This window comes from Nonomuraea sp. NPDC049624, assembly GCF_040675255.1.
Taxonomy (GTDB): Bacteria; Actinomycetota; Actinomycetes; order Streptosporangiales; family Streptosporangiaceae; genus Nonomuraea.
The window spans coordinates 334,348-389,502 of the sequence record NZ_JBFAOR010000008.1; the positions used below are offsets into that span (position 1 = coordinate 334,348).

Genomic DNA, 55,155 nt, shown 5'->3' on the forward strand with positions numbered 1-55,155 from the left:
CCGCCCGAGGTGGCGATGCCGAGGTCGTGGGCGAACAGCGCCTTCCTGACGACGTCGGTGTGCGGGTCGCGGATGCCGACGCGCCACGGCTTGCCCGGGGCGGCCGAGCCGCGCACCCTGATGTCGCCGCCCGCGTTGATGCGGTGGTCGCCGGCGCCGGCGTTGCACAGCGCCCGCGACAGGCGTTCCAGGGCCCAGCCCTTGATGTAGCCGGACGGGTCGATCACGCCGTTGATCCGGTGCTCGAACCAGCCGCCGGTGGCCTCGCTCAGTTCCTCGCAGCGGTGCAGGACCTCGACGAGCTCGGGGATCTGCCTGATGGTCAGGCCGTGGTTGAGTCGCCAGATCTGGCTGTCCTCCTTGGCCGGGCTGAAGGTGTCGGCCACCCAGCGCAACCAGGAGAAGGCGTCGTCGAGCAGGGGGGTGAGCTCTCGGGCCGGCAGAGCCGTGCGGATGTCGACGCTGACGGGCATGCCCATGACCGTGTCGACACGGGCGCTTCCGGGGAAAATCGTCACCTGGCCTCCTTGTCCGCTGCCCACGCTCTCACGTCGGCCGTAACGTGGGCCTAAGCCTTTTGCGCTGATTTGAAATGAACCTGTGATCTCGGGATCGCGAGGCGTGACAACGCGCCGCCGACGTACCGGGTGAACGGGCGCGGGCCCTCGACGACCACCTCCCGTTCGGCGATGTCGGGGATCTCGCGGCTGAGCCCGGAGGCGCTGATGCGCTCCTTGGCCCTCGGGTCGTGCTCGGCGCCGGTGACGAGGATGAGACCGTACCTGGCCTCCAGGTCGCGCAGCTCGCTGGTGGCGCGCTCGGCCCGGTAGACGGCCACGGTGTCCGTCCTGGTGCTCGCGCCGGCCAGCCGGGTGCGCAGGGTGTCCGGGTCCAGGCCGGACGCGATCAGCACCCGGCCCCTGGCCTGCGGGACGACGGTGTGGCTGCGGACCGCCATGACGGCCGCCATCGCGTACAGCAGGAGCGAGCCGACGCGGCTGAGTTCCGTCACGTACGCGGTGGAGCTCAGCTCGTGGGCCACCAGCAGCGCGCCGGCCAGGTAGCCGCCGAGCCGCAGCCGCTGCCGGGCCTGCTCGGTGCGGAGCAGGTCGGCGGCCTTGACGGTGGCGAAGCCGAGCGCGACGAGCAACGCCGCGGCGGCGTAGGCGGTGGGCCGCCAGGGGTAGCCGAACCCCGGCTGGATCGCGCCGAACTCGGCGACCGCGACCCCGCACCAGAAGAGGATGGGACCGTGACTCGCATTCACCTCACTAGCCATGTCTACGACGATGCTGAAGGAACATGAGAGCTTTCTGAGTAAGGTCTGAAACATGGCTAACGTGCGTGTTGAGCGGACAGAAGACGGCGGTTTCCGGGCCACGAACGCCCGCGGCGCCGAGGTGAAGATCGGCGGCGGCGACGACGAGGGCGTGTTCACCCCGGTCGAGCTGCTGCTCGCGGCGGTGGGCGGCTGCAACATCGTGACCGTCGAGCCGCTCACGGCCAAGCGCGGGCACCGGCTGGTGCGCCTGGCCATGACGGTGGAGTCGGAGAAGGTCGAGCCGAACAAGCTCGGGCCGGTGACGGTCACCTACGACGTGGAGCTGCCCTCGGAGGAGGCCGACGAGGTCTTCAGGGCGGTGGCCGGGCGGGTGCACGACAAGTACTGCACGGTGAGCAGATCGTTGCAGGACGGTACAGAGGTTCGATTGGAGCTTCCCTAGTCGGATTAAACGCTTATTCGACCCCGTTATGACGCGACCGTTGCATTCGTCTCGGTAGCGTTGTAGCAGGTCGAGAGGCCACAACAGACCTTCACCGATGCGGACGCGGAGGGGGACCGCGGTCCGCGAGTGCGGGACCGCCGACGTTTTTGGGGGAAGACGTCGGCCTGGACCGCCACCGATCGGGGCCGGGCAGATTTGGGGGAACTGCCCGGCCCCGATCCATGCCCGCAGCCGGCCACGGGGCTGTCCCGCCTGTCGTCGGCCATGCGTATTGTCCTGTGGTGTGAAGAAAGTTCTCATCGACTGCGACCCCGGCATCGACGACGCGCTCGCCCTGGCCCTCGCCGCCGGCTCCCCCGACCTCGACGTCGTGGGCGTCACCACCGTGGGCGGCAACGTCGACCTGGAGCTGACCACCGCGAACGCGCTGGCGCTGCGGGAGTTCCTCGACCTCGGCGACGTGCCGGTCACGGCCGGCAGCGCGGGCGCCCTGCTGCACCGCACCGTCCGCGCCGGCCACGTGCACGGCGACACCGGTCTCGGCGACGTCGTCCTGCCCGCCCCCGTGCGTCCCCTGTCCGAGGGGCACGCGGTGGACTTCATCGTGGACGCCCTGCGTGCCGCCCCGGGGGAGATCACGCTGGTCGCGGTGGGCCCGCTGACCAACATCGCCCTCGCCGTACGCCGGGAGCCCCGCGTCGTGGAGTGGGCCAGGGAGCTGGTGATCATGGGTGGCTCGTACACCCGGGGGAACCACAACCCGGCGGCCGAGTTCAACATGCTGGCCGACCCCGAGGCCGCCGCGATCGTCTTCGAGGCCGGCTGGCAGGTACGCCAGCTCGGCCTTGACGTGACCCTGTCCGCCCTGGTCACCGCGGACGTGCTCGACCGCATGCGGCCGCTCGGCCGGCTGTCGGAGCTGCTGGTGCCCGCCGCGCAGTTCTACGGCGTGGTGACGGCCGAAGGCGGCCCGGCCATCCACGACGCCTGCGCCGTGGCGTACGTGCTGGACCCGTCGCTGTTCACCTGCGTGCCGGCCGTGGTCAACGTGGAGACCGCCGGGACGTACACGCGGGGGATGACCGTCACCGACTTCGACCTGCGCGGACGGCCGTCGAACGCGCTGGTGGCGACGTCCGTGGACGTGAAGGGCTTCTGGGACCTGGTGCTGGGGGCGTACGGGCGGCTGGGGGAGCGGCTCGGCTGATGTGCGGGCACCGTCCGGCGGCTGATACAGTTAACCCTGTTGCGCCGCTAGCTCAGTTGGTTAGAGCAGCTGACTCTTAATCAGCGGGTCCGGGGTTCGAGTCCCTGGCGGCGCACCACACCGAAACCGCCTGGTTCACCAGGCGGTTTCGCTGCTTTCCGGGCCTCTTCGCTCTCCGCGGCTTGCGACAATCGGTCGGTGGACGAGACGTTTCCGGGGTGGCTGGCGGGGCTGGGGCGCGAGCGGCTGGCCGAGCTGCTGGCGGCGCGGCCCGACGTGTTGCGGCCCGTGCCGCCGCGGCGGCTGGCCGAGCTGGCCGAGCGGCTCGACGCGCCGGAGTCGGTGCACCTGGCGCTGTCCCGGACCCCGCTGCCCTGCCTGCTGCTGGTGGAGGCGATCCTGGTGGCGGCCCGCAGCGGCCGGCCGCTGGCCGGCCTGGTGGCCGCCGGCGACGAGCTGCCGGGGCTGATCGACCGGCTCGAACGCGTGGCGCTCGTACGGCGGGGTGAGGGCGGGGCGCTGCACCCGGCCGCCGGGTTGCCCGCGGTGCTGCCGACGCCCCTGGGGCTGGGTCCCGACCTGTCCGGGGTGGTCGCGCACGTCACCGTGGCCGAGCTGATCGACGTGCACCGGCGGCTGGGCGGCACGGGCACACCGCGCAGAGCGGCGCTGATCGAGTCGATCACGGCGGCCCTCGGCGATCCCGGCAGGCTGGCCCGGCTGGTCGCCCGCGCCCCGGCGGGCACCCGCGAGCTGCTGGACGACTTCCTCGATCGCGGGCCCGCGCGGGTGCTCGACGAGTTCCCGCCGCGCGGCCAGCCCCAGCCGCGGCGGCCGGCGACGCCGGCGCGGTGGGCCCGCGACCACGGTCTCGTCTGGAGCGTCGACTGGGAGCGCACCTACGTCATGCCCATGGAGGTCGGGCTCGCGCTGCGCGGGGCCGGCCACCGGATCGACCTGCCGGTCGAGCAGCCGGCCGTCCGTACCCGGCCGGTCGCCGCCGACCTGGTCGCGCACGAGGCGTCCGTGGCCGCCCTCCGCCTCCTGGACCGGGCCGCGGCCCTGCTGCAGGACGCGGCGGCGCAGCCGTTGGCCGAGCTGCAGGGCGGCGGCGTCGGGGTGAAGGAGGTGCGCCGCCTGGCGAACCGGCTGGGCTGCGACGAGGACGAGGTCCGCCTGCTGCTGGACGTCACGCACGCCGCCGGGCTGCTGGCCGCCAACCCGCCCACGCAGGTGCGCAACCGGCGCGCGACCGAGACCCGGCGTGCCGGCATCTCGCCGACCAGGGGTTACGACGCCTGGTTGCGCCTGTCACCGGCCGACCGCTACGCCGCGCTGGTCGAGGCGTGGTGGCGGCTGCCGATCAGCCCCACCCGCCGGTACGACGGCAAACCGCGCACCCCGCTGGCCCCCGCCGGGACCGGGACACCGTCCAGCGTCATCAGGGAGGTGGTGTTCGGGCTGCTCCCGGGCGCCACGGAAACGGGAGGGACGGCGACGGGAGGGACGGCGACGGGAGAGGCGGCGGCCGTGCCGGACGCGGAGGAGGTGGCGGCGGCCGCGAGCTGGCACCTTCCGCTGCTGCAGCGGGCGAGCTGCCGCGAGGTCGTGCTCGCCGTGCTGGCCGAGTCGAGGCTGCTGGGCCTGGTCGGCGCGGACGCCCTCAGCCCGCCCGGCCTGGCCCTCCGGACGCCGTCCGGCCCGCGGGTGGGCGAGGCCGCCGCCGGGGTGCTGGCGCAGGCCCGGCGGCAGGCGTTGTTCGGGACCGACCTGACCGCCGTGGTCACCGGCCCGCCCGCCGCCGCCCTGACGGAGGTGCTCGACCGGGCCGCCGACCGCGAGCCCGGCGGTTCGTGGCGGTTCGGCGCGTCCTCGGTGCGCCGCGCCCTGGACGCCGGTCACACCGCCGCCGGCCTCCTGTCCGCCCTGGCCGAGGTGGCCGCCGGCCCGCTGCCGCAGCCCCTGACGTACCTGATCCACGACGTCGCCCGGCGGCACGGGGAGATCGAGGTGGTCCCGGTGGGCTGCTGCGTGGTGGGCGACGACGAGGCCCTGCTGGCCGAGCTGGCCGCGCATCGCGGGCTGGCCAAGCTGCGTCCGCGCCTGCTGGCCCCCACCGTCCTGGCCAGCGCGCTCGACCCGGCGCAGACCCTGGCCCTGCTCAGGGAGGCCGGGTACGCGCCGGTCGCCCGCGCGGACGACGGCTCGCTCACCGTGACCGGCCGCACGCCCCGGCGCGCCCCGGCCCGTCCGGCCGGCCGCGAGCGGGCGGTCCTCAGCCCGGAACGCGCCGCCGCCTGGCTGGTCGCCACCGCCGGCGAGCCGCCGCCGAGCCGGCACGGCCTGCGCGACGTCTTCGCCCGGTACGCCACCGCCCTGCCCCCCAAGGCCCGCGAACGGGTGGCGATGGAGCTGGAGTACCACGGCACGGCCCGGATCGTCCACGACGGCGAGGAGCTCACCGTCAGCGGTCCGGAGCTGCGCGGTGCCGACCTCGACGTGTGGTGCCACGAGCCCGCCGAGTTCCGGCTGCTGGACCTGGCGAAGATCACCGACGTGCTGACCTGATCAGGCGTCCAGCTCGTCGCGGGCCGCCATCAGGGCGAAACCGAGCAGGTTCAGCCCCCGCCAGGTCGCCGCGGACGCGGCGCGCTCGTCGTCGGCGGCCAGGCCGATGCCCCAGACCCGGTCCAGCGGGCTGGCCTCGACCAGCACGTGCGCGCGGGTGCCGACCAGGAACTCCCGCAGGTCCTGGTGGGCCCCGAACTTGGCGAGGGAGGCCCGGGTGACGATGTCGAGCCGGTGGGCCGCCCACACCGCCTCGTCGAAGCCGCGCACGGTGCGGCCGAGCTTCTTGGCCTCGCCCGGGGTCGCGGCCAGGAGGATCCGGCCGGCGCTGTCGTGGTCGCCGAACAGCCACGCCTTGTGGGCCATCATGTAGTGCTCGGCCGAGGCGAAGGTGTGGCCGCCCTCGGTGAAGGTGACCGGCCACCACTGCGACAGGCAGCCGCGGCCGGGGCCGCCGTCGCGGGCCGGGCGGTGGCCCCAGAAGTAGAGGTAGCGCGGGCGGCGGCCGTTCCGCTCCGCCTCGACGGCCTCGTCCACGGTACGGGGAAGCTGGTCGGACACCGCTCAACCGTCCCACAGGGGACGGACGCCGGCCAAGCCGATTAAAGCCGGCGGATCATGGCCTGCTTGGCCGCCGCGAACTCCTCGTCGGTCAGCACCCCGGACCGGTGCAGCTCGCCCAGCTCGGCCAGGCGGCGCAGCACCGCGTCGTGGGCGTCGCCGACGGAGGCCGCCGGCTCCAGCTCCTCGGGCTGCTCGCGCGGCAGCCGGGCCAGCACCGCGGCCCCCACCAGCGCGGTCGCGCCGCCGAAGCGCTGGATGCCCCAGGAGACGCAGTGGGGGTCCTTCTGCGGGGACGCGCCCGGCCCGTCGCCCTTGAGCCGGAAGCGGAGGGTGCCGTAGCCGAGGCCGGACTGCGGTTTCCACTCCACGCCCGTCAGTTCGGCCAGCGGGAACTCCTGCGACCCTGCTTGTTCCTTCTCCGTGCTGGCGAAACCCGTCCATTCCAGGCGGACGCGCTCGCCGTCGAAGATGGCCGTGCCGTCGCCGGCCGTGGCCGAGACGGGGATGGCGGGGCCGGGGAGCAGGTAGTGCTCGCAGGGGCCGCCGGGCGTCTGGTTGATCTCCAGGGTGTCGCGGACCTCGTCGGCGAAGTACTGGGCCGCACCGGCGCGCTCCTTGGGCACCGCCAGCCGGTACGGGTCGGCGGGCGCGGCCAGCGAGCCGGCGACGAGGTCGGACAGGGGATCGGCGCCGTAGCGCAGGCGCAGGCGGAGCTGGCCGCCCTTGCGGCCGGGCTCGAACGCGCACGTCGCGATGGCCTCCAGCGGCACGGCCACCTCGCCGAGCACCTTGCGGAGCTCGTGAACGTTCTTGTCCCCGCCGGGGACGACGCGCAGCATCTCTCCGTTGAACGTCCACGAGCCGTCGGGAACGGCGATCTCGGTCATATTCTCAGCCTAGGACGTCGAGAGGAGCCCGATGAAGATCTTCACGAGCTGGATGTCGTGGGGCCAGGCCGCCGGCCCCCTGGCCGAGGCGCTCCCGTCGCAGACCGTCACGGGGTTGCGCGAGGCGGTGCGCTTCGCCCGGACGCAGCACGGCGTGCAGCAGCGTCCCACCGGGCGGCCGTACGTGGAGCATCTGCTGGAGGCGCTGGAGGTGGCGGTGGCCGGGGCGCAGGTGCGCGACCCCGACGTGCTGACCGCGATCGTGCTGCACGACGTCCTGGAGGACACCGCGTGCACCGAGCGGGAGCTCGCCCGGCGGTTCGGCGCGGAGGTGACCGGGCTCGTCCGCTGGGTGACCAGGCCCGCCGGGCGCGCGAAGGCCGACCACCTGGCCGCGCTGGCCAAGGCCCCGGCGCAGGCGGTGCTGGTGAAGCTGGCCGACCGGGTCAGCAACGTGCAGGAGTTGCAGCGCCTCCACTGGCGGTTCCAGAAGCGCTACTACCACGAGACCGTCGCCCACATCGTGCCGCTGGCCGCGCCCCACCCCTGGTTCGCCGAGTGGTACGAGGAGTGGCGGCGGCCGTGGGCCAGGCGCGTGGCCCGCTACCCCGACTGATCCCCCAGCCGCGCCAGCCGGTTGCGCACGCCGTCGAAGTGCGCGTAGACGGCCGACACCGCGGCGGCCCGGTCGCCGGCCAGCACCGCGGCGTAGATGTCGCGGTGCCGCCTGGCCACGTCGCCGGGCGGCTCGTCGGGGGCGCCGAGGTGGTCGCGGAGCTGGTGGTAGACGTCCCAGAAGGCGCCGAGGAGCTGGCTGACCAGCGGGTTGCCGAGCGGCCGGTAGAGCAGGTCGTGGAAGAGCCGGTCGGTCTCGGGGGAGACCTCGCCGACCTGCGACTCGTGGTCCATGCGGGCCATGACGTCGGCCACCGGGGCGAGGTCGGCCTCCGGGCCGAGGTCGATGAGCCGCTGGACGAGCCCGCTCTCCAGGATCTCGCGGATCTCGATGAGGTGCGCCAGGTGGTTGCGGCCGTTCTGCAGGGTGATGCGGCTGTGGAAGGCCAGCTCGTCCACCAGGCCGGACAGCGACATCCGGCCGACGAACATGCCGAAGCCGTGGCGGATGTCCACGATGCCGACCGCCTGCAGAGCCTTCAGCGCCTCCCGTACGGAGTTGCGGCTGACCTGGAGCTCCTCCATGAGCTCCGACTCCGTGGGCAGCGGGTCGCCCGCGACCAGCCCGCGCCTGACGATCAGGTCTTTGACGCCCTCCTGGGCCTCGACGGCCCGGCTGGGACGTGCCGGACGCGGGACTGCGGCCATGAAGCTTCCTTTCGTCGTAGGTAACATTCCGGAAATCCTCTGTTGACCTCAAGACGCTCTGGCGTTTAGCGTCCACGTTACGCACAAGATAGGACATGGGATGTCCTACGTTCTACCTGTTCCCCCCAGGAGGCATCCGTGAGCTCTGAGTTCAGCCGCCGTGACTTCCTGCGCTACAGCGGGGCCACGGGTGCGGCGGCGTTCATCGCGGCCACCCTCTCCGCCTGTTCCGGAGGCCCGGCCTCGACCGGCTCGGTCGGCGCCGGATCGAACAAAGACCTGATCACCGCCGTCATCGGCTACGGCAACGACCAGAGCTGGGACCCGACGCAGACCGCGTCGGCGTTCGCGATGGCCGGGATCAGCCACGTCTACGAAGGGCTGCTCGACACCGACCCGGTCACCCGGGAGCCGTACCCGGCCCTGGCGGCGGCGCTGCCCGCCGACGCGAACGCCACGTCGTGGACGTTCGCGCTGCGCGAGGGCGCCAAGTGGCACGACGGACAGCCGGTCACCGCGGACGACGTGGTCTTCACCTTCGAGCGCATCCTCGGCCCCGACAACGTGCTGACCGGCAACTTCTTCAAGCCCTGGCTCCAGGAGGTGAAGAAGGTGGACGACCGGACCGTGGAGCTGGTCCTGAAGTTCCCCTTCCCCGAGGCCGCGCCCCGGCTGACCATCGCCAAGATCATGCCGAAGCACGTGTTCAGCCAGCCGGGTGCGTGGGACAAGGCCAAGAGCGGCATGACGGTCGGCTCCGGGCCGTACAGGCAGACGGCGCACAACCCCAAATCCAACACCTCCTTCGAGGCGTTCGACGGCTACAACGGCCCCCGCCCGGCCACCGTCAGGAAGATGAACTGGCTGACCATCGTGGACGCCTCCGCCCGGGTCGCCAAGATCTCCGGCGGCTCGGCCGAGGCGCAGATCGCCGACAACATCCCGTACGCCAACGTCGACCAGCTCAAGCAGCAGGGCCTCACGGTCGAGGGCGGCAAGGGCATGAACCACATGTTCCTGATGTTCAACACCGCCGCCAAGCCCTTCGACGACGTACGCGTCCGCCAGGCGCTGCACTACGCCATCGACAAGCAGAAGATGATCGACGTGGCGCTCAAGGGCCACGGCACGGCCGCCAGCTCCTTCCTCAACGAGGGCCACCCCGACCACCGGCGCGCCTCGGTCGTCTACGACCACGACCCCGACAAGGCCAGGGCGCTGCTGAAGGAGGCGGGCGTGACGAACCTGACGGTCAACCTCATGGCCGTCAACGTGAGCTGGATCGTCGACTGCCTGCCCACCATCGCCGCCTCCTGGGAGGCGGTCGGGATCAAGACCACGCTGGAGCCGCAGGACACGGCCGCGCTGTTCACCAAGATGGACCAGTTCCAGGACTACCAGGTGGTCGCGGCGGCCTCGAACCCCAACCAGTTCGGCATGGACGCCGATCTGATCCTGCACTACAACTACGTGCCCGGTGGCCTGTGGATGAAGTACAGCCACTGGGACGGCAGCAAGGACGCCGAGAAGCTGTTCGCCATGATGGACGCGGCCGGCAAGGAGACGGACAAGGCCAAGGAGAGCGAGCAGATCCACAGATATCTGGACCTGGTCGCCGAGCAGGCCGTGCTCTATCCCGTCGTCCACAACGAGCTGATGACCGCCTGGGACCCGAAGAAGCTCTCCGGCATCCGCGCCCAGCCGTACCCCGGCATCAACCTGCTGCAGGCCAAGAGGACATGACGCTCGTACTCAGGATGCTGCTGCGGCGGCTCCTCATCCTGATCCCGCTGGTCCTGGGCGTGGTCGCGTTCGTGTTCGTCGTGATGCGCTTCTCGGGCGTCAAGCCCGAGTACGCCTACTTCCAGGGCGCGAACCCCACGGCGGAGCAGATCCACCGTTTCCAGGAGGAGAACGGCCTGCTGGACCCGCTGCCGCTGCGGTACGTGCGCTTCGTCGCCGACCTCGCCCAGGGCGACATGGGCACCAGCGTGCTCACCAAGAAGCCGGTCGTCGAGTCGGTGACGACCGCCCTGCCGCTGACCCTGCAGCTCACGTTCCTCGGCCTGGCCGTGGCGATCGTGCTCTCGCTGGTGTTCGGCGTGACCGCGGCGCTGTTCCGCGACCGCTGGCCCGACCAGGCCATCCGGGTGGTGTCGCTGGTCGGCGTGGCGGCCCCGGCGTTCTGGCTGGCGCTGCTGATGATCCAGTGGCTGGCGGTCGGCGAGGGGCTGTTCCCGACCGGCGGCTACATCAACCCCGCCGACTCCCTCACCGGCTGGCTGCAGTCGATGACGCTGCCCGCGCTGTCGTTGTCGCTGCCGATCGCCGCCCAGCTCACCCGCATCATCCGCACGTCGATGGTCGAGGAACTGGACCGGGACTACGTGCGCACCGCGATCGGCAGCGGCCTGCCGATGATCGTCGTGGTCGGCCGCAACGTGCTGCGCAACGCGCTGATCAACCCGCTGACCGTGCTCGGCCTGCGCATCGGCTACCTGATCGGCGGCACGGTGGTCATCGAGACGATCTACGGCCTGCCCGGCATGGGCCAGCTCATGATCAACGCGGTGCGCGACGGCGACCCGGCCGTGGTGCAGGGCGTCGTGCTCACCATCGCGATCGGCTTCATGGTGGTCAACCTGGTCGTCGACATCCTCTACCTGCTGGTCAACCCCCGCCTGAGGAGTGCCGCCCGATGAGAAGCGGACTCGCCGAACGCCTGTCCAGGCCCGGCGTCGCCTTCCGGCGGCTGCCCGCGGCGTCGTGGCCGGCGGTCGCCGTCGTCGTCCTGGTGGTGCTGGCCGCCCTGTTCGCGCCGCTGATCGCGCCGCATTCGCCGTACTTCCAGGAGGCCACCGGCGGCGGCCCGTCGGCCGCGCACTGGATGGGCCTGGACAGCGCCAACCGCGACATCCTGTCCAGGCTCCTGTACGGCGCCCGCTGGTCGCTGATCATCGGCCTCGGCGCCACCGGCCTCGCCCTGGTCGCCGGGGCGGTCGTCGGCGCGGTCGCGGCCACCTCCCGCCGGGTCGTGGACGAGACCGTCATGCGCGTGCTCGACGTGATCATGGCCTTCCCCGGCATCGCGCTGGCCGCCGTGCTGGTCGCGGTGTTCGGCGGCAGCATCCCGGTGCTGGTCATGGCCATGGCCTTCCTCTACATGCCGTCCGTGGCCAGGGTCGTGCGGGCCAACGTGATCGCCCAGTACGGCGAGGACTACGTGGCGGCCGAGCGCGTCATCGGCGCGCGCACGCCGTACATCGTGCTCAGGCACGTCGCGGTCAACTGCGCGGCGCCGGTGCTGGTGTTCTGCACGGTGATGGTGGCCGACGCGATCGTGTTCGAGGCGTCGTTGTCGTTCATCGGCGCCGGCGTACGGCCGCCGAACCCGTCGTGGGGCAGCGTCATCGCCGACGGCAAGAACCTGGTGCTGCTCGGCGGGTGGTGGGCCACGGTCTTCCCCGGGCTGCTGATCCTGATCACCGTGCTGGCCCTGAACATCCTGTCCGAGGGCATCTCCGACGCCTGGGCCGCCCCGGTACGCAGGGCCGCCCCCCGCAAGGACGACGCCTACGAGCAGGCCGTCCCCGGAGCCGGCCAGGTCGTCGAGCTGCCCGGCCTGGCCGAGGCCGCCCGCCGGCTGGCCGCACGCGCCCGCCCGCTGCCGGACGGGCAGCCGATCCTCAGCGTCGAACGCCTGAGAATCGGCTTCGACCCCGGCGTGGACATCGTGGACGGCGTCGGCTTCGAGGTGTGGCCCGGCGAGGTCGTCGGCCTGGTCGGGGAGTCCGGCTGCGGCAAGTCGCTGACCGCCCTGACCGTCATGGGCCTGCAACCGCGCCAGGCCCGGGTCGGCGGCCACGTGCGCTTCGACCAGAAGGAGCTGCTCGCGCTGCCGCGCCGGGCCCGCCGCCGCCTGCTCGGCCACGAGATGGCGATGATCTACCAGGACGCGCTGTCCTCGCTCAACCCGGCCATGACCATCAGGGCCCAGCTCAGGCAGCTCACCCGCAGGGGCGGCCGGCGCACCCCGGCCGAGCTGCTGGAACTGGTCGGCCTCGACGCCCGCCGCACCCTGTCCGCCTATCCGCACGAGCTCTCGGGCGGCCAGCGGCAGCGGGTGCTGATCGCGATGGCGCTCTCGCGCGACCCGAAGCTGATCGTCGCCGACGAGCCGACGACCGCGCTCGACGTGACCGTCCAGGCGCAGGTCATCGAGCTGCTGCTGCGGCTGCGCGAGGAGCTGGGGTTCGCGCTGATCCTGGTCTCGCACGACCTGGCGCTGGTCGCCGACGTCACCGACCGCGTCGTCGTCATGTACGGCGGCCAGATCGTCGAGACCGGCGCCACCGCCGCCCTGGTCGGCGAGCCCGCCCACCACTACGCGCGGGGGCTGCTCGGCTCGGTGTTGTCGCTGGAGTCGGGGGCCGAGCGGCTGACCCAGATCCCCGGCGTGGTGCCCGCGCCCGCCGACTTCCCGGCCGGGTGCAGGTTCGCCGACCGGTGCCCGATGGCCACCGGCGTGTGCCGTACGCAGACCCCGGTGCTGGCCGGAGAGGCCAGGCGGCACGCGGTGGCCTGCCACCATCCGGCGGTCGGACTCGCAGGGAGTGAGACACGTGCTTGAGCTGAACGACGTGCACGTCGTGCACAGGGCCCGCTCGGGAGGGCTGTTCTCGCGGGACCGCGTGCACGCCCTGACCGCCGCCTCGATGACCGTCGCGCCCGGCGAGACCGTCGGGATCGTGGGGGAGTCGGGCTGCGGGAAGTCCACGCTGGCCAAGGTGCTGGTCGGGCTGCAGCGGCCGACCTCGGGCAACGTGCGACTGAACGGCCGCGACCTGTGGACGCTGAAGCAGGACGAGCGGCGCGCGCTCGTCGGCGGCGGCGTCGGGCTGATCTTCCAGGACCCGTCCACGGCGCTCAACCGGCGGCTGCCGGTCGGGCGGATCCTGCGCGACCCGCTCGACGTGCACCGCCGGGGCACCCCCGGCGAGCGCGAGGCCCGCGTGCGCGAGCTGCTGGACCTGGTGGGCCTGCCCGCGGGCGTCGCCGGCGCGCTGCCCGGCCAGCTCTCCGGCGGGCAGCGGCAGCGGGTGGCCGTGGCCAGGGCGCTCGCCCTCGAACCGCGGCTGGTCGTCGCCGACGAGCCCACCAGCGCCCTGGACGTGTCGGTCCGCGCCCAGATCCTCAACCTGCTGCTCGACCTCAAGGACCGGCTCGGGCTGGCGATGGTGTTCATCTCGCACGACATCCAGACCGTGCGCCGGATGAGCGACCGCGTGGTCACCATGTACCTGGGCAGGATCGTCGAGCAGACGCCCGCGCGGTCGGTGCCGGGGCGGGCCAGGCATCCGTACACGCGGGCGCTGTTCTCGGCCACCCCCGGGCTGATCTCGCCCATCACCCCGATCCCGCTGGTCGGCGCGGTGCCGTCGGCCACCAGGCCGCCGAGCGGCTGCCCGTTCCGCACCCGGTGCTGGCGGGCCGACGACCTGTGCGCGGCCGAGATGCCCGCCGCCACGCGGGCCGGGGACGACCACCTCTTCCACTGCCACCACCCGGTGGCGGCCGGAGCCACCGACCTAGAGCTGATCCAGGAGCACTCATGACAGATCCCGATGTCGCCGGGGCCGCGACGGTGACCGGCGTGATCCCCCCGGTCTGCACCCCGTTCACCCCCGGCCACGAGGTGGACGCCGCCTCCCTGACCCGGCTGGTGGACCACCTGCTGGCGGGCGGGGTGGACGCGCTGTTCGTGCTCGGCTCCTCCTCCGAGGTGGCCTACCTGACCGACGCGCAGCGGCGGGTGGTCCTGGACACGGTCGTCGGGCACGTCGCCGGTCAGGTGCCGGTGCTGGCCGGGGTGATCGACATGACCACGCCGCGGGTGCTCGAACACGCCCGCGTCGCGGCGGCGGCCGGGGCGTCCGGGCTGGTGGCGACCGCGCCGTTCTACACGCGCACCCACCCCGAGGAGATCCGCACCCACTTCCGCACGATCGCCGCCCGCGCCGGCCTGCCGGTCTACGCCTACGACCTGCCGGTCAGCGTGCACACCAAGCTGAGCGCGGACCTGCTGCTCGACCTGGCCGCCGAGGGCGCGCTCGCCGGGGTCAAGGACTCCAGCGGCGACGACGGCGGGCTGCGCCAGGTCATCCTGGGCCGCCGGGCGCCGTTCAGCGTGCTCACCGGGTCGGAGGTGACCGTGGACTCCGCGCTGTGGATGGGCGCCGACGGCGTCGTGCCCGGCCTCGGCAACGTGGACCCCCACGGGTACGCCGCGCTGTACCGGGCCGCCTCCCGCGGCGACTGGGCGGCGGCCAGGGCCGAGCAGGAACGCCTGGTCAGGCTGTTCGAGATCGTCCGGGTCGGCGCGGGCCGCATGGGCGGCAGCTCGGCGGGGCTGGGCGCGTTCAAGGCCGCCCTGCACCTGCGGGGCGTCATCGACTGCCCGCTCACCGCGCTGCCGCAGATCCCGCTGAACGACGACGAGACCGGCCGGGTCGGCAAGCTGCTGGCCGCCGCCGGGCTGCTGTAGCCGTCGTTCAGAGGCCGTCGGCGTGGGCGGCCCGCTCGTTGGGCACGCAATGGGTCATCTTCAGGCCCTCCACGTCGCGCGGGCCGTTGCGCCCGAGCTTGACCAGGCGCTCCCGGTCCTCGTCGGTGAGGTCCTGGCTCGCCAGCGGCTCCAGGTGGGCGACGTCGTCCGGGGTGATGCCGAGGCCCTCGCCGACGCGCAGGCCGAGGTCGTCCTCCACGAGCAGGAAGTGCCAGACCATGCGCTCCTGGATGCGCCGGTCGCACTGGCTGAGCGCGTCGACGAAGTTGTGCACCAGGTCGTCGCGCTCCCACTGCTCCATGAGCAGGTAGCGCTGGCCGGCCTGCTTGTAGTCGTTGGTCCGCGGGATGCGCCTGCGCATGACCCGGCCGCTGATGACCGGGCCCTCCTCGTCCAGGGTCGGGTACTCGGCCTCGCGCAGGCCGCCGCGCAGCGAGGGCTCGTAGTTGATGTGCGGGTCCTCGCCGCCGGTGTCGACGAAGTACGCCATCTGGCCGTCGCGCTGGTTGGTCCTGATGGGCGCGTTCCTGGCCTGGTTGACCGGGAGTTGCAGGTAGTTCGGGCCGACCCGGTAGCGCTGGGTGTCGCTGTAGGAGAACGTCCGGCCGACCAGCATCTTGTCGTCGGAGAAGTCGAGGCCGTCCACCAGGACGCCGGTGCCGAAGGCGGCCTGCTCGTTCTCGGCGAACTGGTTCTCGACGTTGCGGTTGAGCACCAGGCGGCCGACCGGCCTGGCCGGGAACTCGTTCTCCGGCCACACCTTGGTGTCGTCGAGCGGGTCGAAGTCCAGCTCGGGGTGCTCGTCGTCGCTCATGAGCTGGACCAGCAGCTCCCACTCGGGGTAGTCGCCGCGCTCGATGGCGTCGTGCAGGTCCTTCGTCGCGTGCCCGAGGTCGCCCGCCTGGACGACCGCCGCGTCCGCCGCGGTCATGCTGCGCACGCCCTGCTTGGGCATCCAGTGGTACTTGACCAGGAACGTCTCGCCCTGCTGGTTGACCCACTTGTAGGTGTTCACGCCGAACCCCTGCATGTGCCGGTAGTCGGCGGGGATGCCGCGCGGGCTGAACAGGTTGACCAGCATGTGCATCGACTCGGGCGTCTGGGACATGAAGTCGAAGATGCGGTTCGGGTCCTGCCGGAAGGTCACCGGGTCGGGCTTGAGCGAGTGGATGACGTCGGGGAACTTGATGGCGTCCCTGATGAAGAAGACGGCCAGGTTGTTGCCCACGAGGTCCCAGTTGCCGTCCTCGGTGTAGAACTTGATGGCGAAACCGCGCGGGTCGCGGGCGGTCTCGGCGGAGTCCCGGCCGCCGATCACGGTGGAGAAGCGCAGCGCGACGTCGGTGCGCTTGCCGGCCTCCTGGAACAGCTTGGCCCTGGTGTAGCGGCTGACCGGCTCGTCGCCGATCTTGCCGTACGCCTCGAAGTAGCCGTAGCTCAGCGCGCCCCTGGCGTGCACCACCCGTTCGGGGATGCGTTCGCGGTCGAAGTGACTGATCTTCTCCAGGAACTGGTAGTTCTCCAGCGTCGCCGGTCCGCGCGGGCCGACCGTCCGCTGGTTCTGGTTGTCGTAGACGGGATGCCCTTGTCGGTTGGTGAGCACCTCGCGCTCGTCGTTCGACTGCGGACCCTTGCTGGAGACGTCTGTCATCGCACTGTTCCTCTCCCCGGACGAGATCTTCCCCGGCTGCCCTCAAGAACGGGTCGAAAACGGGCAAAACCTCGTCCTTGGGCGGCTACCTGCTCACGTCGTCGGCGGTCCGGCCGAGCAGGCCCAGGTCGGAGCGGCGGGGCAGGCTCTCCCAGTCGCCCTGCGAGGTCACCGCGAACGCGCCCGCCGCGCAGGCGGTGTCCAGCCGCCGCTCGGGAGCCGCCCCGGCCAGCCAGTCCGCCAGCCAGCCGGCCGCGAACGCGTCCCCGGCACCCACGGGGTCCACCTCGGTCACCCGGTACGGCCGCGCCTGCCGCAACACCCCGCCGGACAGCTCCAGCGCGCCCGCCGACCCCGACTTGACCAGCACGGACGAGGGCCCGAGCGAGGCCAGCGCCTTGGCCAGCTCCGCCGGGTCGTCCACGTCGGCGACCAGGCGGCCCTCCGGCACGGTCGCGAACAGCACGTCCACGCCGCCGACCGTCTCCCGCAGCCAGGAACCCGCCTCCTCGGCCGTCCACAGGGCCCGGCGGTAGTTGACGTCCAGCGAGACGAGCACGCCGGCCGCCCGCGCCACGGCGATCGCGTGCGCCACGGTCTCCCGGGCCGACGCCGACAACGCCGGGGTGATCGCGGAGACGTGCAGTACGCGGGCCGAGGCGATCAGCGCCGGATCGAGGTCGGCCGGCCGCAGCCGCGACCCGGCGCTGCCCTTGCGGTAGTACCGCACGTCCACGAGGTCGGCCGTGCGCCGGCCCTTGATCATCAGGCCGGTGGGGGCGTCCGGGTCGGTGACCGCGCGCACGTCCACCCCCTCGCCGGCGAGCGTGGCCCGGATCAGGTCGCCGAACTCGTCGTCGCCCACCCGCCCGGCCCACGTCGCCCGGCGGCCGAGCCGGGCCACGCCGATCGCCACGTTCGACTCGGCGCCGCCGAGGCCCAGGTCGAAGTCGCGGGCGAAGCGCAGCGGCCCGGTGCGCCGGGCGGCGAACAGCGCCATGGTCTCGCCGAAGGTCACCAGTTCGGTCATGTGGTGGGCCTGCCCAGCTTTCTGGAGATCCGCGACGCCGCCCCGGCCACCAGCGGCCCGAGCTCCCGCACCCGCGCCGCGGTGATCCGCGAGGTGAGCCCGGAGACCGAGACGGCGGCGACGACGGCGTCGTTGTGGTTGAAGATCGGCGCGGCGACGCAGCGCACCTCGGGCTCGTTCTCGCGGTCGTCCACCGCGTAGCCGCGCCGCCGGATGTGGCTCAGTTCGGCGCGCAGCCGGTCGGGGTCGGTGATGGTGTGCTTGGTGATCGGGTCGAGCGCCAGCCCGGCCAGCGCCTCCTCCGGCTGCCAGGCCAGGATCGCCTTGCCGACCGCCGTGGCGTGCACCGGGCCGCGGCTGCCGATGCGCGAGGCCATGCGCACGTTCGTCGCGTTCTCCACCTTGTCGATGTAGACGACGTGCGGGTGGTCGTAGACGACCAGGTGCACGGTCTCGCGCACCTCGCTCATCAGCCGGTGCGACTCCTCGGCGGCGACCGCGCGCAGGTCCAGCGTGGCCAGGTACGCCTGCCCGAGCCGGAGGGTGCCGTGCCCCAGCCGGTACGCCCCGGTCCTGCGGTCGCGTTCGAGCAGCCTGGCCTCCACGAGCGGGACGGTCAGCCGCAGCACCGTGCTCTTGGACAGGCCCACGGCCTCGGCGAGCTGGGTGAGCGACAGGCCGCTGTGGCCGCGTACGTGGTCCAGGACGGCCAGGGCGCGCCGGAGCGAGGCGGACTGGTTGCGGTCAGGCACGCAAGTCACCATATTCGATGAAATTTCGCGAAATGCAGCACCCTGTTGTGCACTGCACAACATCTCCTGACAGGTCTTCTCGACTCCGGAGCGAATTCCTAGTGTCTGCGCAGGAGGTAATAGTGAAGTTTCTTTACTTTGCCGCGGCCGGAACGGCCCTGCTCACGCTGGCCGCCTGCGCGCCCTCGACCGCTCCCGCCTCCGGCGGCGGCGACGAGCGGACGGGGACGCTGCGCGTCTGGCTCTTCGACGAGCCCAACCGGGCCCCCAAGGACAAGGTCGTCAACGAGGCGATCAAGGAGTTCACCGCCGCGCACGCGGACGTCAAGGTCGAGGTCACCTACATCCCCACCACGCCCGCCCGGCACGAGAAGTTCAAGGGCGCCTTCAACGACCCGGCCAGTTCCCCGGACGTCGCCGAGTACGGCAACACCGACCTGGCCGAGTACGCCGCCGCCGGCGGATTCGCCGACCTCACCGCCGATCTGAAGGGCCTGGACCTGGCCCCCGACCTGGTCAGGTCGGCCTCCGTCCAGGGCAAGCAGTACGGCCTGCCGTGGTTCATCGGCATCCGGGCCCTCTACTACCGCACCGACGTCTTCGACGAGCTGGGCCTGAAACCGCCCACGTCCATCGCCGCCCTGACCGAGACCGCCCGCACGATCCGCAAGAAGAAGCCCGACCTGTACGGCATCGCCGTCGGCGGCGAGTACACCTTCGGCGCCCTGCCCTTCGTCTGGGACGCCGGCGGCGACATCACCTCGCTCGACTCGCCGCAGTCGCGCAAGGGCGTCAAGGCGTACACGGACCTGCTGACCGACGAGATCTGCCCGCCGCAGGCGTGCGTCTCGCTGACCGGCGGCAAGACGGTCGAGCTGTTCGCCGGCGGCAAGGCCGCGATGGGCATACTCGGCAACTTCAGCCGCTCGGCCGTGGACGCCGGCGCGGTGGCCGGCAAGTACGCCGTCGTCCCGCTGCCCGGCGCGGCCGAGGGCTCGATCGCGCCCGCCTTCGCCGGCGGCAACAACCTGGGCGTGCTGAAGAACGCCGGTCACCGCACCCTGGCCGCGGACTTCGTCAAGCTCCTGGGCGGCAAGGCGTACCAGGCCAAGATGTACGACGCGATGGGCAACCTGCCGACGCTCACCTCGGCCCGCGACGAGCTGGCGGCCAAGGACCCGTTCGTCAAGCCGTTCCTGGACACGGTGGCCAAGGGCACCCGGTTCGTGCCGGTCGACCCCGCCTGGGTGAAGATCGACAACGGCAAGGTCATCCCCACGATGCTGCAGAAGGTCGCGACCGGTCAGTCCACCGTCGAGCAGGCCACCACCGAGGCGGCCGCGGCCGTCAAGACCGCCTTCGGCCGCTCGTGAGCCGAGGTGCGACCGTCCGCCGCGGGCGCCCCTGGCTCTACCTGCTGCCCGCGGCGGCCGTGCTGGTCCCCATGTTCGGCTACCCGGTCTACATGCTGGGCCTGCTGTCGGTCTTCGACTACCGGCAGGCGCAGGTCAGCGGCGGGCAGCCGAGCACGTTCGTCGGGTTCGGCAACTACGCCGCGCTGCTCGGCGACCGGCGGTTCTGGGAGGTGCTGGCCCAGACCGTGGGGTTCACGGCGGCGCTGGTCGTCGCGACGCTGGCGGTCGGCGCGGCCCTGGCCGTGCTGCTGACAAGAACCGGGCCGCTGCCGAGGGCGGCCCTGTCGCTGGCCGCGCTCGGCGCGTGGGCGGCCCCCGCGATGACCGGCTCCACCGTGTGGATGTTCCTGTTCGACGCCGACCTCGGCCTGGTCAACCAGGTGCTCGGGATCGACGGGTTCAACTGGTTCTACGACCGGTGGGTCACCTTCGGCGTGGTCGGCGCGACGGTCGTGTGGCACTCGTTCCCGCTGGTGATGATCACCCTCTTCGCGGGCATCCGGGCCATCCCCGCCTCGGTGCTGGAGGCGGCCGCGCTCGACGGCGCCTCGGCCTGGCAGGGGTTCTGGCGGATCATCGTGCCGATGTTGCGGCCGCTGGTCACGATCGTGGTCATCCAGTCGGTCATCTGGGACTTCAAGCTCTTCACCCAGATCTACGTGATGACCAACGGCGGCGGCGTGGCCGGGCAGAACACCGTGCTCAACGTCTACGCCTACCAGATCGCCTTCGGCTCCTCCGAGTACGGGCTCGGCTCGGCCGTCGCGGTCGTCATGACGCTGATCCTGCTGGTGATCACCCTGTTCTACATCCGGGCGCTGCGGCGCAGTGGGGAACGCCTGTGAACCGACGACGTCTTCTGCCCGACGCGGTCGCGCTGGTGGTCGCCCTGCTCACCGCGTTCCCGCTCTACTGGATGGTCCTGTCGGCGCTCAAGCCCGCCGGGGAGATCCAGTCGCTGGAGGTCAGGCCCTGGACGTCGCACCCGACGCTGGACAACTTCGTCCGGGTGCTGACCGGGGAGAACTTCGCCCGTTACCTGCTCAACAGCGCGATCGTGGCGCTCGTCGTGGTCGTGTTGTCGGCCGGGGCCGCCTTCCTCGCGGCGGTGGCCGTGACCAGGTTCGCCTTCCGGTTCAGGACGACCGTGCTGATCATGTTCCTGGTCGCGCAGATGGTGCCGGTCGAGGCGCTGACGATCCCGCTGTTCTTCGTGGTCCGGGACCTGGGCCTGCTCAACACGCTGGCCTCGCTGGTGGTGGTGCAGCTCGCCTTCACGCTGCCGTTCGCGATCTGGATGTTGCGCGGGTTCGTCGCCGGGGTGCCGGAGGCGCTGGAGGAGGCGGCGATGATCGACGGCGCCGGACGCGCGACCGTGCTGTGGCGCATCCTGTTCCCGCTGGTCGCGCCCGGCCTGGTGGCGACCAGCGTGTTCTCCTTCATCACCGCCTGGAACGACTTCGTCTTCGCGCGCACCTTCATCGTCTCGGCCAAGGACAACCAGACCCTGCCCGCGGCGCTGCTCGTCTTCTTCAAGCCCGACGAGAACGACTGGGGCGGGATCATGGCGGCCTCGACGCTGATGACGATCCCGGTGCTGATCTTCTTCGTGGCGGTGCAGCGGCGGCTCGTGTCAGGGCTTGGAGGGGCGGTCAAGGACTGAGACGTCGTGCCTGTCATCGGGGGCGAGGAACTCCAGCAGCAGCCGCGCCTCCCGCTCGACCTCGTCCAGCTCGGCGATCGGCGTCCACTGGTGCACGTTCAGCGTGGAGACGCCCTTGGCCCTGGTCACCGTCCAGTCGCCGGCGGTGACGCCGTCCACCAGGATGATCCGGGGGATCACGTTCGTGCCCATGAACGACCCCTGCATGACGGCCGCGCCGCGCTCGCTGATCACCCGCGAGCGGTCGGCGTGCGACAGGAACAGGTTGTCGAAGTCGTACATCAGCCGCACCGGGGCCGGCACGTCCTCGGCCGGCCGGACGGCCTCCGGCAGGTCGTACAGGGTGCGGCCGGCGGCGTCCCTGAAGCGGACCAGGTCCATGGACTCGACGACCTCGCCCAGCCTGGTCAGGCCCGACCAGGTCTGCGCGTCCTGCACCGAGGCCGGGCCGAAGGCGGCCAGGTAGCGCCGGACCAGCTCGGCGGGCGTCATCGGCGGCACCTCGGCCGGGCCCAGCCACGACTCGGCGGTGGTGTGCGCGACCGGCCCGCTCCTGCCCCACAGCCCGCGCGGCGGCACCTGGACCAGCGGCAGCAGCCAGCGCACGCCCTGGCCGAGCGCGTGCTGGTCGTGCTCCGGCCACCGCTCGGCCAGCGCCCGCCCGAGGTCGGCGAAGGTCATCGGCCGCTCCTCCAGCAGCGCCCGGCCGGTCGCGGCCAGCTCGTCCAGGTCGACGCCCGCCAGCCGCCGGCCGAACGTCGTACGGGTCATGCGCTCGGTGACGGCCTGCAGCAGCGGCCGCATGGCCAGGCAGTCGCGGGCGGTGACCAGGTGGATGGTGGAGCGCTGCAACGCGATCCGCACCAGCTCCCGGCCGGCCAGCAGGCCCGAGACGTCCTCGGGCTTGAGCCCCTCGATGCGGTTCCACAGGCCGACGTACCAGGTGTGGGGGGTCTGCGCCTGGAGGCCGCCGAGCCGCTCGACGACCTCCTGCACGCTGCCGTCGCCGCGGCGCAGCAGCAGTTGCCGGTCAAGCGTGGCCCGGTTGAGCGCGCGCTGGGAGATGAGGGGATCCATGCGGACAAAGGTAGGGGCAATCGCGGTCACTTCCGGACCTCGATGCGCGCTCAGGCGAGCGCGCCGGGGCCCAGCTCGTCCGGCGCGGAGTAGCCGGACAGGGCGAGCGTGATGTCCAGCTCGCCTAGCAGGCAGCGCAGCACGTGCTCGACGCCCGCCTGCCCGCCCAGCGCCAGCCCGTACAGCACGGGACGGCCGACCAGCACGGCCCGCGCGCCCAGCGCGAGCGCCTTGACCACGTCGGCCCCGGTGCGCACGCCCGAGTCGAACAGCACCGTCAGCCGGTCGCCGACCGCCTCGGCGATGCCCGGCAACGCGTCGAGCGCGGCCAGGGCGCCGTCGACCTGCCGGCCGCCGTGGTTGGACACCACGATCCCGTCGACGCCGTGCTCGGCGGCCAGGCGCGCGTCCTCGGTGCTCATGATGCCCTTGAGCACGATCGGGCCGTCCCAGTGGTCGCGCAGGAACGGCAGGTCGTCCCAGCTCAGGCCCGGGTTGGGGAACATGCCGGCCCAGTGGGCGACCGGGTTCTCGACCCCGGCGAAGTGGGGGTCGCTCAGGTAGTTGGCGATGCCCGTGCCGGCCAGGAACGGCAGGTAGCCGCGGTCGAGGTCGGCCGGACGCCAGCCGAGCAGCGTCGTGTCCAGCGTGACCACCAGCACCGAGTGGCCGGTCGCCCTGGCCCGGCGCAGGAAGCTCAGGCACACGTCCCGGTCGGTCGGGTAGTAGAGCTGGTACCAGCGCGGCGCGTCCCCGCCGGCCGCCGCCACCTGCTCGAAGTCGTGGGCGGCGGCCGTCGAGTGCACGTACGGGACGCCGACCGCGGCCGCGGCCCGCACGGTGGCGAGCTCGCCCTCCTCGTGGGCCAGCGTCTGCACCCCCATGGGCGCCACCAGCACCGGCGCCGCCATCCGGGTGCCCAGCACCTCGCACGACAGGTCACGCTGCCGCGCGACGCCGCGCAGCATCCTCGGCACGATCCGGCGCCGCTGGAACGCCTCCAGGTTGGCCCGCGCGGTCGAGCCGCTGCCCGCGCTCGGCACGATGTAGCCCAGCGCCTCGGGCGACAGCACCCGCCCGGCCGCGGCCTCCAGGGCCGACAGGTCGGTGGTCAGCTCCGGCGTACGGCCTTCGAGCATGCCCGTCAGGTAGATGCCGAGCTGGTGATCGCCTGCGTTCATGGCGCCCATCCAACCAGCCCGCCCGTCCCCGCCGCGACACCCTGATGACGGCGACCACGACGCGGCCCTACGCTGCTTCCCATGCACAAACGCGTGATCGACAACCGCTTCGAGCTGACCGAGAGGCTCGGCGGCGGTGGCATGGGCCTGGTGTGGCGCGCCTGGGACACCGCCCTCCACCGCGAGGTCGCGCTGAAGGAGGTCCGGCCGCCCGATCCCGCGTTCGAGGAGCACGACCCCGAGGCCGCCCGCGAGCTGCGGGCCAGGGTGCTGCGCGAGGCCCGCGCGCTGGCCCGGCTGAACCATCCGCACGTCGCCACCATCCACCACATCTTCGATCCGGGCGGCGAGGGCTACCCGTGGATCGTCATGGAGCTGGTCACCGGCGGCTCGCTCGCCGACCGCCTCGCGCGCGGGCCGATGACGCCCTGGGAGACCGCCCGCCTGGGCCGCGAGGTGCTGTCCGCGCTGCGCGCCGCGCACGCCGTCGGCATCCTGCACCGCGACGTCAAGCCCGCCAACGTGCTGCTGCGCGAGGACGGCCGCTCGGTGCTCACCGACTTCGGCATCGCCGCCGTGCGCGAGTCGACCAGCCTGACGGCGACCGGGTCGTTCATCGGCTCGCCCGAGTACATGGCGCCCGAGCGCATCAACGGGCACGAGGGCGACCCCGCCTCCGACCTGTGGTCGCTCGGCATGCTGCTGTACGTGGCCGTCGAGGGCCGCCACCCGCTGCGCAGGAGCACCACGCTGGCGACGCTGGCCGCCGTGCTCAACCAGGAGGTGCCGCCGCCGGAGCGGGCCGGGCCGCTCGGGCCGGTGCTCGGCGCGCTGTTGCGCCGCGACCCGGCCGGACGTCCCGACGCCGAGACCCTCGACCGCATGCTCGCCGCCGCCGCCGACCCCGGCTCGGCCCCGCCCGCCTACCCGCCCATCGCCCCGGGCCCGTTCCAACAGGCCCCCTCGTCGCCGGGCCCGTTCCAGCATGGCGCGCCGTCCGGGGCCACGGTGCCGCCCGGGGCGCGGCAGGGGGCCACCGTGCCGCCCGGGGCGCCGCAGCCCTGGGGGCCGCAGCCGTCGTTCTCGCAGCCCGGCACCGTGGCCTCGCGCCGCGCCCGCCGGTCGCCGGTCGCCGCCGTGACGGCCTCCGTGGGCGCGCTGGCGGTGACCGGCGTGCTGGTCTACACGCTGCTGCCCGGCGTGCGCGGCGCGGAGGAGCCGACCCAGCCGGACACGCCGCAGATCACCCCGGTGGAGACCACCGACGTCGAGGAGCCGAAGGCGAGCGAGGAGCCGGAGCCGCAGCCGGAGAACCTGCTCACCGCCGACGGCATCCGCGCCGCGATCAAGGCGCTCAAGCCGGTCATGGGCGGCACCAAGGTCGTCCGGATGGTCGTCTACCCGACGCACATCTCCGCCGACGCCCCGGTCAAGGGCGACCCGGCCGTCTACGACCGCTACGCCTACCGCGACGGCAGGGCCACCCGCGAGGGCACCGGCTCCACCATCCGCACCCCGGCCGTCGACCTGGCCAAGTACAACTGGGACGCCCTGCCCGGCCTGTTCAAGAAGGCCGAGAGCGTCCTCGGCGTGCGCAAGCCCACCGCGCGCTACCTCATCGTCGATCCGAACTTCGTCTTCACCAGCACCAAGCAGGTGCTGCTCGTCTACCTCAGCGACGCCTACCGCACGGGCTACCTGGTGGCCGACCCCCAGGGCAGGGTGCTCAAGACCTACCCCGCCTCCTGACCGGCCGCCCGGCTCAGCAGCCGCCCTGGTAGCCGCTCTCCGGGATCAGCCGGCTCCACTCGTCCTGGCTGAGCGGCCCGCCCGCGCGGGCGCACACCTCCTGGGCCGTCAGCGCCGGGTCCACCGGGCTCTCGCGGACGCTGCCGTCCGCCGCCACGCCGCGCAGCCTGCGGCCGTCCTGGCTGAAGGCCAGACCCTCGGCCCACGACCCGACCTGGCCGACCTCGCGCAGCGTGCCGGCGTCCCACAGGGAGGTGCGTTCCGCGTCGATCGCGAGCAGGTCACCGCCGGGGGAGAAGCGCAGGTCGCGTACCGGGGCCGGGCCGGTCTCGACCGAGCCGGCCCGCTCGCGCCGGCGGACGTCCCACAGCTCGACGCGTCCGCCGCCGAGCCCGATCGCCAGCGTGCGGCCGTCGGGGGAGAAGGCGAGCGCGGTGGGCCGGACGGCGACCGGGGCGAGCGGGGTTACCTGGCCGGTGCGCAGGTCGAGCAGGTTCGTGCCGGAGGCGAGCGTCGAGCCGTCGGGGCTGAAGGCCATCGCCAGGTCGCCCGCGCCCTCGTAGGCCCTGATCCGGCGGCCGGCGCGCACGTCCCAGGTCTCCAGCAGCCGGCCGCGCGCGGTGGCCAGCGTGTCGCCGCCGGGGGACAGGGCCACGGCCGGCACGTCGCCGCCCGCGTCGATCACCGCCACCCTCCTGCCGCCCGACGCCTCCCAGACGGTGACCGGGTCGCCCGCCACGGCCAGCAGCCTGCCCGCCGCGTCGAAGGCCACGTCGCCGGTGGCGGCGATCTCGGCCAGCGGCTTGCGCGCCACCACGTCGGTGAGCCGGATGGCGTTCCCGACGTCCTTGGCCGCCACCCGGCCGTCGCTCGACAGCGCGGCGGTGCGGACGCCGGAGGAGGGCGCGGGCAGGCCGGAGACGTCGAGCGAGACGACCGAGCCCAGGCCGCTCAGGTAGCGCAGGGTGCGGCCGTCGGCGGAGAAGGCCAGGTCGCCGTGCTGGTCGCCGCGGAAGCGGTAGGCGCCGGCCAGCCGCCGCTCGGCCACGCTCCACAGGCGCACCTCGTCCCGGCCGGGGAGGGCGAGCAGGCTGCCGTCGGGGCTGAACACGGGCGTGCCGGCGGGGCCGTCCGCCGGCAGCTTCCCGTCGTCCGCGTCCGTCTGCGCGTCCGTCTCCGCGTCCGCCGCGAACGCGGTGGCGGCGGTGCCGGTCGTGGCGTCCTGCGCCGGCTCGGCGCCGGGCCTGAGGAGGGTGACGCCGTCGCGGCCCGCGACGGCCAGGGTGCGGCCGTCGGGGCTGAACGACAGGGGCGGCGCCGACCGGTCCGGCCCGGTCTGCGGCCGGACGGTGAACTCCCGCTCCTTGGCCCGGCCGGTCAGCGACCAGAGCTCGACCCGGCCGTCCAGGTCGGAGACCGCGGCCCGGCTCCCGTCGCGCGACACCGCCACCCGGCGGTCGAGCACGTCGAGCAGCACCTCGGCGCCCCGGTAGACCCGGGTGCGGTTGCCGCTGGTGATCGTGTACGTCCCGGTCGCGGGGGGCCGGCCGGTGGCCACCTCGACGGGCTGCCCGCCGGGGCCCTCGGCGTACCGGCCGTCGTCGCTCAGCGCGGCGCTGCCCTCGGGGAGCGTGTGCGCGGCCAGCTGCCGGCCGCCGCGGACGTCCCAGACGGTCAGCGTGCGGTCGCGCCACCTGACCAGCTCGTCGCCGCGCAGCAGGTAGCCGGCCCGCTCGTCGGCCGCGGGGTCGGTGAACACGCCCAGCTCCGGCTGCGCCAGCGAGGCCTGCAACGCCACCCGCGCCTCGAACACCGGCGACATCCGCCAGGCCGCCACGCTCAGCCGCATCGCCGTACGCGGGTCGGAGGAGCGCAGCGCCTCGGCGCGGGCCGCCACGGCCCGCGCGTTGGCCTCCAGGAGGTGCCCGCGCAGCTCGCGCTCCCCGTTGAGCGTGACGGCGGACATCGACACCGCGACGGCCAGGGCGGCGGCCAGGGTCGCCATCGAGGGCCGCAGCAGCCGCCTGCGCTGCTTGGACATGGCCACGCTCGCGCCGATGAAGTCGCGTTCGAGCTGGTTGAGCCGCAGGTGGCGGCGCTTGGCCGCGGCCCAGCCGAGCGCCGTGTCGAGCCGGTCGCCCCGGTAGAGGTAGGTGTGCCCGCGCCGGTGGCGCGACCACCGGTCGGCCGCCAGGCGCAGCTCCCGGTGGACGGCCAGGCCGTCGCGCTCGTCGGCCACCCAGCCGCGCAGGCGTGGCCAGGCCCGGTAGAGCGCGGCGCTGGCCGGCGCCACCCGGTCGTCGCGCACGGCCACGAGCTTGCCGACCGCGGTCTCGGTCGGCGGCACCCGAACGCTGCGGCGTACGAGCAGCCCGGCGTCCATGAGCGGGGCCAGTACGCCGCCCTCGTCGTGGGGGTCGTCGCCGTCCATCAGGCGCAGCAGCAGGCCCGGCACCGCCTCCTGCTGGCGCGGCGTGAGCCCGGCGTAGACGCGCTCGGCCAGCTCGCCGAGCGACCTGTGCCCGGCCAGGCCCGCCGGCGGGCGCAACGCGGCGGGGTCGGCCTCGACCAGCAGCTCGTCCGCAGAGGGGCGGGCGGCGGGGTCCTTGGCCAGCGCCCGCCCGACCAGCTCGCGCAGCCCGTCGGGCAGGGCGCTCAGGTCGGGATCGACGGTCAGCAGCCGGTGCAGCACCGCGCCGAGACTGCGCCCGGAGAACGGATCGCCGCCCGTGGCCGCGTAGAGCACCACGGCCCCCCAGGAGAAGACGTCCGTCGCCGTCTCGTGGCCGCTGCCGGTCAGGATCTCGGGGGCCAGGTACGTGCACGTCGCCCCCAGCGACCCGCCGACCGCCACCCCCATGTCGATCACCTTGGGGCCGCCCGCCGCCAGCAGCACGCTCTCCGGCCGCAGGTCGCGATGGGTGAGCCCGGCCGCGTGCAGCGCGCGGAGCGCCCCGGCCAGCGCGCCCGCCAGCGCCGCCAGCTCCTCGCCCCGGTACGGCCCGTGCCGCTCGACCGCCTGCCGCAGGTCGGGCCCGTCGACGAACTCGCTCACCACGTAGGGGATGCCGTGATCGACCCCGGAGGCGACCACCTCCGCCAGGTGCGGGCAGCTCACCCGCGCGACCGGCTCGACCTCGACCCTGGGCACCTTCACCGCGTAGCGGCGGCCCTCGTCGTCGTAGGCGTCGTAGACCACCCCGCGCGCGCCCGCGCCGAGCCGGGCGGCCAGCCAGAAGCCGCCCAGCCTCTCGGGATCACCAGGCACCAAGCGCATCGTCACTGATGCTTAGATGCGCCGGACCGGCCGTTGGTTGTCGGTGAACGACCACAGGTCCCCCGCGCGCCTCGGGGGACCCATGCGTCATGATCATTATGCCAGGCTTCTGGATCTTGACTGCCACTCCGGCCGCAGCACCGACATCGTCACGGAGTCGTGCCACTCGCCCTCCCACAGCAGGGTGTCGCGCTGCACGCCCTCCTCCACGAACCCGATCCTCTTGTAGACGTGCCGCGCCCGGTCGTTGAAGGCGAAGACGCCGAGGCCGATGCGGTGCAGCGGCGTGGTGGCGAAGGCGTGGTCGAGGACCAGCTCGATCGCCTCGGTGCCGTAGCCCCTGCCGAAGACCCGGGCGCCGATCAGCGCGATGCGCAGGTTGCACGACAGGTTGTGCCGGTCGAGCTCGTTGAGCACGACCTCGCCGACGTACTCGTCGCCGGCCATGATGGCCAGGTCGAGCCGGTCGGCGTGCTCGCCCCTCGTGCTGTACCACTGGCGGGCCACCTCGTGGTCGACCTCGCCGTGCGAGCCCGTCAGCCGCTGCACCTCCGGATCGCTGATCAACGTGATCAGGCCCTCGACGTGCTCGGGGCCGACGGGGAGCAACCTGACGCGCTCACCCGTCAAAGTGGGTTTCTCGGCGAACATCCCCTCTGGCTATCAGTCCTGCTCATCGGCGGGCAAACCCATTTTCCGCAGGGCCGCGTCGCGCACCTCCTCGGGGGTCAGCACGCCGACGTCGCACGTCAGGTCCGCCACCTGCCGGAAGTAGCCCTCGCGCCGGGCCCGCATCGCGGCCGGCTGGAACTCGGGACGGTGCGCGCCCGAGCTCATGCGCCGGGCCAGGACGGCGTCGGCGGCGTCCACCCAGACCACGAACGCCTCGCGCAGCGCCTCGCGCACCCGGGGGTCCTCCACGGTGCTGGCCGCCGCCGCGATCACCTTCGGCTCGCCCGCCAGCGCCGCCAGCACGTGCTCGGCCTCGTACCGGTGCAGCGCCTCGGCCCCTTCGCGGACGGCGATCTGCGCCGCCGTGCCGCCGTGCTCCTTCTCCAGGAACGGGTCGCTGTCCGTGAACGGCATCCCCAGCGCGGTGGCGAGGAGGCGGCCCGCGGTCGTCTTACCCGATCCCATCAGCCCGATCACCACGACTGGTTTGTTTTTCGACATGTGGATAGAGGTTCCTTCGTGTCAAGGAGGTAAATCTGATGACCATCGCCGGAAGCATCATCCTCATCATGCTCGGTGCGATCCTCACGTGGGCCGTCGAGTTCGACCTCGCCGGCCTCGACATCAACGTCGTCGGCGTCATCCTCATGCTCGGTGGCCTGGCGGGGCTGCTGTTCGGCATCTACCGGATCAGCGTCACCCGCAGGGCGGTCGGCCCGATCGACGAGCCGGTTCACCGGCACGAGATCTACGAGGAGCCGGAGACCCGCAGGACCACGGTGTACGAGGAGCGCCGCCACTACGACGAGCCGCCGCTGTAGGAGGTGAATCGACATGCCAGCCGTTGACGAGCTGCCGTCGACCATCAAGCGTTCGCCGAAGAAGGCACAGAACACGTGGATCAAGGCGCACGACTCCGCCGTGAAGGAGTACGGAGAGGGGCGGCGAGCGCACATGACCGCGTTCGCCGCACTCAAGCACTCCTTCGAGAAGGTCGGAGACCACTGGGAGCCCAAGGGGCAGAAGGGACCGTCCGACAAGGGCGCGACCGACCGCTCCGGCAGGACCGACGAGGGCGTGGACGCCAACGCCAGCAAGGAGCACTTGCAGGGCGTGGCGTCCAGGCTCGGGGTGCGCGGCCGATCCAGGATGACCAAGAAGGAGCTCGTGGACGCCATCAAGAAGGCCAACAGGAAGGCCACGGCGAAAGCCCGCTAGTTCCTTCACAACAACCGCTTGACCGCCTCGGCAATCGCGTGGCGGTCTATGCGGGCGTCCGCGAGCTGTTCCTCAGGCGTCGCCGACCCGGGCAACCCGGTCACGGCGAGCTTCACCACCCGCGGGCCGAGCTCGCTGACGGCGTCCAGCACGGCGTCGCCGAGCCCGCCCTCCAGCCGGTGATCCTCGACCGTGATCAGGTTGCCCGTCGTCGTGGCGGCCTCCACCAGCACCGCCGCGTCCACCGGCTTGACCGAGTACAGGTCGATCACGCCGACCGGCACGCCGGCCGCCGTCAGCTCGTCGGCAGCGGCCAGCGCCTCGTGCACCGTGATCCCGGCCGCCACGATCGTGGCCCGGTCGTCGGGCGAGCGCCGCAGCACCCGCGAGCCGCCCACCGGGAAACGTTCGCCGGGCGGGTAGATGACCGGCGTCTCGCCGCGGGTGGTGCGCAGGTAGGAAACCCCTGACACGTCCGCCAGCTCGACGGTCAGCGCCGCCGCCTGGTTGGCGTCGCACGGGTACAGCACCGTGCTGCCGTACACCGCCCGCATCATGGCCAGGTCCTCCAGGCCCATCTGCGAGGGGCCGTCCTCGCCGATCGAGACGCCGGCGTGCGAGCCGACCAGCCGGATCGACGCCTGGCTCACGCCGGCCATCCTGATGAAGTCGTGCGCCCTGGTCAGGAACGCCGCGAAGGTCGCCGCGTACGGGGTCCAGCCGCGCACCGACAGCCCGACGGCCGCCGCCACCAGCTGCTGCTCGGCGATGTACATCTCGTAGAAGCGCTCGGGGAACGCCTGGCCGAACTCCTCGGTCTTGGTCGAGTCGGCCACCTCGCCGTCCAGCGCCACCACGTCGCCGCGGGCCGCGCCGAGCGCCGTCAGCGCCGCGCCGAACGCCGCTCTGGTCGCCGCCTTCGCGCCGACCTCGTACTCCGGCAACGTCGCCGGGCGCGGGTCGAAGTGGAACGGCTCGGCCTCGCCCTCCGGACGGTGCACGTCCACATGGACGCTGCGCGGCCCGCCCAGCTCGTCGATGGCCTTGTCGGGGTCCTTGAGCGCCTTGCCGTGCGCGCCCTCCCGGTTCTCGACCTCGACGACCCCCTCGCCCTTGCGCGTCTTGGCCAGGATCACGGTGGGACGCCGGCGGGTGTTGCAGGCGTCGCCCAGCGCGAAGTCGATCTGGCCGGGGTCGTGGCCGTCGATCTCGATCGTGTGCCAGCCGAAGGCGCCGAACCGGCGCGCGTACGCCCCCGTGTCCCATCCGTGCCGGGTCGGGCCGCGTTGCCCCAGCCGGTTCACGTCCACGATCACGACCAGGTTGGCCAGCCCCTCGGCCCCGGCGTGCTCGGCCGCCTCCCAGATGGACCCCTCGGCCAGCTCACTGTCACCGCACAGCACCCACACCCGGTACGGCAGCCGTTCCAGCCGTCCCGCCATGGCCACGCCCACGCCCACCGGCAGTCCCTGACCGAGCGAGCCGGTCGCGACGTCCACCCAGGGCAGCCGGGGGGTGGGGTGCCCCTCCAGCCGGCTTCCCCGGCGCCGGAACGACAGCAGCTCCTCGTCGTCGATGACCTTCGCCGCCTTGTAGAGCGAGTAGAGAAGGGGGGAGGCGTGGCCCTTGGAGAAGATCAGGTGGTCGTTGCCGGGGTTGTCGGGGCGGTCGAAGTCGTACCTGAGGTGACAGGCGAACAGCACGGCCATCAGGTCCGCCGCCGACATCGACGAGGTGGGGTGCCCGGAACCGGCCGCCGCGGCGGCGCGTACGGAGTCGACGCGCAGCTGCGCGGCCAGTTCGGTCAAGTACTGGAGATCGCGTTCAGGCATCAAGACCCTCCCTCGTGAGTTTCACGCCGCCTACCCCCTGGGCGGCGCTTAACTCGGGCCTGACGTCACCTGACCCCATTTGTCGGCAGTTGAAACCTCCCTCGCGTGGGCGGTCTCGGCCTGCCGTGCCTGTCCGGTGCCTGTCCGGTGTCTGTCTGTGACTGGGCGGTGCCTGAGCGGTCCTGGCGGTCCTGGGCGGTCCTGGTCTGTCCGTGACTGGACGGTCCGCGGCCGGTGTCAGGCGTCGAAGCGGCGGCGGGCGGCCTCGATGTCGCCGAGGTGGCGTTGCGTCCACGCGCACATCGCGTCGACCGTCGCGCGCAGGGCCCGTCCCGGCTCGGTGAGGGTGTACTCCACCCGCGGCGGCACGGTGGGATACACCGTCCGCTCGACCAGCCCGTTGCGCTCCAGCATGCGCAGGTTCTGGGTGAGCATCTTGTGGCTGATGCCCTCCACCTGGTCGCGCAGCTCGCCGAACCGCAGGGTGCCCTCGCCGATGGCCTCGATGATCAGGAACGCCCACTTGTTGGCGACGTCCGTGAAGATCTCCCGCGCCAGGGAGTCGGCCCGCCTCAGGTCCGCCTCGCCGGCCGAGCCCTTGAACTGCTTGGTCACCATGAGGTTCCCCAGTCACTGAAAAGTGCGTTCTTCCACGTCAGCTGACACTCTCCTACAGTTCCTCAGTAACCACAAGAGAGTCTTGGGCGGCCGTACGCATCCCGGCCGCCCCCGTCAGGAGGCCCACACCATGCCCGTCACCCTGCTGAACCCCGAGGGCCTGCCCGAGATCGACGTCTACCACCAGACGGCGGTCGCGTCGGGCACGAGGCTGGTCTTCGTCGCCGGCCAGGTCTCCTGGGACGCCGAGGGCGCCACCGTCGGCGCGGGCGACCTCGCCGCACAGGTCGAACAGTGCTACCTCAACGTCGCCACCGCCGTCGCGGGGGCCGGCGGGTCGTTCGACGACGTGGCGAAACTGACCGTCCACGTCGTGGACTGGACCCCCGACAAGATGCCCGCACTCCTGGACGGGATCTCCCGGGCGAAGGCGAAACTGGGCACGACGACGACCCCACCGGCAACCCTGCTCGGCGTGGCGGCCCTGTCCGTCCCGGACCACCTGGTCGAGGTCGAAGCCACCGCGATCCTCCCGTAAGGGAACGCGCGCTGTACTGAGCCCAACTGAGAAACGTCGTTGAAAACCCACTTCTCAGTTATCCTCAGTGAAGTGAAGCATGACGAGGTGGACGCGGCGCTCGCTGTGGTGGGGGAGGGCGTCAAGGCGGACTCCCTGGAGTCGGAGACGCTTGACTTCAAGCTGGTGGCCGAGTCGCTGAAGGCCACGTTCAATCTCATCTCCGACGCCCTGGTCTGCTTCGTCAACGCCCACGGCGGCACCCTCGTCCTGGGGGTCGACGACAAGGCGACCGACCGTGTCCAGGCACTTCGCGGTGTGCCCGAGAGCTACACGGTGGAGGGCATCCGGAAGGGGATCTTCGACCGGACGAGCCCACCGATCACCGCCTTCGTGGAAGAGCGGGTCGTCGAAGGCGTGCGGCTGATTCTGATCACGGTCCCGCAGGGGGCGATGCCGCACAGCAACGCCGCGGGCCTCGCCACCCGTCGTCTCGGCAAGGAGTGCCTGCCGTTCCCTCCGCACCAGCAGCGCGAGGTCATGATCGCTCGCGGCCAGGTCGACTGGTCGGCCGACGCCTCCAGCCTCGGCATCGGCCAACTGAGCGCGGTGGAGTTCGAGAGGCTCCGGCGACTGCTGATCGCCAGCGGACGGGATCATCTGGCTGAGCTGGCGGACCGTGCCCTCCTTGAGTCGCTTCGCCTGATCGCGCCCAACGGAAGCGTCACGAATGCGGCAGTACTGCTGTTGGCCGATGAAGAGCTGATTCCGCGAGTAGTCCCGAGTTATGGCTACTCCTACCAGTTCCGCCCCACCTCGGGCAGCGAGGCCACCGGGCGGACTAGAGGAACCAGGCCGTTGATCGCGGCGATCCAAGCCATGACCGACGCCATGGAGAGCCGTAGAGAGGTGTGGCCGCTCAATCTGGCAGGTGGCGTGCAACTCCAGCTCACCGACTATCCCAGCGAAGCCGCACGAGAGCTGGTCATCAACGCCTTCATCCATCGGTCCTACGAGACCGGCGGAACCGTCGACATCGAGCACTCTCCCGAGCGGATGATCATCACGAGCCCCGGCGGCCTGGTGTCGGGGGTAACCCCCGCCAACATCCTCACCCATCCGTCCACTCCCAGGAACCGGCTCCTCACGGAGACCGTGTCCGTCCTGCAACTCGCCGAGCGGACAGGACAAGGGGTGGACCGCGCCTACCGGGAGATGCTCCGAATCGGCAAGGAGCCGCCGCTCTTCGAGGACCACGGAACGTTGGTTCGGGCGACCCTCGCGGGCGGCATCGGGAACGCGGCCTTCGTGCGGTTCATCAGTGATCTGCCCCTGAGGGCGAGCAGGGACATCAACATCCTGCTCTCCTTGACGCACCTGCGTCACAGCAGAAGCATCGACGCGTTCGAGCTGGCTGAGATCATTCAGCGGGCGCCCGTCGAAGCGCAGCAAGTACTGCGCATGATGCTTGACGACTACAACCTGATCGCGCCCACCAAGCGAAGCGCCTCCAAGCAGTTCCCCACCTATCGGCTGCGGGCAGAGGTGCTCGCCTCCATGTCCCGCTCGGTTTCGTATCGGCATGTCGACGTGGACGACATGGATCGCAAGGTGATCGAGCACGTCCGGGAGTACGGCTTCGTCACCAACCAGACGATACGCCGCCTCTTCGATCTACATGTCTACGCGGCCCGGGACCTGCTCAACAGTCTGCGGGAGCGCGAGATCATCGACAAGATCGGTGACGCGCGAGGGGGAGCGGGCGTGAAGTACGGGCCGGGGCCCAGATTTCCGAAGTCCAAATCCTGAAAGCCGGGGTGAGCGGACGGGCCTGCGTCCGGGTGTCGTCGGTGCGTCACCTTCTGCGAATGCGTTCTCGTGAACTCGTTGCAGGGGTGCGGTGGCTGACCGTGGGGCTGAGGGATCGACCCTTCAGCCCCGGTCGAGTCGGCAACAGTAGCCGGCACTAGTGTTCAGGTCATGCCTGACGTGATCACGGTCCACCCCGCGCAACCCGGTGACGGGGACGTCCTCGGTGAGATCCACGCCCTGTCCTGGGGTGTCTCGCACGGCCCGCTGTGCGCGCCGAAGGTCGCCGCGGCCGGGATCGAGGAGCGGCGCGGCAAGTGGCACGGCATCCTGGCCGAGGGCGGGGACTCGATCCTCCTGGCGCGCCTCAACGAGCGGCCCGGGGCCTTCGCCCGGTTCGGGGCCTCCACCTCCCGTCCCGGCTCCGCGGAGATCTATACCTTCTTCGCCCATCCGGACGTCTGGGGGAGCGGCATCGCCGGCGTTCTGCTGACGGCCGTCCTGGACGCGGCACGCGACGCCGGGTACGACGACGTGCACCTGTGGACGATCCGGGACTCCGCCCAGGCCCGCCGCTTCTACGCCAAGAACGGCTTCACCGAGACCGGCAGGACGCACGACCACGAGTTCGAAGAGGGGCCCGCGCTGGCCTTGATCGAGCTGGAACGAGCCTTGCCGGGACGCTGAGCCCAACTGTCTTGATCGGTTCGGACGGTAGGGGCATGGCCGGTACATCGGCAGAGGGCACTTCGTTGCGCACCTGGTCCGGGGCGGGCTCCCGATGCCCAGCCGGCAATCGGGTGCCGGGCGGGCAACCATGGCGAGCGTAGCGAGCTTCCCGCGGCCCACCCGGTAACCGGGTGCCGGGCGGGGGCCAGAGAAGTAGGCCCGTTGCCCGGTCAGAGGCAACGGGCGTCGGTCAGCGGGTGAACCGGCGGGCCGCCGCGGCCGCCGCGGCCACACCCCCCGCCGCCAGCAGCACCGCGCGCCGGTGCTGGGAGAGCCACACCTGCGGGCTGTGACCGTGTGAGCGCCGGTCGAACGTGCCGTGCGCGCCGTAGTCCTTGTCGTCGTCGGCCGGTTCCCAGAGGTTCGACACCCCGCTCGGCTGCTTCTCGTCCGTCTGCTGGGACTGGATGCCGGTCCTGGCGAGGTACCGGTCCACGAGGGCGGGGGCGACGCGCTGGGCCATGAGGGTGGCCGCGGTGCTGGCGCCCACCCAGTATTCCTTGCGTCCGGGGTGCTCGGCGGCGTACACGATGGCGCGCGCCGCGACCTCCGGCTGGTAGATCGGGGGTACGGGCTGGGGGTGCCGCCGCAGCTTGGACAGGACCCACTCGAACTGAGGGGTGTTGACCGCGGGGAGCTGGACCAGCGTGACGTCGATGCCGCTCCGGTCGGCCAGGAGCTCGGTGCGCAGCGACTCGGTGAAGCCCTTGATGGCGTGCTTGGCCCCGCAGTACGCCGACTGGAGGGGGATGCCGCGATGGCTCAGGGCCGAGCCGACCTGGACGATGGTTCCGGCGTTGCGGGGGCCCATGAGGTCGAGGGCGACCTTGGTGCCCCACACGTAGCCGAGGTACGTCACCGAAGTGGTACGAGCGTACTCATCTGGCGAAATATCGGTGAACTTGGCGAAGACTGAGGAAAAGGCGGTGTTGATCCAGGCCGAGATCGGTCCCATCTCCGCCTCGACGCGCTCCGCCGCCGCCTTCACCTGCTCGTACTCGGCCACGTCCGCCTCGTAGACCTTCGCGTCCCCGCCCGCGGTTCCCACGTCCACGGCGGCCGCGCCCAGGCCCGCCGTGCCCCGGGCGATCAGGGCCACCCGCGCGCCGCGAGCGCCCAGCTCGCGCACCACCGCCCGTCCGACCCCGCCGCTCGCGCCCGTCACCACTACCACGCGTCCTCGAAGGGATGCCATGTCGGTTGTCAGCCTGCCTCTCCCGTGTTTCGGTCCTTCTGCCGCCGGATCGCCAGGGCGATGTCGACGATCGTGATGATGAACAACACGATCGCGATCCCTGCCATCACCGGCGCGCCTGCTATGAGTCCCAGCACCGTGAACGCGAAGAGGAACACCAGAATGAACGATCCCACCCTGATGTGCACCACGTCGCGCGGTGTGGCGGGCACCATGGGGTGGCCCTTTCGGTCACCCTCTTCGTGCCATCTACCGTCATCCGTGTTCTCAGGCATGCCGCTCACCTGCCCGTCCTGTTTGCTGCCTAACGTGCTGGGTAGCCGCCCTGCGTGCCCGAGCTACATCCCAGTGACCAGAGTGAGCCGGGGATCGTCAGGCGCCGTCGCGGGCGCGGGTTCAGCTACGAAGGACCGGACGGGCGGCCGGTGCGCGACAAGGCGACGCTGGAGCGCATCAGGTCGCTCGTCATCCCCCCGGCGTGGAAGGACGTGTGGATCTGCCCGTCCCCGTACGGCCACCTCCAGGCCGTCGGCGTGGACGCGGCCGGACGCCGGCAGTACCGCTACCACGACCTCTGGCGCGAGCAGCAGGACAAGGCGAAGTTCGACCACGTGCTGGAGGTGGCCGAGCGCCTGCCCGCGTTCCGCAAGGCCGTGGACGACCGCCTCAAGGGCCGCGGCCTGACCAGGGACCGGGTGCTGGCCGCCGCCGCCCGCCTGCTGGACGTCGGCTTCTTCAGGATCGGCGGCGAGAGTTACGACACCTACGGCCTGGCCACCCTGCGCATGGAGCACGTGACCTGCAGCAACGGCGTCGTGACCTGCGCCTACCAGGCCAAGGGCGACATCTCCCGCGAGGTCGTGGTGGCCGATCCCGGAGCCTGCACGGTGCTGCGTTCGCTCAAGGCGCTCGGCGCGGAGGGCGAGCTGCTCCGCTACCGCCGCCCGGAAGGCGGCTGGGGCGACGTCAGGAGCGAGGACATCAACGACTACCTGCGCGAACTGGTCGGCTGCGAGGTCACCGCCAAGGACTTCCGCACCTGGCACGCGACCGTCCTGGCGGCCGTGGGCCTGGCGGTCTCCAAGCACGCCCGGGGGAACGGCACCGCCAGGAAGCGGGCGGTCACCCGGGTGATGCGGGAGGTGGCCGAATACCTGGGCAACACGCCGACCGTGGCGCGGGCGTCGTACGTGGACCCGCGGGTGGTGGAGGCGTACGACCAGGACAGGACGATCGCCGCGGCCCTCACCGAACTCGGGGCGGACGCCGATTACGGGCAGCTCGCCACCCACGGGACGGTGGAACGGGCCGTTATAGACCTTATTCGCGCCGTTTGAGCCGTTAATCCCCGGGCATGCGGCGACAATAGAAGGAGGCAAGCGATGGAAGCTCCGCAGTACGTCGCGGCCCGCGTCCAACAGGCGCTGGCCGAGGACGGACGCACGCACGAGCTGGGCATCAAGGTCGACGTCCGCGGCGACCAGTTGTTCTTGCGTGGTCAGGTGAGCGGAGCCGAGCAGCGCGACAGGCTCGGCCAGGTGGCGCGGGAGATCGCGCCCCAGCTGCACCTGCACAACGAGATACGCGTGGTCGACGTCTCGGCGCCGGGGGAGGATGAGCATCTTGACTGACCTGCGAATCGCGGCGGTGGGCGACATCCACCTGGGCGAGGACGTCAGAGGCCAGTACCGGCGCAGGCTTGAGGGCATCGAGGAACGTGCCGACGTGTTCATGGTCGCGGGAGACCTCACCCGGCACGGCACGCTGGAGGAGGGCCGGGTCGTGGCCGACGAGCTGCGCGACCTGCCCATCCCCACCGTGGCGGTCCTGGGCAACCACGACTACCACTCCGACCTGCAGTACGAGATCGCCGCCGAGCTGCGCGACGCCGGCGTCATCGTGCTCGACGACGACGGCGCGGTGATCCAGTGCGGTGACCGGAAGCTGGGCGTGGTCGGCGGCAAGGGGTTCGGCGGCGGGTTCGCCGGCAAGAGCGCCAGCGAGTTCGGCGAGCGCGAGATCAAGAACTTCATCTCCCACACGCGCTACATCGCCGAGGCGTGGAAGGTCGCGCTCAAGGAGCTCGTGGCCGACCAGCGCGTGGTGCTGTCCCACTACTCCCCGATCAAGGAGACGCTGGAGGGCGAGCCGCTGGAGATCTACCCCTTCCTCGGCAGCTACCTGCTGGCCGAGGCGGTGGACACGGCGGGCGCCGACCTCATCCTGCACGGGCACGCCCACAAGGGCACGGAGAAGGGCATGACCTCGGGCGGCATCCGGGTGCGCAACGTCGCCCTGCCCGTCCTCGGCAGGGCGTACGGTGTCTACTGCCTGGAGGAGCCGGGCAACAACTACGACGACTGACCCCGAGGGCGTCACAACACGCGTGCGGCGATCACGCACACGTCGTCGGTGGACTCGTCGGCGCCGAGCCGCCGCAGCAGGCAGTCGATCATCTGCTCGGGATCGTCCCCCACGCAGGAGCGCGAGGCCCGCAGGAGCGCGGCGATGCCGGTGTCCAGGTCCTGCCCGCGCCGCTCCACGACGCCGTCGGTGTACAGGACCAGGGTGTCGCCGGGTTCGAGCTGGGTGACGGTCATGTCGTACTCGGCCGCGTCGAACGCCCCGAGCAGCGTGCCGGTGATCCCGTCGACGGCCTGCCCGCGCCCGTCCCTGATCAGGACGGGCGCGAGGTGCCCGGCGTTGGTCCAGGCGAACGTGCGGCGCTCGGGGTCGAAGTGGCCGATGATCGCGGTGCCGGTGACGGTGACGTCCTCGTTGGAGTGCACGATGAGGTCGTTCAGCCAGGTGGCGAGCTGACCGGCGGGAGCGCCGGTGTAGGCCAGGCCGGCCAGCCCCGAGCGCATCTGCAGCATGATGCTCGCGGCGGTCAGGCCGTGGCCCATGGCGTCGCCGATGGCCAGCAGCACCCGGCCGTCGGTGATCAGCCGGGCCTTGAACCAGTCGCCGCCCAGCCTGGCCAGATCCTCGCTCGGCAGGTAGCGCACGCCGACGGCGAGCCCCGGCAGCGGGATGAGGCCCCGGCGGATCGGCAGGATCGTGTTCTGCAGCTGGACGGTGATCCGGTGCTCCTGCTCGGCCCGTTCCTTCTCCTTGGTCGCCTGCTCGTGCGCCACGGCCAGCGCGCGTTCCCTGCGGCGGTTCTTGGTGACGTCCTGCACCAGGCACCGGACCTTGACCGGCACGCCGTCCCCGTCGAGGATCGGTTCGCTGTAGACGCACAGGTGGCGCACGCCGTGCCGGTGCTGGATGCGGAACTCGTTCTCCACGGCCTCGCGGAACTCCAGCAGCGTGCGCATCTGCTCGTCCATGACGGGGAGGTCCTCGGCGACCACCACGCCGGGCAGCTCCTCCAGCGGCATCGGGCCGTCGGCGCGGGCGCGGCCGAACATCTCGTACATCTGCGGCGTCCACAGGGTGCGCTCGGTCGCCAGGTTCCACTCGCCCCAGCCCAGCTCGGCCAGGCGCTGGGCGCGTTCCCAGCCGGAGACCAGCAGCTCCTCGTCGTCGAGGATGCGCCAGCTCACCAGCAGGCCCTCGTCCACGCGCGCGGCGCGCACGGCCAGGGTCGCCGGCCACAGCCGGTAGTCCATGGCCTCGACGAACTCCAGCGGCATGTGGTGCAGCGACTCGCCCGACTCGTAGACGGCGATGTAGTCGTCCAGCAGGCCCGAACTGGCCACGCCGGGGCTGACCGACAGCAGACGGCGCCCGGCCAGGTCGTCGGCCGTGCGTCCGGCGGGGGTCCGGGCGTGCTGGTTCGCGGCCAGGACGAGGAAGTCCACGACGCGGCCCGCGTCGTCCTGGACCGGGGTGAGGAAGAGGGCCGAGGCGTGCACGCCCGCCAGCATGCCGCGTACCCACTCGGGCACCTCGGGCCGTTCGAGCACCTGCTCGGACGGCCGTTCGATGCCCTTGGCGACCTCGATGAGATCCAGACCGCTGTGCTGGGCCATCCTGGCGAGTTGCTCGGCGGCCTCGCCTGGGCGGATGTTGAGCCGGGTGGCCAGGCGGGCCGTGGCCTCGTCGAGGATGGCCTGGGTACGCAGGTGGCGGCGTACGTGAACAAGTTGCTCACGGACCCGTGCCGAAGCCGCGTTCATCTCGAAGCGGCTGAACGGCGGGAATCTGCTCACTCGCTCCCCATGCCCGATCAATCGGGATTGAGGGCTGGTGGTGCTGATATTTCGGCAAAACTATGGGGTCCGCTGGGCCGTTCTCGAGGTTCGGCCCAGCGGGTTGTCACGGACGGAGTGCGGGGCGGCGTGCGCCCTACACATTGAAGATGCTGACCCCGCCCGGGCCCACGAGGAAGCCGAGGACGATGAGCACGATCCCCCAGAGGAGGTCGCGACGGGCCAGAATCACATAGATCCCGGAGATGACGAGGATAACGGCGATGATCCAAAGCAAAGTAGCCATGTGACTGCAACTGCCCCCACGCGCGACTCCTTAACATGTTTTCCTCCGCCGTAACGGGCAGGTGGTGATCCATGACGACATTCGGCTATTTCTTGTCGTGTGAGGAACACGGACCCAAAGAACTGGTACGCCAGGCCAAGGCCGCCGAACGCGCCGGTTTCGAGGCTCTGTGGATCTCCGACCACTTCCACCCCTGGCTGGACGAGCAGGGCCAGGCGCCCTTCGTCTGGTCGGTGATCGGCGCGGTGGCCGAGGCGACCTCCCTGCCCATCACCACGGCCGTCACCTGTCCCCTCATCCGTACGCACCCGGTCGTCGTCGCGCAGGCCGCCGCCACCACCGGGGCGCTCACCGGCGGACGTTTCCGGCTCGGCGTGGGCACCGGCGAGGCGCTGAACGAGCACGTCGTCGAGTCGCGCTGGCCCCCGCTCAGCGAGCGCCTGGAGATGCTCGAAGAGGCCGTCGGGCTGATGCGCGAGCTGTTCACCGGCAAGCTGGTGACCCACCGGGGCGCTCACTACCGCGTGGACACCGCCCGGCTCTACACGCTGCCCGACGAGCCGGTGCCCATCCTGATGTCGGGGTTCGGCGAGAAGTCCACGACGCTGGCCGGCCGGCTGGCCGACGGCTACATCTCCACCGCGCCGGACGCCGAGTCCGTCACGCGGTTCCGCGAGGCGGGCGGCGCGGGCAAACCGGCGCTCGGCGGCCTCAAGGCGTGCTACGCGGCCGACGAGGCCACCGCGCGCAAGACCGTCCACCGCCTGTGGCCCACGCAGGGGATCAAGGGGGAGGCGTCGCAGATCCTGCCGCTGCCCCGCCACTTCGAGCAGCTCGCCGAGTCGGTCACCGAGGACGAGGCCGTGGGCGGCAGCCCGGTCGGCCCCGACCCCGAGGTCCACGCGCGGGCGCTCAAGGAGTACGTGGACGCTGGCTTCGACGAGGTCTACGTCAACCAGATCGGCACGGAGCAGGACGCGTTCTTCGACTTCTACGAACGCGAGGTGCTCCCGAGAGTGCGCTGACCGGCCGGCTTCGTCGGCTCGACGTACCCGAGGGGGCGCTGACAGCTAGTCGGCCGACTTCATCAGCTTGGCGTACCCGAGCTGCAGCCAGTCGGAGATGGCCACCGCGGTCATCGTGGCGCCGACGAGCCTGGTCACCCTGGGGGCGAAGACCAGGCCGACGGCGTACGCGGTGGCCGCCCACTGGGCCAGGCAGAACGGGCAGGCCAGCAGCTCGCCCATCGGCCCGCGCGGCTCCTCCTGGACCTCGGAGGGGCCGCCCTGGCCCTCGTACCTGGTGAAGGGCGCCCGCAGGGGGCTCATGACCGGGTCCTTGGCCAGGCGCCGGGAGACCTTGTGCGTGCAGGCCGCCATGAGCGCGATGTCGAGGACGCCGACCCGTTCGGGCAGCTTCCGCTTGGTGAGCACCGCGGCCGCCGCCGCCCCGGCCACCCCTGCGCCGTACGTGGCGAGGATGCCCAGGTAGCCGCCCAGCGGACGATCATGCCCGTTGCCGTAGGCGCGTTCCGTCTTCTCCAGCATGTCGGTCATAGGGTGTGGCGCTACCCTCAACCCCTGCCTCTACGCGCCGTCCCTCGGGGTGTCTCTTGGGCTGTTCCCAACGTCTACATGACGATCGTGAGGGTAGCCCGGAACCATGAGCAGCCATGGTCATGCGGTCACTGACGCCATCCTTGACACGTTGAAGCGCGCGAGCTCCGGGCTGAAGGACGCCGGGGTGAAGTTCGCGCTGGCCGGCGGCTGCGCGGCCTATGCGAGAGGCGCCGCCCCCTCCTTGCACGACGTCGACTTCGTGCTCACCGAGCATGACGTGCCCGCCGCCCTGGAGGCCCTGCGCGGGCTGGGCTTCGAGACCGCCAAACCGCCGGAGGACTGGCTGGTCAAGGCGTACGACGAGGGCCGGCTGGTCGATCTGATCTTCCGCGTCTCCGACCATGAGATCACCGAGGAGCTGCTGGACCGGGCCGAGCCGCTGAAGGCGTCGGCGGTGATCGTGCCCGTGCTGGAGGCCACCGACCTGGTCATCTCCTGGCTGCTGCCGCTGTCGGAGCACGCCTGCGACTACGGCTCCCTGCTGGCCCAGGTGCGGGCGCTGCGCGAGCAGGTGGACTGGCCGCGGGTGGTGGCGGTGGTGGCCGACTCGCCGTACGCGACGACGTTCGTGACGCTGCTGGAGCGGCTGGGCGTGCTGAGCGAGCCGGTGGTGGCGAGCGGCGAAAGCCGGTGGCCGTGACCCCGCGCCCCTGACCCCGCGCCCCTGACCCCGCGCCCCTGACTCCGCAGCCCTGACCCGGCGGCCCTGAAAGGCCCTGAAAGGCTCGGAAAGGCCCGGAACGGGCGGAGGGCCGCGCCCTGATCGGACGCGGCCCTCCCTCTAGGACAGACTGCGAGGGTCACCCGCCGTAGCGGCCGTAGTAGTCACCCAGCCGCGTGCGGTACTCGGGCTCCTTGTACCTGCCCTCGTCGAACTCGGGCGCGTCCTTGATCTCGGCCTTGGTGCGCGCGACGTGCACGTTGCGCTCCTGAGGGTCGATGCGCGTGACGACCTGCGCCGGCAGCATGACCTTCTTGCCGAAGATCCAGGGACCGGTGTCGACGATGATGTAACTCTCGCCGACCTCGTACGTCGCCTCGTCGACGGACCCGATCTTCCCGTCGGTCGCCTGGACGTGGTACCCCACGAGATCCAGGCTCTGGCCGCGGTCATAGACGTCAGGACGATAGTTCCAGAGCTCCATCGGGCTCTCTTCCTCTCTTCTTCCGTCTTTTCTCGGGCAAGACCTCCGCTACCCCGACATACTCCGGTAAACCCCCAACAAAGCGTCGGTGGTGGCGGATACGATCCGCGTCACGGACTGGAAGGGGGCCGGATGACCGTCGGCGAGGCGCAGGAGTGGGTCCCTCCGGGCGTCGACGTCACGCGTCCCAGCGTGGCCCGCGTGCACGACTGCCTGCTCGGCGGCGTGGAGAACTTCTCCGTCGACCGCTCGGTGGCGCGCCGGCTCAAGGACGCCGTGCCCGAGGTGGTCGACCTCGTCTGGTGCAACCGGGCCTTCATCGGCCGGGTCGTCGACTTCCTCGTCCGCGAGGCGGGCATCAGGCAGATCGTCGACCTCGGCGCCGGGCTGCCGACCATCGAGAACACGCACGAGGTCGCCCAGTTCGCCGACCCCCGTACCCGGGTCGTCTACGTGGACATCGACCCCATGGTCGAGCCGCACGCCCGCGCCATCCTGAGCGGCAACCCCCACGCCACCGCGATCACCGCCGACGCCCGCGACGTCGACGCCGTGCTCGGCCACCCCGAGCTGGGCCGCCTGATCGACCTCGACCAGCCCACGGCCCTGCTGGCCATCGGGCTGCTGCACCTGTTCCCCGACGCCGACGACCCCCACGGCCTGGTCCGGCGGTACGTCGCCGAACTCGCCCCCGGCAGCCACCTGGCCGTCTCCAACATGCTGGCCTCCGGCAACCCCAAGGCCAAGGCGCTGGAGGCGCTGCTCCAGGCCACGATGGGCACCGGCCACTTCCGCGAGCGCGCGGCGATCGAGGCGTACTTCGACGGTCTCGTGCTGGTCGAGCCCGGGGTGGTGCACTTCCCCGAGTGGCACCCCGACGAGCGGCTGCCCGGCCCGCTGGCTCCCTGGGAAGAGCTGCTGCTGGGAGGCGTGGCCCGCAAGCCGTGAAACCCGGGTGCTTTCGCGGCGGAGGGACGGCTAGGGTGGCGCCCATGCCGCGTCGATTCCTCGTCTGCTCCCCGCCGCCGGCCCGCTAGCGGGCGGCGGCGTCTCAGGATTCTCCGGGTCTGAGCGATCCGGGGGTGGTTGCTGCCCGCATACGGGCCCATTCCGACCACTCCATCCGGAGAACTCCTGTCATGACCCCTGTCTCCGCCCGCCGTGGCGGCGTCTACGTCTCCGTGGCCGCCACGGCCTGGGGCACCGGCGGCGCCGCCGGCGCGCTGCTGTTCGAGTCGGGCCACCTCGGCCCCGTCGGCGTCTCGCTCTGGCGCTACCTGCTCGGCGCCGCCTTCCTGCTCGCGCTCACCCGCCGCGCGGCGCGTCCGCGCCGGCTCACCTGGCACGTGCTGCCGATCGGGGCCGGCATGGCCGTCTACCAGACCGCGTACTTCGCGGCCATCGCCGGGTCCGGCGTCGCGGTCGCGACGGTCGTGACCATGGGCGCCACGCCGATCATCACCGCCCTCGGCGGGCGGCTGCTGCTGCGCGAACCGCTGGGCCCGGTCGCCCGCGCCGCGCTGGCCGCCGCGCCGGTCGGGCTCGTCCTGCTCACCTGGGAGTCCGTCGTCCAGGCCCGCTCTCTGTCCGGCATCGGGTACGCCCTGCTCTCGGCCGCCGGGTACGCCGGCGTGACGCTCTTCTCCCGCCACCACAGGGCGGCCGACCCGCAGGCCACCGCGGCCGGCGGTTTCGTGGTCGGGGCGGCCTGCCTGGCGCCCTTCGCCCTCCCGGCGGGCGTGCTGCCCGAGCTGAGCCTGTCATCGGTGGCGCTGCTGCTCTATCTGGGCGCGGTGCCCACCGCCCTGGCCTACGGCCTGTTCTTCCGCGCGCTCACCGCGTTGCCGGCCACCACGGTCTCGATCATCTCGCTGGGCGAGGCGGCCGGGGCGGCGCTGATCGGCGTCCTGCTGTTCGGCGAGCGGCTGACCCCGCTCGCCTGGTGCGGGTGCGCGCTCCTGCTCGCCGCGGTCGCCGTTCTCGCGCTGAAAGCGGAAACGGAGATGTGAGGTCCAGGGCCCGTGATGAGTTAAGGTCCGGTACGGCGACGCTTGCCGTATCGTCGCTCCGTTCTCTCATTTCGGCATAACGGAACGGCGCTGGCGAAAAGTGCGTTGGAGGAACTGTGGCCTCGATAAAGGGAATATTCAGAAACCTCCTGGATCGTCCAGGCGGCGTGAACCTGAGCCCCTATCTGAAGATCGTCAAGGCGGCCGAAGAGCGCGCCGGCCGCGTCGGGAAGCTCGACGAGCTGCCGACGCCGGCCATGGACGATCTGGCCGAGTTCTGCGCCGTCGTGCGTGAGGCCGCCGACCGCACTCTCGGGCTCCGGCCGTACGACGTGCAGTTGCTGGGCACGCTCGCCCTGCTCGACGGCAAGGTGGCGGAGATGGCGACCGGCGAGGGCAAGACCCTGTCGGGCGCCATGGCCGCCGCCGGCTACGCGTTGCAGGGCAAGCGCGTCCACGTGATGTCCGTCAACGACTACCTGGCCAGGCGCGACGCCGAGTGGATGGGCCCGCTCTACGAGGCGCTCGGCGTCAGCGTGGGCTGGATCGACCAGAACTCCACCCCGGAGGAGCGCCGCGCCGCCTACGCCAAGGACGTCACGTACGGGCCGGTCAGCGAGATCGGCTTCGACGTGTTGCGCGACCGGCTGCGCACCGACCCGGCCGAGATCGTGGTGCCCGCGCCCGAGGTGGCGCTGATCGACGAGGCCGACTCCGTGCTGGTCGACGAGGCGCGGGTGCCGCTGGTGATGGCGGGCGCGGCCGACCCCGGCAGCGCGGTGCCGGAGATGGCGGCGCTGGTGCGCACGCTCGTCCGCGGCTACCACTACGAGATCGACGAGCAGGCGCGCAACGTCTACCTCACCCCCAAGGGCGCCGACAGCGTCGAGAACATCCTCGGCGTCGAGCTCTACGACGAGCACGAGCCCGGCACCCTCATCGAGCTCAACCTCGCCCTGCACGCCCACGCGCTGCTCGCCCGCGACGTCGACTACATCGTGCGCGACGGCAGGGTGCAGCTGATCAACCCCTCGCGCGGCCGGGTGGCGCTGCTGCAGCGCTGGCCCGACGGGCTGCAGGCGGCGGTGGAGGCCAAGGAGGCGCTGCCGCCGAGCGAGAAGGGCGAGATCCTCGACTCGATCACCGTCCAGGGGCTGATCCGCCGCTACCCGCAGATCTGCGGCATGACGGGCACCGCCGTCGCGGTCAACGAGCAGCTCGGCGAGTTCTACGGCCTCAAGGTCGCGGTCATCCCGTCCAACCGGCCGTGCGTGCGCCAGGACGAGCCCGACCGCATCTACCCGACCGTCCCCGACAAGGACGCCGCGCTGGTCGAGGAGATCCAGGAGGTGCACGAGACGGGCCGGCCGATCCTCATCGGCACCCTCGACGTGGCCGAGTCGGAGAACCTCGCCAAGCTGCTGCAGCGCCGCGGCATGGAGCCGGTCGTCCTCAACGCCAAGAACGACGCCGAAGAGGCCACGATCATCTCCAGGGCGGGCGAGCGCGGCGCGATCACCGTCTCCACCCAGATGGCCGGTCGCGGCACCGACATCCGGCTCGGCGAGGGCGTGGCCGAGCTCGGCGGCCTCTACGTGATCGGCTCCGGCCGCCACGCCAGCAGCCGCCTCGACGACCAGCTCCGCGGCCGGGCCGGCCGCCAGGGCGACCCGGGCGGCTCGGTCTTCTTCGTCAGCATGACCGACGACCTGATCACCCAGTTCGTCCCCGACGAGCGCCCGCCCGCCCCCGACCCCGACGGCCTGGTGCGCCACCGGCGCGGCGCGTACATCGTGGGCCACGCCCAGCGGGTGGCCGAGGGCGTCAACCTGGAGATCCACCGCAACACCTGGCGCTACACCCGCCTGCTGGAACACCAGCGTGAGCTGATCCTCGAATGGCGCGACAAGGTCCTGCACGGCGACGCCGCGGCCAAGGCGCTGGCCGAGGCCGACCCCGAGCGCTGGGCCGAGCTGCCCGAGGACACCAGGGACGAGACGGCCCGCCAGATCGTCCTGCACGCCATCGACACCTGCTGGACCGAGCACCTGGCCTTCCTCAACGACCTGCGCGAGGGCATCCACCTGCGCGCGCTGGGCCGGATGAGCCCGGTCGACGAGTTCCAGCGGGAGGCCGTGGCCGAGTACAAGGCGCTGCAGGCCGAGGTCGAACGCCGCTCGCTGGAGTCGTTCGAGGCCCCCGAGCCCGACCTCAAGCGCCCGTCGGCCACCTGGACGTACCTGGTGCAGGACAACCCGTTCGGCACGGAATGGGACCGGATCCTCAAGCGGGTGACCGCCGCCACGCGCCGCGGCTGAACCCGCCGGGCGTACCTGACAGAAGATGACAGGTACGCCCGACAGAATGGACGCATGACGACGAAAGCCAAGCTCATCGCCTTCACCATCGACTGCGACGACCCCCGGAAGCTGGCCGCCTTCTACCACGAGGTGACCGGCTTCGAGATCCAGTACTCGGAGGAGGAGTACGCGGCGATCGGCGACGGGTCCACGAACATCTACTTCGGCCGTGTCCCCGGTTACAAGCCGGGCGAGTGGCCCAGCGCCGACAAGAAGTTCCATCTCGACTTCCGCGTGCCCGACCTGGACAAGGCGGTCGAGGAGTACACCGCGCTCGGGGCGGTCAAGCCGGAGTTTCAGCCGGGCGTCACCGAGGAGGGCACGCGCTGGATCGTGCTGCAGGACCCGGAGGGCCACCTGTTCTGCGTGGTGCCCGAGCAATCGTAGGCCCCGCGACGCCCCCGCGGGGGCTCAAGGATCAGCCACAAGTTCCTGCAGGTGGCAGCCCCAATTGGGCGATTTATCAGCCTAAAGAATGATGGTAGTGCTCCGCTCGGCTCTTAAGCTGGAGCAATGCTCCTGCACGGACCCCTGCCCCTGCGTGGGCGCCGATGACCTGGATCGGACTGCTCATCGCGCTGGCCGGAGCGCTGGGATACGCGCTCGGCGCCGCCCTCCAACAGTACGAGGCCGTGGCCGCGGGCGCCTCGCTCAAGCTGGTCCGGCGCCCCCGCTGGTGGATCGGCGGCGTCATCGGCTTCACCGGGGCGTGCCTGCACGCCGTGGCGCTCAGCTTCGCGCCGCTGGTGGCCGTGCAGCCGATCAGCGTGGCCACCCTGGTGTTCGCGGTGCCGCTGGCCGCCTTCATGTACGGGCGCAGGCCGTACCGGGCGGAGATCCTCGGCTCGATCGCCGTGGCCGTGGGCCTGCTCTGGCTCATGCTGCTGGTGCCCCAGCACAACGTCACGCCCCGGCTGAGCAGCGGCGCCGCGCTCGCCTTCCTGGGCGTCATCGCGGCGATCGCGCTGGTGTCGCAGGTGCTCGCGCGGCGCTTCCACGGGCCCGCGCGGGCGCTGCTGCTGTCGGTGGGCGCCGGCGTCGTGACGGCGAGCGTCTCGACGTTCGTGCGGGTGGTCGGCGGCGGGCTGGAGGGCGACTGGGGGCGGCTGATCCACTGGTTCACGCTGGCCGTGCCGGTGCTGCTGGTCTGCGCGGTGGTGCTGCTCCAGCGCTCGTACGCGGTCGGCTACTTCGGCATCGCCTACGCCGGCGTCCAGGTCATCGACCCGATCACCTCGGTGCTGGCGGGGGCGATCCTGCTCGGCGAACCGCTGCCCGCCAGCCCGTCCACGGCGATCCCCGCCCTGCTGGCCGGGGCGCTGACCATCGGCGGCACGATCACCCTCGGCCGCCTCACCCCCGACCACTCCAAGCCGGCCCCGGCCCCCGCTCCCGTCCCCCCGGTGCTGACCTCCGCCACGGTGGCCGCCGAGGCGGCAACCAAGGCGTCCGGGACGGCCTCCGAGACGGCCTCCGAGGGCGCGGTCACCGGTCGGCGGCCCGCGTCCGGTCAGTGACCGCCGCCACCGGCGGACGCCAGGCCAGCACGTCGTCCATCGAACGCAGCATCAGCTCCGGGCTGAGCCGGCCCGCCACGGTCACCGCGAGGTCGCGCAGCCGTACCGCGAGCGGGTTGCGCAGCTTGGTGACCCGGCAGATCGTCATCGACCGCCGCACGACGTCCGACGTGCGCGCCAGCCGGGCCGCGGTGTAGGCGGCCAGGTCGCCGTCCGCCACGTGCGCGAGCACCACGGCGTCCTCCAGCGCCTGGCAGGCGCCCTGGCCCAGGTTCGGGGTCATCGGATGGGCCGCGTCGCCCACCAGCGCCACCCTGCCCCGGTGCAGGGCGGGCAGCGGCGTCCTCAGGTAGTGGACGTCGTTGCGGATGATCCGGGCGGGGTCGGCGGCCCGCAGCAGCGCCGGGATCGGCTCGTGCCAGCCGCCGAACCTGCGCAGCAGCTCCTCCCGCTCGTCCCCGTGGGCGGCGCCGGCGGGTGACAGGTCGGTGGCGTACAGGTAGACCAGGTCGTCGGTGAGCTGGTGGACGCCGAACACCAGCCCCCTGCCCCAGCTCTCCGACCGGGGGATCTCCAGCCCGTTCCGCGGGACGAGCGCCCGCCACGCCGTCACTCCCGAGTACACCGGTCCCGGATGGCCGGGGAAGAGCGCCCGCCGGGTCGCCGAGCGGATGCCGTCGGCGCCCACGACGAGGTCCGCCTCGATCTCGTCCGCGTCCGTGCGCACGATCCCGCGCTCGGCGTCCACGCCCGTCACGGTGACGCCCAGCCGCAGGACGCCCGGGTCCAGCGCGCCGGCGAGCACGTCCATGAGGGTCGCCCGCAGCATGACCACCACCGAGTCCCCGTACCGGGCGTCGGCGTGGTCGGTCGTGGTGCGCGTCAGCCAGCGGCCGTCCGGCCGCCGCACGCCGAGCGGCCCCTCCACCGTGGAGAGCTCGCGCACCCGGTCGCCCAATCCCAGCGTGTCGAGCGCCTTGAGGGCGTTGGCGGCGACCGCCAGCCCCGACCCGACGGGCTCGACGGCGGCCGCCCGCTCAAGGACGCTCACCTCCCACCCCTTGCGGCGCAGGGCCACGCCGCAGGCCAGCCCTCCGATGCCGCCACCGATCACCACAGCCTTGGGCATGACGCCTCCTCGGTTACTACGTCTGTAGTGCGAGCGTACTACACCTGTAGTTCGCTCGCACTACCCCTGTAGTATTCGGTCCGTGAAACGAGCCGACGCCGTCGCCGACACGGCCATCACCCTGCTGGCCGAGCGGGGCATGCGCGGCCTCACCCACCGCGCCGTGGACGAGGCGGCCGGGCTGCCGCCCGGATCCACCTCCAACCTGGCCCGCACCCGGGCCGCGCTGCTGGAGCTGACCCTGTCCCGGCTCACCGAGCTGGAGATGAAGGCCATGGCGATCGCGTACGAGCCGGCGGCGCTCACCCTCGACGACCTGCCCGCCCGGCTGGCCGAGGCGGTGCGCGTGCAGCTCGACGACCGCAGGCGCACCCTGGCCCGCTACGAGCTGGCCCTGGAGGCCACCAGGCGTCCGGAACTGCGCGAGATCTACAACCGGGCGGGCCGCCACTTCCGCGACCCGGCGCCCGCCATGCTGGCCGCCCTGGGGTCGAAGGACCCGGCGCGCCACGCCCGCCAGCTCGTGGCCTTCGGCGAGGGGCTGATGTTCGACGCGATCGCGGGCGCGGGCTCCGTGCCCACCGTGAAGGAGCTCACCCTCGCGCTGCGCGACCTGCTGACCGGCATGCTGCGTGACGAGGGCGCCGGCGGATAGGACCGCCGGCGCCCGTGTCGGCCGTGCGTGGCCTCGGGCGGCCTACTTCTCGCCGCCCGTGTCCTCGCCGTCCCTCGCGTGCTTGCCGCGAGGCTCCCGGTGGCCGTCGGCCGCGCCGGACTCGGCCTCCGGCGACTCGTCCTTGGGGGGTGCCTCATGCCTGCCCATACGGGGGGAACTCTCCTTCTCTTCGACCAACAGCTCACGGTGACCGTATGACTACAGTTACGTGCCCGGCAAGGGGGTTGGTTCAAGATCCACGCAACGAATTCGAGAATAATTCGCGTAACGCCGTGATCAGCCGGAATCGGCAGCGGTCAGCCGGGATCAGCCGCCGTCAGCCGGGACAGGTCGGTCGGTAGGGCACCTCGGGCAGGTGCCGGGCCCAGTCCGCGGCCGACAGGCCCCCGTAGCGGGCGCACACCGCCGACGCCGGGTCGCCGGCCGCGGGCGAGCGGGCCAGGTCCAGCGTGAGCACCGTCCCGCCGGCGGCCAGCACGCGGGCCGTACGCCCGTCGCCGGCCAGCACCGCCCGCGCCGGCCGGTCCGCGCCGCCCACCGGCACCTGACGTTCGGCCAGCAACACGCGGTCGGGGACGCGCCACACCCGCACCCGGTCGTTGTCCGTCCCGGCCAGCAGCCGGCCGTCCGGGCTGAAGCGCAGGTGGCCGGGGGAGGGCCGCAGCCGGGTGCCGAGCACGGGCACGCCGTCCAGGTCGTAGATCTGGATGCCGGTCTCCTCGGCGATGGCCACCCGCTCGCCGTCCGGCGCGAACGTCGTGTACTCCCACGGCATCCGGTCCAGCCACGGCGCGGGCGTGACGCGGTCGCCGCGCCTGATCGCCGAGCGCCGGCCGTCGAACGTCAGCGCCACCCGGTCACCGGGGCCGGCCACCGCGTACTCGCCGACGAAGGCCGCCCGGCGGGCCCGCAGGTCCCAGGCCCACCGCTCGCCCGACTGCCGGGCCGCCGCGAACAGCAGCCCGCCGCCCGGGCTGAACCACGCCGACTGCTCGCCCGGCGCGCCCAGCCCCCTCCCGAACGGCGGCCCCACGCCCTGCCCCGACGCCGTGTCCCACAGGTACGACCGGTCCACGCCGACGAAGGCCAGCGTGCGGCCGTCGGGGGACCAGGCCATCGCCCGCACGCTCTGCTCGGGACCGGCCGTCTCGGCGATCCGCCGGTGCCCGGGGACGTCGTAGACGCGTACCGTGTCGTCGGTCAGCGCGGCCAGCCGGGAGCCGTCGTCGCTGATCGCGTACAGCGAGCGCGGCCCGGCCTGCGGGTCGGTGAAGACGTCCACGGCCGGGTCGGCGGCCGCCGCCGTCAGCGCCCGCCGCGCCTGCGGCACCCGGGCCAGCCGCCAGGCCGCCAGGCTCAGCCGGCGCGCGGTCACCGGATCGGCCACCCGCAGCGCCTCGGCCCGCGACGCGGCGACCCTGGCCATCGCCTGCTCCAGCCGCCCTTCGGCGGCCCCGCGCTGCCACACCGCGAGCAGCGCCGCCAGCAGCGCGACCGACAACAGGCCCGACAGCAGCCCGACCATGAGCCGCCGCCGCCTGCGCGCGCCGCCGCGGGCCCGCGCGAGGGCCTCGTCCAGGAAGGTCTGCTCGCCGGGGCTCAGGGTGACCCGCCGCCGCCCGCCGGCCGCCCATGCCATCGCCTGGTCGAGGGGTTCGCCCTGGTAGAGGTCGGACTCGCGGCGCCCGCCCGCCTCCCAGGCGCGCGCCACCCTGGCCAGCTCCCGGTGCACGGCCAGGCCCTCCCGCTCGCCGTCCAGCCACTCGTGCAGGCGCGGCCAGGCCCGCAGCAACGCCGTGTACGTGATCGTGAGGGATCCCCGGTCGCCGATCGTCAGGATCCCGGCCTTCCCGTACGCCTCCAGCACCCGGTCGATCGCGGCCACCTCGTCGGGGGCGCGTCCGGCGACCAGGTCGTCACGGAGGGCGGGGGCCACGGTGTCGCCGCCGGACTCGTCGAGCCCGACCAGGCGCAGGAAGACCTCGGGCACCAGATCCTGGTCCGCCCGGCAGAGCTGGAGGTAGATGGCCTCGGCGCGGACGCCGAGCGGCGGGTCGTCGACCGGCTCCGGCGGCAGCAGGCGGCCGAGCTGGGACTGCGGGGCGTCGAGCAGGGACATGAGCAGGTGGCGGGCGTCCGGACGCCGCTCGGGGTCGTCGTGGAGCGCGGCGGCGACCAGGCCGCGTAACAGCCGGTCGAGGCGCTCCCCGTTGCCTAATCGCTCGGTGAGCCCGTACGCGGCGAACAGCAGGACGCGCCCCCACGCCTGGACGTCGTCCGCCGGCCCGGCCTCGGCGTCGGCCAGCCCCAGCCCCACCAGGCGCGGCCCCTCGACGCCTAAGATGATCTTGTCGGGCGTGAGCGACCCGTGCACCGCCCCCGCCTCGTGCACCGCGGCCAGCGCGGTGGCCGTGGCGGCGGCCAGGCGGTAGAGGTCGTCACCGGCGAAGGGGCCGTGCCGCTCGACGACCTGGCGCAGCGTCGGCCCCTCGATGTACTCGCTGACCAGGTACGGCGGATCGCCCTGCGGGCACGCCTCGACCAGTCGCGCCGCGTGCACCGAGCGCACCTGCGGGACCGTCGCGTACGCGCCCGGTCCTGGCAGGTGGAGGGCATGGCGACCGCCCGACTCGTCGTAGGCCTCGCGGACGGTGGTCCGCCCGCCGCCGTCGAGCCGGGCGCCGAGCCAGTAGCCTCCCAGCCGATCAGTCATGCGGGATTAGATGCCGCCTTCCGTTCAGCGGTTCAGTCGAGCCCGGTGCTCCGGCCATTCCTCTTCGAGGATGCCGAAATAGACCGTGTCGCGCCAGGTGCCGTCGGGCCTTCTGCGGTGGCGGCGCAGGGTTCCCTCGTGCACGCCGCCGATGCGCCGGATGGCGGCCTGGGAGCGCAGGTTCAGCACGTCGGTCTTGAGCAGGACCCGGTTGAACCCGAGTCCGAAGGCGTGGTCGAGCAGCAGCAGCTTGCAGTTGGTGTTCACCGCGGTGCGCCAGTGGGCGCGGCCGTACCAGGTCCAGCCGATCTCGACGCT

General features: G+C 72.1%; 54 protein-coding genes and 1 tRNA gene (2 of these 55 cut by a window edge). 30 read left to right on the forward strand and 25 right to left on the reverse strand.

The genetic code is table 11. The features are described 5' to 3' along the window. Together AB0J76_RS32595 and AB0J76_RS32600 are read right to left on the reverse strand one after the other, a co-directional pair. On the reverse strand, window positions 1-518 hold the 5' portion of the coding sequence (locus AB0J76_RS32595; protein ID WP_352319469.1) for an FAD:protein FMN transferase. It extends 256 nt beyond the left edge of the window; 518 of the gene's 774 nt are visible here — the first part of the coding sequence; the start codon lies at window positions 516-518; the stop codon falls past the left edge of the window. Between the two features lie 50 nt (window positions 519-568). Next, window positions 569-1,279, reverse strand: a complete 711-nt coding sequence (locus tag AB0J76_RS32600) for a hypothetical protein (RefSeq protein ID WP_352319471.1) — start codon at window positions 1,277-1,279, stop codon at window positions 569-571. Between the two features lie 52 nt (window positions 1,280-1,331). On the opposite strand from AB0J76_RS32600, the gene AB0J76_RS32605 reads away from it, so the two are divergent. From AB0J76_RS32605 to AB0J76_RS32620, 4 genes are all read left to right on the forward strand, one after another. Beyond that, a complete protein-coding gene (locus AB0J76_RS32605; protein ID WP_352319472.1) occupies window positions 1,332-1,724 on the forward strand; it encodes an OsmC family protein in 393 nt (130 codons plus the stop codon). 286 nt (window positions 1,725-2,010) lie between these two features. Next, complete coding sequence (locus tag AB0J76_RS32610) at window positions 2,011-2,934, forward strand: nucleoside hydrolase (RefSeq protein ID WP_352319473.1); 924 nt, start codon at window positions 2,011-2,013, stop codon at window positions 2,932-2,934. 41 nt (window positions 2,935-2,975) lie between these two features. After that, window positions 2,976-3,052 (forward strand) — tRNA-Lys (locus tag AB0J76_RS32615). A gap of 80 nt (window positions 3,053-3,132) precedes the next feature. Further along, window positions 3,133-5,502, forward strand: coding sequence for a helicase-associated domain-containing protein (locus AB0J76_RS32620; RefSeq protein ID WP_352319475.1), 2,370 nt, complete (start codon window positions 3,133-3,135; stop codon window positions 5,500-5,502). Here AB0J76_RS32620 and AB0J76_RS32625 read toward each other — a convergent pair whose 3' ends face one another. Further along, window positions 5,503-6,063, reverse strand: coding sequence for an NADAR family protein (locus AB0J76_RS32625; protein WP_352319477.1), 561 nt, complete (start codon window positions 6,061-6,063; stop codon window positions 5,503-5,505). A 41-nt stretch (window positions 6,064-6,104) separates the two neighbouring features. Next, window positions 6,105-6,953, reverse strand: coding sequence for a DUF4429 domain-containing protein (locus AB0J76_RS32630; protein WP_352319479.1), 849 nt, complete (start codon window positions 6,951-6,953; stop codon window positions 6,105-6,107). A 31-nt stretch (window positions 6,954-6,984) separates the two neighbouring features. Here AB0J76_RS32630 and AB0J76_RS32635 point away from each other — a divergent pair, with 31 nt between their 5' ends. Continuing rightward, a complete protein-coding gene (locus tag AB0J76_RS32635; RefSeq protein ID WP_352319481.1) occupies window positions 6,985-7,569 on the forward strand; it encodes an HD domain-containing protein in 585 nt (194 codons plus the stop codon). On the opposite strand, the gene AB0J76_RS32640 is transcribed toward AB0J76_RS32635, so the two are convergent. Then, window positions 7,557-8,276: a FadR/GntR family transcriptional regulator gene (locus AB0J76_RS32640; RefSeq protein WP_352319483.1), complete on the reverse strand. Its 720-nt coding sequence runs from the start codon at window positions 8,274-8,276 to the stop codon at window positions 7,557-7,559. The genes AB0J76_RS32635 and AB0J76_RS32640 overlap by 13 nt on opposite strands. 138 nt (window positions 8,277-8,414) lie before the next feature. On the opposite strand from AB0J76_RS32640, the gene AB0J76_RS32645 reads away from it, so the two are divergent. The 5 genes from AB0J76_RS32645 to AB0J76_RS32665 are packed head-to-tail and all read left to right on the forward strand — an operon-like array spanning window position 8,415 to window position 14,820. Next, a complete protein-coding gene (locus AB0J76_RS32645; RefSeq protein WP_352319485.1) occupies window positions 8,415-10,019 on the forward strand; it encodes an ABC transporter substrate-binding protein in 1,605 nt (534 codons plus the stop codon). Next, on the forward strand, window positions 10,016-10,978 hold the full coding sequence (locus tag AB0J76_RS32650; protein ID WP_352319486.1) for an ABC transporter permease: 963 nt from the start codon (window positions 10,016-10,018) through the stop codon (window positions 10,976-10,978). The genes AB0J76_RS32645 and AB0J76_RS32650 overlap by 4 nt, the downstream gene beginning before the upstream one ends. Next, complete coding sequence (locus AB0J76_RS32655) at window positions 10,975-12,906, forward strand: dipeptide/oligopeptide/nickel ABC transporter permease/ATP-binding protein (protein ID WP_352319488.1); 1,932 nt, start codon at window positions 10,975-10,977, stop codon at window positions 12,904-12,906. The genes AB0J76_RS32650 and AB0J76_RS32655 overlap by 4 nt, the downstream gene beginning before the upstream one ends. After that, on the forward strand, window positions 12,899-13,891 hold the full coding sequence (locus AB0J76_RS32660) for an ABC transporter ATP-binding protein (protein WP_352319490.1): 993 nt from the start codon (window positions 12,899-12,901) through the stop codon (window positions 13,889-13,891). The genes AB0J76_RS32655 and AB0J76_RS32660 overlap by 8 nt, the downstream gene beginning before the upstream one ends. Beyond that, window positions 13,888-14,820, forward strand: coding sequence for a dihydrodipicolinate synthase family protein (locus AB0J76_RS32665; protein ID WP_352319492.1), 933 nt, complete (start codon window positions 13,888-13,890; stop codon window positions 14,818-14,820). Before AB0J76_RS32660 ends, AB0J76_RS32665 begins: the two co-directional genes overlap by 4 nt. A gap of 7 nt (window positions 14,821-14,827) precedes the next feature. Here the strand turns inward: AB0J76_RS32665 and AB0J76_RS32670 are convergent, their stop codons facing one another. The 3 genes from AB0J76_RS32670 to AB0J76_RS32680 all read right to left on the reverse strand — a co-directional run bounded on the left by AB0J76_RS32670 (window position 14,828) and on the right by AB0J76_RS32680 (window position 18,274). Further along, window positions 14,828-16,492 carry a catalase gene (locus tag AB0J76_RS32670; protein ID WP_352319493.1) on the reverse strand — a complete coding sequence of 555 codons (1,665 nt, stop codon included), beginning with the start codon at window positions 16,490-16,492 and terminating at the stop codon, window positions 14,828-14,830. An 85-nt stretch (window positions 16,493-16,577) separates the two neighbouring features. Beyond that, window positions 16,578-17,522 carry a sugar kinase gene (locus tag AB0J76_RS32675; RefSeq protein ID WP_352319495.1) on the reverse strand — a complete coding sequence of 315 codons (945 nt, stop codon included), beginning with the start codon at window positions 17,520-17,522 and terminating at the stop codon, window positions 16,578-16,580. Continuing rightward, window positions 17,519-18,274, reverse strand: coding sequence for an IclR family transcriptional regulator (locus tag AB0J76_RS32680; protein ID WP_352319496.1), 756 nt, complete (start codon window positions 18,272-18,274; stop codon window positions 17,519-17,521). Before AB0J76_RS32680 ends, AB0J76_RS32675 begins: the two co-directional genes overlap by 4 nt. A gap of 122 nt (window positions 18,275-18,396) precedes the next feature. Here AB0J76_RS32680 and AB0J76_RS32685 point away from each other — a divergent pair, with 122 nt between their 5' ends. The 3 genes from AB0J76_RS32685 to AB0J76_RS32695 are packed head-to-tail and all read left to right on the forward strand — an operon-like array spanning window position 18,397 to window position 21,352. Beyond that, complete coding sequence (locus AB0J76_RS32685) at window positions 18,397-19,647, forward strand: extracellular solute-binding protein (protein WP_352319498.1); 1,251 nt, start codon at window positions 18,397-18,399, stop codon at window positions 19,645-19,647. Continuing rightward, window positions 19,644-20,534: a sugar ABC transporter permease gene (locus tag AB0J76_RS32690; protein WP_352319500.1), complete on the forward strand. Its 891-nt coding sequence runs from the start codon at window positions 19,644-19,646 to the stop codon at window positions 20,532-20,534. The genes AB0J76_RS32685 and AB0J76_RS32690 overlap by 4 nt, the downstream gene beginning before the upstream one ends. After that, the gene (locus AB0J76_RS32695; protein ID WP_352319501.1) at window positions 20,531-21,352 is read left to right on the forward strand and encodes a carbohydrate ABC transporter permease; all 822 of its coding nucleotides are present in this window, start codon (window positions 20,531-20,533) and stop codon (window positions 21,350-21,352) included. The genes AB0J76_RS32690 and AB0J76_RS32695 overlap by 4 nt, the downstream gene beginning before the upstream one ends. On the opposite strand, the gene AB0J76_RS32700 is transcribed toward AB0J76_RS32695, so the two are convergent. Both AB0J76_RS32700 and AB0J76_RS32705 read right to left on the reverse strand, forming a co-directional pair. Then, window positions 21,323-22,429: a winged helix DNA-binding domain-containing protein gene (locus tag AB0J76_RS32700; RefSeq protein ID WP_352319503.1), complete on the reverse strand. Its 1,107-nt coding sequence runs from the start codon at window positions 22,427-22,429 to the stop codon at window positions 21,323-21,325. The genes AB0J76_RS32695 and AB0J76_RS32700 overlap by 30 nt on opposite strands. 50 nt (window positions 22,430-22,479) lie before the next feature. After that, window positions 22,480-23,610 carry an alpha-hydroxy-acid oxidizing protein gene (locus AB0J76_RS32705; protein WP_352319504.1) on the reverse strand — a complete coding sequence of 377 codons (1,131 nt, stop codon included), beginning with the start codon at window positions 23,608-23,610 and terminating at the stop codon, window positions 22,480-22,482. An 81-nt stretch (window positions 23,611-23,691) separates the two neighbouring features. On the opposite strand from AB0J76_RS32705, the gene AB0J76_RS32710 reads away from it, so the two are divergent. Beyond that, complete coding sequence (locus AB0J76_RS32710; protein ID WP_352319505.1) at window positions 23,692-25,359, forward strand: protein kinase; 1,668 nt, start codon at window positions 23,692-23,694, stop codon at window positions 25,357-25,359. 13 nt (window positions 25,360-25,372) lie between these two features. On the opposite strand, the gene AB0J76_RS32715 is transcribed toward AB0J76_RS32710, so the two are convergent. The 3 genes from AB0J76_RS32715 to AB0J76_RS32725 form a co-directional block, all read right to left on the reverse strand. Beyond that, the gene (locus tag AB0J76_RS32715; protein WP_352319507.1) at window positions 25,373-28,627 is read right to left on the reverse strand and encodes a serine/threonine-protein kinase; all 3,255 of its coding nucleotides are present in this window, start codon (window positions 28,625-28,627) and stop codon (window positions 25,373-25,375) included. A 105-nt stretch (window positions 28,628-28,732) separates the two neighbouring features. After that, window positions 28,733-29,287: a GNAT family protein gene (locus AB0J76_RS32720; RefSeq protein ID WP_352319509.1), complete on the reverse strand. Its 555-nt coding sequence runs from the start codon at window positions 29,285-29,287 to the stop codon at window positions 28,733-28,735. 12 nt (window positions 29,288-29,299) lie between these two features. Further along, window positions 29,300-29,809, reverse strand: coding sequence for a shikimate kinase (locus AB0J76_RS32725; protein WP_352319511.1), 510 nt, complete (start codon window positions 29,807-29,809; stop codon window positions 29,300-29,302). A gap of 38 nt (window positions 29,810-29,847) precedes the next feature. On the opposite strand from AB0J76_RS32725, the gene AB0J76_RS32730 reads away from it, so the two are divergent. Beyond that, a complete protein-coding gene (locus AB0J76_RS32730; RefSeq protein WP_352319513.1) occupies window positions 29,848-30,129 on the forward strand; it encodes a hypothetical protein in 282 nt (93 codons plus the stop codon). A gap of 13 nt (window positions 30,130-30,142) precedes the next feature. Beyond that, window positions 30,143-30,526, forward strand: coding sequence for a ChaB family protein (locus AB0J76_RS32735; protein ID WP_352319515.1), 384 nt, complete (start codon window positions 30,143-30,145; stop codon window positions 30,524-30,526). 5 nt (window positions 30,527-30,531) lie between these two features. On the opposite strand, the gene AB0J76_RS32740 is transcribed toward AB0J76_RS32735, so the two are convergent. Then, the gene (locus AB0J76_RS32740) at window positions 30,532-32,358 is read right to left on the reverse strand and encodes a transketolase (protein WP_352319517.1); all 1,827 of its coding nucleotides are present in this window, start codon (window positions 32,356-32,358) and stop codon (window positions 30,532-30,534) included. 237 nt (window positions 32,359-32,595) lie between these two features. After that, window positions 32,596-32,976: a helix-turn-helix domain-containing protein gene (locus AB0J76_RS32745; RefSeq protein WP_352319519.1), complete on the reverse strand. Its 381-nt coding sequence runs from the start codon at window positions 32,974-32,976 to the stop codon at window positions 32,596-32,598. A 130-nt stretch (window positions 32,977-33,106) separates the two neighbouring features. Between AB0J76_RS32745 and AB0J76_RS32750 the strand changes: the two genes are divergently transcribed. The 3 genes from AB0J76_RS32750 to AB0J76_RS32760 all read left to right on the forward strand — a co-directional run bounded on the left by AB0J76_RS32750 (window position 33,107) and on the right by AB0J76_RS32760 (window position 35,989). After that, window positions 33,107-33,514, forward strand: a complete 408-nt coding sequence (locus AB0J76_RS32750) for a RidA family protein (RefSeq protein WP_352319520.1) — start codon at window positions 33,107-33,109, stop codon at window positions 33,512-33,514. 72 nt (window positions 33,515-33,586) lie between these two features. After that, window positions 33,587-35,302, forward strand: a complete 1,716-nt coding sequence (locus AB0J76_RS32755) for an ATP-binding protein (protein ID WP_352319522.1) — start codon at window positions 33,587-33,589, stop codon at window positions 35,300-35,302. A 171-nt stretch (window positions 35,303-35,473) separates the two neighbouring features. Continuing rightward, entirely contained in the window at window positions 35,474-35,989 is a 516-nt protein-coding gene (locus AB0J76_RS32760; RefSeq protein WP_352319523.1) for a GNAT family N-acetyltransferase, read from the forward strand. A gap of 232 nt (window positions 35,990-36,221) precedes the next feature. Here the strand turns inward: AB0J76_RS32760 and AB0J76_RS32765 are convergent, their stop codons facing one another. Both AB0J76_RS32765 and AB0J76_RS32770 read right to left on the reverse strand, forming a co-directional pair. Next, a complete protein-coding gene (locus tag AB0J76_RS32765) occupies window positions 36,222-37,226 on the reverse strand; it encodes an SDR family oxidoreductase (RefSeq protein WP_352319525.1) in 1,005 nt (334 codons plus the stop codon). An 8-nt stretch (window positions 37,227-37,234) separates the two neighbouring features. Further along, window positions 37,235-37,501: a hypothetical protein gene (locus tag AB0J76_RS32770; protein WP_352319527.1), complete on the reverse strand. Its 267-nt coding sequence runs from the start codon at window positions 37,499-37,501 to the stop codon at window positions 37,235-37,237. 54 nt (window positions 37,502-37,555) lie between these two features. Here AB0J76_RS32770 and AB0J76_RS32775 point away from each other — a divergent pair, with 54 nt between their 5' ends. From AB0J76_RS32775 to AB0J76_RS32785, 3 genes are read left to right on the forward strand one after another with little or no spacing between them, the layout of a single operon-like run. Beyond that, the gene (locus AB0J76_RS32775; RefSeq protein ID WP_352319528.1) at window positions 37,556-38,563 is read left to right on the forward strand and encodes a DNA topoisomerase IB; all 1,008 of its coding nucleotides are present in this window, start codon (window positions 37,556-37,558) and stop codon (window positions 38,561-38,563) included. 45 nt (window positions 38,564-38,608) lie between these two features. Then, on the forward strand, window positions 38,609-38,857 hold the full coding sequence (locus AB0J76_RS32780) for a BON domain-containing protein (RefSeq protein WP_352319530.1): 249 nt from the start codon (window positions 38,609-38,611) through the stop codon (window positions 38,855-38,857). Further along, window positions 38,850-39,590, forward strand: a complete 741-nt coding sequence (locus AB0J76_RS32785) for a metallophosphoesterase (RefSeq protein ID WP_352319532.1) — start codon at window positions 38,850-38,852, stop codon at window positions 39,588-39,590. The genes AB0J76_RS32780 and AB0J76_RS32785 overlap by 8 nt, the downstream gene beginning before the upstream one ends. Window positions 39,591-39,601: 11 nt before the next feature. On the opposite strand, the gene AB0J76_RS32790 is transcribed toward AB0J76_RS32785, so the two are convergent. Together AB0J76_RS32790 and AB0J76_RS32795 are read right to left on the reverse strand one after the other, a co-directional pair. Next, window positions 39,602-41,383, reverse strand: coding sequence for a SpoIIE family protein phosphatase (locus AB0J76_RS32790; RefSeq protein WP_352319534.1), 1,782 nt, complete (start codon window positions 41,381-41,383; stop codon window positions 39,602-39,604). Between the two features lie 136 nt (window positions 41,384-41,519). After that, window positions 41,520-41,669 (reverse strand): GPGG-motif small membrane protein, encoded by a 150-nt coding sequence (locus AB0J76_RS32795; protein WP_165959640.1) that lies wholly within the window; start codon window positions 41,667-41,669, stop codon window positions 41,520-41,522. A 71-nt stretch (window positions 41,670-41,740) separates the two neighbouring features. Here AB0J76_RS32795 and AB0J76_RS32800 point away from each other — a divergent pair, with 71 nt between their 5' ends. Further along, complete coding sequence (locus AB0J76_RS32800) at window positions 41,741-42,694, forward strand: TIGR03557 family F420-dependent LLM class oxidoreductase (RefSeq protein WP_352319536.1); 954 nt, start codon at window positions 41,741-41,743, stop codon at window positions 42,692-42,694. A gap of 45 nt (window positions 42,695-42,739) precedes the next feature. Here AB0J76_RS32800 and AB0J76_RS32805 read toward each other — a convergent pair whose 3' ends face one another. Continuing rightward, window positions 42,740-43,225 carry a DUF1360 domain-containing protein gene (locus AB0J76_RS32805; protein ID WP_352319538.1) on the reverse strand — a complete coding sequence of 162 codons (486 nt, stop codon included), beginning with the start codon at window positions 43,223-43,225 and terminating at the stop codon, window positions 42,740-42,742. A gap of 151 nt (window positions 43,226-43,376) precedes the next feature. Between AB0J76_RS32805 and AB0J76_RS32810 the strand changes: the two genes are divergently transcribed. Next, on the forward strand, window positions 43,377-43,928 hold the full coding sequence (locus AB0J76_RS32810) for a nucleotidyltransferase (RefSeq protein WP_352319540.1): 552 nt from the start codon (window positions 43,377-43,379) through the stop codon (window positions 43,926-43,928). Between the two features lie 160 nt (window positions 43,929-44,088). On the opposite strand, the gene AB0J76_RS32815 is transcribed toward AB0J76_RS32810, so the two are convergent. Then, on the reverse strand, window positions 44,089-44,433 hold the full coding sequence (locus AB0J76_RS32815; protein ID WP_352319541.1) for a PRC-barrel domain containing protein: 345 nt from the start codon (window positions 44,431-44,433) through the stop codon (window positions 44,089-44,091). Window positions 44,434-44,565: 132 nt separating this feature from the next. Here AB0J76_RS32815 and AB0J76_RS32820 point away from each other — a divergent pair, with 132 nt between their 5' ends. From AB0J76_RS32820 to AB0J76_RS32840, 5 genes are all read left to right on the forward strand, one after another. After that, window positions 44,566-45,381: an SAM-dependent methyltransferase gene (locus AB0J76_RS32820; RefSeq protein ID WP_352319543.1), complete on the forward strand. Its 816-nt coding sequence runs from the start codon at window positions 44,566-44,568 to the stop codon at window positions 45,379-45,381. Between the two features lie 191 nt (window positions 45,382-45,572). Further along, window positions 45,573-46,442: an EamA family transporter gene (locus tag AB0J76_RS32825; RefSeq protein WP_352319545.1), complete on the forward strand. Its 870-nt coding sequence runs from the start codon at window positions 45,573-45,575 to the stop codon at window positions 46,440-46,442. 167 nt (window positions 46,443-46,609) lie between these two features. After that, window positions 46,610-48,760 (forward strand): accessory Sec system translocase SecA2, encoded by a 2,151-nt coding sequence (gene secA2, locus AB0J76_RS32830; RefSeq protein ID WP_352319546.1) that lies wholly within the window; start codon window positions 46,610-46,612, stop codon window positions 48,758-48,760. A gap of 54 nt (window positions 48,761-48,814) precedes the next feature. Next, window positions 48,815-49,189, forward strand: coding sequence for a VOC family protein (locus AB0J76_RS32835; protein ID WP_352319548.1), 375 nt, complete (start codon window positions 48,815-48,817; stop codon window positions 49,187-49,189). A gap of 164 nt (window positions 49,190-49,353) precedes the next feature. Next, complete coding sequence (locus tag AB0J76_RS32840; RefSeq protein WP_352319550.1) at window positions 49,354-50,319, forward strand: DMT family transporter; 966 nt, start codon at window positions 49,354-49,356, stop codon at window positions 50,317-50,319. Here AB0J76_RS32840 and AB0J76_RS32845 read toward each other — a convergent pair. Then, a complete protein-coding gene (locus tag AB0J76_RS32845; protein WP_352319552.1) occupies window positions 50,288-51,448 on the reverse strand; it encodes an FAD-dependent monooxygenase in 1,161 nt (386 codons plus the stop codon). The genes AB0J76_RS32840 and AB0J76_RS32845 overlap by 32 nt on opposite strands. An 82-nt stretch (window positions 51,449-51,530) precedes the next feature. Here AB0J76_RS32845 and AB0J76_RS32850 point away from each other — a divergent pair, with 82 nt between their 5' ends. Next, a complete protein-coding gene (locus tag AB0J76_RS32850; protein ID WP_352319554.1) occupies window positions 51,531-52,103 on the forward strand; it encodes a TetR/AcrR family transcriptional regulator in 573 nt (190 codons plus the stop codon). A gap of 42 nt (window positions 52,104-52,145) precedes the next feature. Here the strand turns inward: AB0J76_RS32850 and AB0J76_RS32855 are convergent, their stop codons facing one another. The 3 genes from AB0J76_RS32855 to AB0J76_RS32865 all read right to left on the reverse strand — a co-directional run. Further along, window positions 52,146-52,271 carry a hypothetical protein gene (locus AB0J76_RS32855; RefSeq protein WP_352319556.1) on the reverse strand — a complete coding sequence of 42 codons (126 nt, stop codon included), beginning with the start codon at window positions 52,269-52,271 and terminating at the stop codon, window positions 52,146-52,148. Window positions 52,272-52,440: 169 nt separating this feature from the next. After that, window positions 52,441-54,837, reverse strand: a complete 2,397-nt coding sequence (locus AB0J76_RS32860) for a hypothetical protein (RefSeq protein WP_352319558.1) — start codon at window positions 54,835-54,837, stop codon at window positions 52,441-52,443. Window positions 54,838-54,861: 24 nt separating this feature from the next. Next, a protein-coding gene (locus AB0J76_RS32865) for a GNAT family protein (RefSeq protein ID WP_352319560.1) crosses the window boundary here: on the reverse strand, window positions 54,862-55,155 show its 3' portion. The gene runs 282 nt beyond the window's last position; the window shows 294 of its 576 coding nt (coding positions 283-576); the start codon falls outside the window, past its right edge — the gene reads right to left on this strand; the stop codon is at window positions 54,862-54,864.

Bases quoted from the DNA above. Each gene is read 5' to 3' on its own strand.
- AB0J76_RS32825 (WP_352319545.1), top strand. From the start codon at position 45,573: ATGACCCCTGTCTCCGCCCGCCGTGGCGGCGTCTACGTCTCCGTGGCC.
- AB0J76_RS32835 (WP_352319548.1), top strand. From the start codon at position 48,815: ATGACGACGAAAGCCAAGCTCATCGCCTTCACCATCGACTGCGACGAC.
- AB0J76_RS32705 (WP_352319504.1), bottom strand. From the start codon at position 23,610: ATGAACGCAGGCGATCACCAGCTCGGCATCTACCTGACGGGCATGCTC.
- AB0J76_RS32650 (WP_352319486.1), top strand. From the start codon at position 10,016: ATGACGCTCGTACTCAGGATGCTGCTGCGGCGGCTCCTCATCCTGATC.
- AB0J76_RS32665 (WP_352319492.1), top strand. From the start codon at position 13,888: ATGACAGATCCCGATGTCGCCGGGGCCGCGACGGTGACCGGCGTGATC.
- AB0J76_RS32600 (WP_352319471.1), bottom strand. From the start codon at position 1,279: ATGGCTAGTGAGGTGAATGCGAGTCACGGTCCCATCCTCTTCTGGTGC.
- AB0J76_RS32725 (WP_352319511.1), bottom strand. From the start codon at position 29,809: ATGTCGAAAAACAAACCAGTCGTGGTGATCGGGCTGATGGGATCGGGT.
- AB0J76_RS32840 (WP_352319550.1), top strand. From the start codon at position 49,354: ATGACCTGGATCGGACTGCTCATCGCGCTGGCCGGAGCGCTGGGATAC.
- AB0J76_RS32710 (WP_352319505.1), top strand. From the start codon at position 23,692: ATGCACAAACGCGTGATCGACAACCGCTTCGAGCTGACCGAGAGGCTC.
- AB0J76_RS32780 (WP_352319530.1), top strand. From the start codon at position 38,609: ATGGAAGCTCCGCAGTACGTCGCGGCCCGCGTCCAACAGGCGCTGGCC.
- AB0J76_RS32795 (WP_165959640.1), bottom strand. From the start codon at position 41,669: ATGGCTACTTTGCTTTGGATCATCGCCGTTATCCTCGTCATCTCCGGG.
- AB0J76_RS32700 (WP_352319503.1), bottom strand. From the start codon at position 22,429: ATGGATCCCCTCATCTCCCAGCGCGCGCTCAACCGGGCCACGCTTGAC.
- AB0J76_RS32770 (WP_352319527.1), bottom strand. From the start codon at position 37,501: ATGCCTGAGAACACGGATGACGGTAGATGGCACGAAGAGGGTGACCGA.
- AB0J76_RS32855 (WP_352319556.1), bottom strand. From the start codon at position 52,271: ATGGGCAGGCATGAGGCACCCCCCAAGGACGAGTCGCCGGAGGCCGAG.
- AB0J76_RS32805 (WP_352319538.1), bottom strand. From the start codon at position 43,225: ATGACCGACATGCTGGAGAAGACGGAACGCGCCTACGGCAACGGGCAT.
- AB0J76_RS32635 (WP_352319481.1), top strand. From the start codon at position 6,985: ATGAAGATCTTCACGAGCTGGATGTCGTGGGGCCAGGCCGCCGGCCCC.
- AB0J76_RS32800 (WP_352319536.1), top strand. From the start codon at position 41,741: ATGACGACATTCGGCTATTTCTTGTCGTGTGAGGAACACGGACCCAAA.
- AB0J76_RS32730 (WP_352319513.1), top strand. From the start codon at position 29,848: ATGACCATCGCCGGAAGCATCATCCTCATCATGCTCGGTGCGATCCTC.
- AB0J76_RS32675 (WP_352319495.1), bottom strand. From the start codon at position 17,522: ATGACCGAACTGGTGACCTTCGGCGAGACCATGGCGCTGTTCGCCGCC.
- AB0J76_RS32760 (WP_352319523.1), top strand. From the start codon at position 35,474: ATGCCTGACGTGATCACGGTCCACCCCGCGCAACCCGGTGACGGGGAC.
- AB0J76_RS32640 (WP_352319483.1), bottom strand. From the start codon at position 8,276: ATGGCCGCAGTCCCGCGTCCGGCACGTCCCAGCCGGGCCGTCGAGGCC.
- AB0J76_RS32630 (WP_352319479.1), bottom strand. From the start codon at position 6,953: ATGACCGAGATCGCCGTTCCCGACGGCTCGTGGACGTTCAACGGAGAG.
- AB0J76_RS32670 (WP_352319493.1), bottom strand. From the start codon at position 16,492: ATGACAGACGTCTCCAGCAAGGGTCCGCAGTCGAACGACGAGCGCGAG.
- AB0J76_RS32750 (WP_352319520.1), top strand. From the start codon at position 33,107: ATGCCCGTCACCCTGCTGAACCCCGAGGGCCTGCCCGAGATCGACGTC.
- AB0J76_RS32720 (WP_352319509.1), bottom strand. From the start codon at position 29,287: ATGTTCGCCGAGAAACCCACTTTGACGGGTGAGCGCGTCAGGTTGCTC.
- AB0J76_RS32745 (WP_352319519.1), bottom strand. From the start codon at position 32,976: ATGGTGACCAAGCAGTTCAAGGGCTCGGCCGGCGAGGCGGACCTGAGG.
- AB0J76_RS32655 (WP_352319488.1), top strand. From the start codon at position 10,975: ATGAGAAGCGGACTCGCCGAACGCCTGTCCAGGCCCGGCGTCGCCTTC.
- AB0J76_RS32605 (WP_352319472.1), top strand. From the start codon at position 1,332: ATGGCTAACGTGCGTGTTGAGCGGACAGAAGACGGCGGTTTCCGGGCC.
- AB0J76_RS32820 (WP_352319543.1), top strand. From the start codon at position 44,566: ATGACCGTCGGCGAGGCGCAGGAGTGGGTCCCTCCGGGCGTCGACGTC.
- AB0J76_RS32845 (WP_352319552.1), bottom strand. From the start codon at position 51,448: ATGCCCAAGGCTGTGGTGATCGGTGGCGGCATCGGAGGGCTGGCCTGC.
- AB0J76_RS32740 (WP_352319517.1), bottom strand. From the start codon at position 32,358: ATGCCTGAACGCGATCTCCAGTACTTGACCGAACTGGCCGCGCAGCTG.
- AB0J76_RS32860 (WP_352319558.1), bottom strand. From the start codon at position 54,837: ATGACTGATCGGCTGGGAGGCTACTGGCTCGGCGCCCGGCTCGACGGC.
- AB0J76_RS32815 (WP_352319541.1), bottom strand. From the start codon at position 44,433: ATGGAGCTCTGGAACTATCGTCCTGACGTCTATGACCGCGGCCAGAGC.
- AB0J76_RS32765 (WP_352319525.1), bottom strand. From the start codon at position 37,226: ATGGCATCCCTTCGAGGACGCGTGGTAGTGGTGACGGGCGCGAGCGGC.
- AB0J76_RS32735 (WP_352319515.1), top strand. From the start codon at position 30,143: ATGCCAGCCGTTGACGAGCTGCCGTCGACCATCAAGCGTTCGCCGAAG.